62 protein-coding genes (2 of these 62 cut by a window edge) are annotated in these 53273 nt (G+C 70.7%); 28 read left to right on the forward strand and 34 right to left on the reverse strand.

What is annotated here, in order from left to right; genetic code table 11:
* From ACIRR8_RS17900 to ACIRR8_RS17915, 4 genes are all read left to right on the forward strand, one after another.
* Positions 1-1014, forward strand: partial view of a cytochrome P450 gene (locus ACIRR8_RS17900; RefSeq protein ID WP_404065237.1) — the 3' portion only. Its footprint begins 249 nt before the window's first position; the window shows 1014 of its 1263 coding nt (coding positions 250-1263); its start codon lies beyond the left edge, outside the window; it ends in the stop codon at positions 1012-1014.
* Positions 1011-2240, forward strand: coding sequence for a cytochrome P450 (locus ACIRR8_RS17905; protein WP_404065239.1), 1230 nt, complete (start codon positions 1011-1013; stop codon positions 2238-2240). The genes ACIRR8_RS17900 and ACIRR8_RS17905 overlap by 4 nt, the downstream gene beginning before the upstream one ends.
* Positions 2241-2336: 96 nt before the next feature.
* A complete protein-coding gene (gene serC, locus ACIRR8_RS17910; protein ID WP_404065242.1) occupies positions 2337-3455 on the forward strand; it encodes a phosphoserine transaminase in 1119 nt (372 codons plus the stop codon).
* Between the two features lie 166 nt (positions 3456-3621).
* The gene (locus ACIRR8_RS17915) at positions 3622-4146 is read left to right on the forward strand and encodes a DinB family protein (RefSeq protein WP_404065245.1); all 525 of its coding nucleotides are present in this window, start codon (positions 3622-3624) and stop codon (positions 4144-4146) included.
* Between the two features lie 15 nt (positions 4147-4161).
* On the opposite strand, the gene ACIRR8_RS17920 is transcribed toward ACIRR8_RS17915, so the two are convergent.
* The 6 genes from ACIRR8_RS17920 to ACIRR8_RS17945 all read right to left on the reverse strand — a co-directional run bounded on the left by ACIRR8_RS17920 (position 4162) and on the right by ACIRR8_RS17945 (position 7216).
* Positions 4162-4605, reverse strand: coding sequence for an Asp23/Gls24 family envelope stress response protein (locus ACIRR8_RS17920; protein WP_404065247.1), 444 nt, complete (start codon positions 4603-4605; stop codon positions 4162-4164).
* 59 nt (positions 4606-4664) lie between these two features.
* On the reverse strand, positions 4665-5378 hold the full coding sequence (locus ACIRR8_RS17925) for a class I SAM-dependent methyltransferase (RefSeq protein WP_404065250.1): 714 nt from the start codon (positions 5376-5378) through the stop codon (positions 4665-4667).
* Positions 5379-5439: 61 nt separating this feature from the next.
* Complete coding sequence (locus ACIRR8_RS17930) at positions 5440-5835, reverse strand: nuclear transport factor 2 family protein (protein ID WP_404065252.1); 396 nt, start codon at positions 5833-5835, stop codon at positions 5440-5442.
* Positions 5836-5888: 53 nt separating this feature from the next.
* Positions 5889-6143 carry a (4Fe-4S)-binding protein gene (locus ACIRR8_RS17935; protein WP_404065255.1) on the reverse strand — a complete coding sequence of 85 codons (255 nt, stop codon included), beginning with the start codon at positions 6141-6143 and terminating at the stop codon, positions 5889-5891.
* Positions 6144-6156: 13 nt separating this feature from the next.
* A complete protein-coding gene (locus tag ACIRR8_RS17940; protein WP_404065258.1) occupies positions 6157-6465 on the reverse strand; it encodes a GNAT family N-acetyltransferase in 309 nt (102 codons plus the stop codon).
* An 82-nt stretch (positions 6466-6547) separates the two neighbouring features.
* Positions 6548-7216, reverse strand: coding sequence for a hydrolase (locus ACIRR8_RS17945; RefSeq protein WP_404065261.1), 669 nt, complete (start codon positions 7214-7216; stop codon positions 6548-6550).
* A 106-nt stretch (positions 7217-7322) separates the two neighbouring features.
* Between ACIRR8_RS17945 and ACIRR8_RS17950 the strand changes: the two genes are divergently transcribed.
* Positions 7323-7787 (forward strand): MarR family winged helix-turn-helix transcriptional regulator, encoded by a 465-nt coding sequence (locus ACIRR8_RS17950; protein WP_404065263.1) that lies wholly within the window; start codon positions 7323-7325, stop codon positions 7785-7787.
* Between the two features lie 30 nt (positions 7788-7817).
* On the opposite strand, the gene ACIRR8_RS17955 is transcribed toward ACIRR8_RS17950, so the two are convergent.
* Both ACIRR8_RS17955 and ACIRR8_RS17960 read right to left on the reverse strand, forming a co-directional pair.
* Positions 7818-8645 (reverse strand): ABC transporter permease, encoded by an 828-nt coding sequence (locus ACIRR8_RS17955; RefSeq protein WP_404065266.1) that lies wholly within the window; start codon positions 8643-8645, stop codon positions 7818-7820.
* Positions 8642-9715 carry an ATP-binding cassette domain-containing protein gene (locus ACIRR8_RS17960; RefSeq protein WP_404065269.1) on the reverse strand — a complete coding sequence of 358 codons (1074 nt, stop codon included), beginning with the start codon at positions 9713-9715 and terminating at the stop codon, positions 8642-8644. Before ACIRR8_RS17960 ends, ACIRR8_RS17955 begins: the two co-directional genes overlap by 4 nt.
* 134 nt (positions 9716-9849) lie before the next feature.
* Here ACIRR8_RS17960 and ACIRR8_RS17965 point away from each other — a divergent pair, with 134 nt between their 5' ends.
* Together ACIRR8_RS17965 and ACIRR8_RS17970 are read left to right on the forward strand one after the other, a co-directional pair.
* Complete coding sequence (locus tag ACIRR8_RS17965; protein ID WP_404065272.1) at positions 9850-10713, forward strand: TetR/AcrR family transcriptional regulator; 864 nt, start codon at positions 9850-9852, stop codon at positions 10711-10713.
* 59 nt (positions 10714-10772) lie between these two features.
* Positions 10773-11174: a PPOX class F420-dependent oxidoreductase gene (locus tag ACIRR8_RS17970; protein WP_404065275.1), complete on the forward strand. Its 402-nt coding sequence runs from the start codon at positions 10773-10775 to the stop codon at positions 11172-11174.
* Between the two features lie 49 nt (positions 11175-11223).
* Here the strand turns inward: ACIRR8_RS17970 and ACIRR8_RS17975 are convergent, their stop codons facing one another.
* Positions 11224-12246, reverse strand: a complete 1023-nt coding sequence (locus tag ACIRR8_RS17975) for a WD40 repeat domain-containing protein (protein ID WP_404065278.1) — start codon at positions 12244-12246, stop codon at positions 11224-11226.
* Positions 12247-12358: 112 nt separating this feature from the next.
* Here ACIRR8_RS17975 and ACIRR8_RS17980 point away from each other — a divergent pair, with 112 nt between their 5' ends.
* The gene (locus ACIRR8_RS17980; protein ID WP_404065535.1) at positions 12359-13078 is read left to right on the forward strand and encodes a GDSL-type esterase/lipase family protein; all 720 of its coding nucleotides are present in this window, start codon (positions 12359-12361) and stop codon (positions 13076-13078) included.
* Here the strand turns inward: ACIRR8_RS17980 and ACIRR8_RS17985 are convergent.
* The 3 genes from ACIRR8_RS17985 to ACIRR8_RS17995 form a co-directional block, all read right to left on the reverse strand.
* Positions 13062-13823, reverse strand: a complete 762-nt coding sequence (locus ACIRR8_RS17985) for an N-acyl homoserine lactonase family protein (RefSeq protein WP_404065281.1) — start codon at positions 13821-13823, stop codon at positions 13062-13064. The genes ACIRR8_RS17980 and ACIRR8_RS17985 overlap by 17 nt on opposite strands.
* 128 nt (positions 13824-13951) lie before the next feature.
* Positions 13952-14323, reverse strand: coding sequence for a hypothetical protein (locus ACIRR8_RS17990; protein WP_404065283.1), 372 nt, complete (start codon positions 14321-14323; stop codon positions 13952-13954).
* A 15-nt stretch (positions 14324-14338) separates the two neighbouring features.
* On the reverse strand, positions 14339-15592 hold the full coding sequence (locus ACIRR8_RS17995) for a helix-turn-helix transcriptional regulator (protein WP_404065285.1): 1254 nt from the start codon (positions 15590-15592) through the stop codon (positions 14339-14341).
* Between the two features lie 408 nt (positions 15593-16000).
* Between ACIRR8_RS17995 and ACIRR8_RS18000 the strand changes: the two genes are divergently transcribed.
* From ACIRR8_RS18000 to ACIRR8_RS18015, 4 genes are all read left to right on the forward strand, one after another.
* Complete coding sequence (locus ACIRR8_RS18000; RefSeq protein WP_404065288.1) at positions 16001-16327, forward strand: hypothetical protein; 327 nt, start codon at positions 16001-16003, stop codon at positions 16325-16327.
* Positions 16315-17433: a radical SAM protein gene (locus tag ACIRR8_RS18005; protein ID WP_404065291.1), complete on the forward strand. Its 1119-nt coding sequence runs from the start codon at positions 16315-16317 to the stop codon at positions 17431-17433. Before ACIRR8_RS18000 ends, ACIRR8_RS18005 begins: the two co-directional genes overlap by 13 nt.
* Positions 17430-17567 carry a hypothetical protein gene (locus tag ACIRR8_RS18010; protein WP_404065294.1) on the forward strand — a complete coding sequence of 46 codons (138 nt, stop codon included), beginning with the start codon at positions 17430-17432 and terminating at the stop codon, positions 17565-17567. The genes ACIRR8_RS18005 and ACIRR8_RS18010 overlap by 4 nt, the downstream gene beginning before the upstream one ends.
* Before the next feature lie 89 nt (positions 17568-17656).
* Positions 17657-18484: an aminoglycoside phosphotransferase gene (locus ACIRR8_RS18015; RefSeq protein WP_404065297.1), complete on the forward strand. Its 828-nt coding sequence runs from the start codon at positions 17657-17659 to the stop codon at positions 18482-18484.
* A gap of 188 nt (positions 18485-18672) precedes the next feature.
* Here ACIRR8_RS18015 and ACIRR8_RS18020 read toward each other — a convergent pair whose 3' ends face one another.
* Entirely contained in the window at positions 18673-19314 is a 642-nt protein-coding gene (locus tag ACIRR8_RS18020; RefSeq protein ID WP_404065300.1) for a TetR/AcrR family transcriptional regulator, read from the reverse strand.
* A 298-nt stretch (positions 19315-19612) separates the two neighbouring features.
* Here ACIRR8_RS18020 and ACIRR8_RS18025 point away from each other — a divergent pair, with 298 nt between their 5' ends.
* Positions 19613-20521, forward strand: a complete 909-nt coding sequence (locus ACIRR8_RS18025) for a hypothetical protein (protein ID WP_404065303.1) — start codon at positions 19613-19615, stop codon at positions 20519-20521.
* A gap of 104 nt (positions 20522-20625) precedes the next feature.
* On the opposite strand, the gene ACIRR8_RS18030 is transcribed toward ACIRR8_RS18025, so the two are convergent.
* A complete protein-coding gene (locus tag ACIRR8_RS18030) occupies positions 20626-21126 on the reverse strand; it encodes a MarR family winged helix-turn-helix transcriptional regulator (RefSeq protein ID WP_404065537.1) in 501 nt (166 codons plus the stop codon).
* Positions 21127-21259: 133 nt separating this feature from the next.
* On the opposite strand from ACIRR8_RS18030, the gene ACIRR8_RS18035 reads away from it, so the two are divergent.
* Positions 21260-22192 carry a DMT family transporter gene (locus tag ACIRR8_RS18035; protein WP_404065306.1) on the forward strand — a complete coding sequence of 311 codons (933 nt, stop codon included), beginning with the start codon at positions 21260-21262 and terminating at the stop codon, positions 22190-22192.
* 64 nt (positions 22193-22256) lie between these two features.
* On the opposite strand, the gene ACIRR8_RS18040 is transcribed toward ACIRR8_RS18035, so the two are convergent.
* Positions 22257-24539, reverse strand: a complete 2283-nt coding sequence (locus ACIRR8_RS18040) for a glycoside hydrolase family 3 N-terminal domain-containing protein (RefSeq protein WP_404065540.1) — start codon at positions 24537-24539, stop codon at positions 22257-22259.
* A 199-nt stretch (positions 24540-24738) separates the two neighbouring features.
* Here ACIRR8_RS18040 and ACIRR8_RS18045 point away from each other — a divergent pair, with 199 nt between their 5' ends.
* The gene (locus ACIRR8_RS18045) at positions 24739-25338 is read left to right on the forward strand and encodes a TetR/AcrR family transcriptional regulator (RefSeq protein WP_404065309.1); all 600 of its coding nucleotides are present in this window, start codon (positions 24739-24741) and stop codon (positions 25336-25338) included.
* Positions 25339-25389: 51 nt separating this feature from the next.
* Here the strand turns inward: ACIRR8_RS18045 and ACIRR8_RS18050 are convergent, their stop codons facing one another.
* From ACIRR8_RS18050 to ACIRR8_RS18060, 3 genes are all read right to left on the reverse strand, one after another.
* Complete coding sequence (locus ACIRR8_RS18050) at positions 25390-25953, reverse strand: hypothetical protein (protein ID WP_404065312.1); 564 nt, start codon at positions 25951-25953, stop codon at positions 25390-25392.
* A gap of 109 nt (positions 25954-26062) precedes the next feature.
* Complete coding sequence (locus ACIRR8_RS18055; RefSeq protein ID WP_404065314.1) at positions 26063-27274, reverse strand: type II CAAX prenyl endopeptidase Rce1 family protein; 1212 nt, start codon at positions 27272-27274, stop codon at positions 26063-26065.
* A gap of 63 nt (positions 27275-27337) precedes the next feature.
* Entirely contained in the window at positions 27338-27982 is a 645-nt protein-coding gene (locus ACIRR8_RS18060) for a dihydrofolate reductase family protein (RefSeq protein ID WP_404065316.1), read from the reverse strand.
* Positions 27983-28330: 348 nt separating this feature from the next.
* On the opposite strand from ACIRR8_RS18060, the gene ACIRR8_RS18065 reads away from it, so the two are divergent.
* From ACIRR8_RS18065 to ACIRR8_RS18075, 3 genes are all read left to right on the forward strand, one after another.
* Positions 28331-28954 (forward strand): DUF1707 domain-containing protein, encoded by a 624-nt coding sequence (locus ACIRR8_RS18065; protein ID WP_404065318.1) that lies wholly within the window; start codon positions 28331-28333, stop codon positions 28952-28954.
* A 132-nt stretch (positions 28955-29086) separates the two neighbouring features.
* Positions 29087-29293, forward strand: coding sequence for a hypothetical protein (locus ACIRR8_RS18070; RefSeq protein ID WP_404065321.1), 207 nt, complete (start codon positions 29087-29089; stop codon positions 29291-29293).
* Between the two features lie 81 nt (positions 29294-29374).
* Positions 29375-29638 carry a hypothetical protein gene (locus ACIRR8_RS18075; RefSeq protein WP_404065323.1) on the forward strand — a complete coding sequence of 88 codons (264 nt, stop codon included), beginning with the start codon at positions 29375-29377 and terminating at the stop codon, positions 29636-29638.
* A 59-nt stretch (positions 29639-29697) separates the two neighbouring features.
* Here the strand turns inward: ACIRR8_RS18075 and ACIRR8_RS18080 are convergent, their stop codons facing one another.
* The 3 genes from ACIRR8_RS18080 to ACIRR8_RS18090 form a co-directional block, all read right to left on the reverse strand.
* Positions 29698-30471: a calcium-binding protein gene (locus ACIRR8_RS18080; RefSeq protein ID WP_404065326.1), complete on the reverse strand. Its 774-nt coding sequence runs from the start codon at positions 30469-30471 to the stop codon at positions 29698-29700.
* Between the two features lie 232 nt (positions 30472-30703).
* A complete protein-coding gene (locus tag ACIRR8_RS18085) occupies positions 30704-31219 on the reverse strand; it encodes a lytic polysaccharide monooxygenase auxiliary activity family 9 protein (RefSeq protein ID WP_404065328.1) in 516 nt (171 codons plus the stop codon).
* 181 nt (positions 31220-31400) lie between these two features.
* Positions 31401-32543: a hypothetical protein gene (locus ACIRR8_RS18090; RefSeq protein ID WP_404065331.1), complete on the reverse strand. Its 1143-nt coding sequence runs from the start codon at positions 32541-32543 to the stop codon at positions 31401-31403.
* 113 nt (positions 32544-32656) lie between these two features.
* On the opposite strand from ACIRR8_RS18090, the gene ACIRR8_RS18095 reads away from it, so the two are divergent.
* Entirely contained in the window at positions 32657-32815 is a 159-nt protein-coding gene (locus tag ACIRR8_RS18095; protein WP_404065334.1) for a DUF397 domain-containing protein, read from the forward strand.
* A gap of 13 nt (positions 32816-32828) precedes the next feature.
* Here the strand turns inward: ACIRR8_RS18095 and ACIRR8_RS18100 are convergent, their stop codons facing one another.
* Entirely contained in the window at positions 32829-33353 is a 525-nt protein-coding gene (locus ACIRR8_RS18100; protein WP_404065336.1) for an AAA family ATPase, read from the reverse strand.
* A 163-nt stretch (positions 33354-33516) separates the two neighbouring features.
* On the opposite strand from ACIRR8_RS18100, the gene ACIRR8_RS18105 reads away from it, so the two are divergent.
* Positions 33517-33999 carry a GNAT family N-acetyltransferase gene (locus tag ACIRR8_RS18105; RefSeq protein WP_404065339.1) on the forward strand — a complete coding sequence of 161 codons (483 nt, stop codon included), beginning with the start codon at positions 33517-33519 and terminating at the stop codon, positions 33997-33999.
* A 28-nt stretch (positions 34000-34027) separates the two neighbouring features.
* Here ACIRR8_RS18105 and ACIRR8_RS18110 read toward each other — a convergent pair whose 3' ends face one another.
* Together ACIRR8_RS18110 and ACIRR8_RS18115 are read right to left on the reverse strand one after the other, a co-directional pair.
* Entirely contained in the window at positions 34028-34879 is an 852-nt protein-coding gene (locus ACIRR8_RS18110; RefSeq protein ID WP_404065342.1) for a helix-turn-helix domain-containing protein, read from the reverse strand.
* A 15-nt stretch (positions 34880-34894) separates the two neighbouring features.
* Positions 34895-35653, reverse strand: a complete 759-nt coding sequence (locus tag ACIRR8_RS18115; RefSeq protein ID WP_404065344.1) for a DUF6879 family protein — start codon at positions 35651-35653, stop codon at positions 34895-34897.
* A gap of 237 nt (positions 35654-35890) precedes the next feature.
* Between ACIRR8_RS18115 and ACIRR8_RS18120 the strand changes: the two genes are divergently transcribed.
* Together ACIRR8_RS18120 and ACIRR8_RS18125 are read left to right on the forward strand one after the other, a co-directional pair.
* Complete coding sequence (locus tag ACIRR8_RS18120; RefSeq protein WP_404065346.1) at positions 35891-36394, forward strand: hypothetical protein; 504 nt, start codon at positions 35891-35893, stop codon at positions 36392-36394.
* A 71-nt stretch (positions 36395-36465) separates the two neighbouring features.
* On the forward strand, positions 36466-37122 hold the full coding sequence (locus ACIRR8_RS18125) for a class I SAM-dependent DNA methyltransferase (RefSeq protein WP_404065348.1): 657 nt from the start codon (positions 36466-36468) through the stop codon (positions 37120-37122).
* Positions 37123-37272: 150 nt separating this feature from the next.
* On the opposite strand, the gene ACIRR8_RS18130 is transcribed toward ACIRR8_RS18125, so the two are convergent.
* On the reverse strand, positions 37273-38046 hold the full coding sequence (locus ACIRR8_RS18130; protein ID WP_404065349.1) for a dienelactone hydrolase family protein: 774 nt from the start codon (positions 38044-38046) through the stop codon (positions 37273-37275).
* Positions 38047-38229: 183 nt separating this feature from the next.
* A complete protein-coding gene (locus ACIRR8_RS18135; RefSeq protein WP_404065352.1) occupies positions 38230-38703 on the reverse strand; it encodes an ATP-binding protein in 474 nt (157 codons plus the stop codon).
* A 430-nt stretch (positions 38704-39133) separates the two neighbouring features.
* Between ACIRR8_RS18135 and ACIRR8_RS18140 the strand changes: the two genes are divergently transcribed.
* The 3 genes from ACIRR8_RS18140 to ACIRR8_RS18150 all read left to right on the forward strand — a co-directional run bounded on the left by ACIRR8_RS18140 (position 39134) and on the right by ACIRR8_RS18150 (position 40658).
* Positions 39134-39469, forward strand: a complete 336-nt coding sequence (locus tag ACIRR8_RS18140) for an STAS domain-containing protein (protein ID WP_404065355.1) — start codon at positions 39134-39136, stop codon at positions 39467-39469.
* A gap of 135 nt (positions 39470-39604) precedes the next feature.
* Positions 39605-40012: an STAS domain-containing protein gene (locus tag ACIRR8_RS18145; RefSeq protein WP_404065358.1), complete on the forward strand. Its 408-nt coding sequence runs from the start codon at positions 39605-39607 to the stop codon at positions 40010-40012.
* A gap of 112 nt (positions 40013-40124) precedes the next feature.
* Positions 40125-40658 (forward strand): GNAT family N-acetyltransferase, encoded by a 534-nt coding sequence (locus ACIRR8_RS18150; RefSeq protein ID WP_404065361.1) that lies wholly within the window; start codon positions 40125-40127, stop codon positions 40656-40658.
* Between the two features lie 73 nt (positions 40659-40731).
* Here the strand turns inward: ACIRR8_RS18150 and ACIRR8_RS18155 are convergent, their stop codons facing one another.
* The 3 genes from ACIRR8_RS18155 to ACIRR8_RS18165 form a co-directional block, all read right to left on the reverse strand.
* On the reverse strand, positions 40732-41058 hold the full coding sequence (locus ACIRR8_RS18155) for a nuclear transport factor 2 family protein (RefSeq protein WP_237327243.1): 327 nt from the start codon (positions 41056-41058) through the stop codon (positions 40732-40734).
* A gap of 172 nt (positions 41059-41230) precedes the next feature.
* Positions 41231-42676, reverse strand: coding sequence for an FG-GAP and VCBS repeat-containing protein (locus tag ACIRR8_RS18160; protein ID WP_404065364.1), 1446 nt, complete (start codon positions 42674-42676; stop codon positions 41231-41233).
* 316 nt (positions 42677-42992) lie between these two features.
* Complete coding sequence (locus ACIRR8_RS18165; RefSeq protein ID WP_404065367.1) at positions 42993-43790, reverse strand: alpha/beta fold hydrolase; 798 nt, start codon at positions 43788-43790, stop codon at positions 42993-42995.
* 36 nt (positions 43791-43826) lie between these two features.
* On the opposite strand from ACIRR8_RS18165, the gene ACIRR8_RS18170 reads away from it, so the two are divergent.
* Entirely contained in the window at positions 43827-44498 is a 672-nt protein-coding gene (locus ACIRR8_RS18170; protein WP_404065370.1) for a TetR/AcrR family transcriptional regulator, read from the forward strand.
* Here ACIRR8_RS18170 and ACIRR8_RS18175 read toward each other — a convergent pair.
* Both ACIRR8_RS18175 and ACIRR8_RS18180 read right to left on the reverse strand, forming a co-directional pair.
* A complete protein-coding gene (locus tag ACIRR8_RS18175; RefSeq protein ID WP_404065373.1) occupies positions 44467-45354 on the reverse strand; it encodes a LysR substrate-binding domain-containing protein in 888 nt (295 codons plus the stop codon). The genes ACIRR8_RS18170 and ACIRR8_RS18175 overlap by 32 nt on opposite strands.
* 33 nt (positions 45355-45387) lie before the next feature.
* The gene (locus tag ACIRR8_RS18180; protein WP_404065376.1) at positions 45388-46146 is read right to left on the reverse strand and encodes an SDR family oxidoreductase; all 759 of its coding nucleotides are present in this window, start codon (positions 46144-46146) and stop codon (positions 45388-45390) included.
* 229 nt (positions 46147-46375) lie between these two features.
* Between ACIRR8_RS18180 and ACIRR8_RS18185 the strand changes: the two genes are divergently transcribed.
* Positions 46376-47221 (forward strand): SDR family oxidoreductase, encoded by an 846-nt coding sequence (locus ACIRR8_RS18185; protein ID WP_404065379.1) that lies wholly within the window; start codon positions 46376-46378, stop codon positions 47219-47221.
* A 91-nt stretch (positions 47222-47312) separates the two neighbouring features.
* Positions 47313-49430: a serine/threonine-protein kinase gene (locus ACIRR8_RS18190; RefSeq protein ID WP_404065382.1), complete on the forward strand. Its 2118-nt coding sequence runs from the start codon at positions 47313-47315 to the stop codon at positions 49428-49430.
* A gap of 81 nt (positions 49431-49511) precedes the next feature.
* On the opposite strand, the gene ACIRR8_RS18195 is transcribed toward ACIRR8_RS18190, so the two are convergent.
* The 3 genes from ACIRR8_RS18195 to ACIRR8_RS18205 form a co-directional block, all read right to left on the reverse strand.
* Positions 49512-50003 carry a hypothetical protein gene (locus ACIRR8_RS18195; protein WP_404065385.1) on the reverse strand — a complete coding sequence of 164 codons (492 nt, stop codon included), beginning with the start codon at positions 50001-50003 and terminating at the stop codon, positions 49512-49514.
* Positions 50004-50232: 229 nt separating this feature from the next.
* Positions 50233-50715, reverse strand: coding sequence for a hypothetical protein (locus tag ACIRR8_RS18200; protein ID WP_404065387.1), 483 nt, complete (start codon positions 50713-50715; stop codon positions 50233-50235).
* A gap of 83 nt (positions 50716-50798) precedes the next feature.
* Positions 50799-53273: the end of an RHS repeat domain-containing protein gene (locus tag ACIRR8_RS18205; RefSeq protein WP_404065390.1), read on the reverse strand. Its footprint extends 3867 nt past the window's final position; only the last 2475 of its 6342 coding nucleotides appear in the window; its start codon lies off the right edge, out of view — the gene reads right to left on this strand; its stop codon occupies positions 50799-50801.

Genomic DNA, 53273 nt, shown 5'->3' on the forward strand with positions numbered 1-53273 from the left:
GACGACTGGCCGCTGCTGCCGATGATCGGCCGCAAGCAGCCCTCGATCCTCTACACGGTCGGCGAGCGGCACAGCGTCCGCGCGATGATGATCAGCAACGCGCTGGAGGGCGTCGACCCGTTCTCCCTGAAGCGGTACGCGGAGGAGTTCGCGGACGAGCTGATCGACCGGTTCTGCACCAAGGGCGCGGTCGACATCATCGCGGAGTACGCCAAGCTGCTCCCGGCGCTGGTCCTGGCCAGGATCTACGGCTTCTCCGACGAGGAGGCGTATCCGCTGGTCGGCGCGATCAACGACATGATCGACGGCCGGGAGCGGGCGCTGGCCGGACAGCAGCACCTGGGCACCTCGATGTTCCAGCTGCTGGCCGACAAGCACGCCGAGCCCGGCGACGACGTCGCCAGCCGCATGATCGCGGACACGGGCGGCTTCACCGACGAGGAGGTGGCCCAGGACCTCATGGTGATGATGGCGGCGGGCCACCAGCCCACCGCCGACTGGATGGGCAACTCGCTGCGCCTGATGCTCACCGACGACCGGTTCGCCGCCTCGCTCTCCGGCGGCCGGCACAGCGTCGCGGAGGCCATGAACGAGGTCCTCTGGGAGGACACCCCGACGCAGAACGTGGCCGGCCGCTGGGCCGCCCGCGACACCCACCTCGGCGGCCGTCACATCCGCACCGGAGACCTGCTGCTGCTCGGCCTCGCCGCCGCCAACGGCGACCCGCAGGTGCGGACCGACGGTTCGGCGCTGACCGGCGGCAACAACGCGTTCCTCTCCTTCGGCCACGGCGAGCACCGCTGCCCGTTCCCGGCCCAGGAGACCGCCGAGGTCATCGCCCGTACCGGCATCGAGGTGCTGCTCGACCGGCTGCCGGACGTGGACCTCGCCGTCCCCGCCGAGCAGCTCACCCGCCGCCCGTCGCCGTGGCTGCGCGGCCTCACCGACCTGCCGGTGCTCTACACGCCCACGCCCGCCCTGGGCAGACCCGGAAGCCACGGAGGCCCCGTATGACCCGCATCGCGCTCGACCCCTTCGTCAGAGACCTCGACGGCGAGAGCGCCGCTCTGCGGGCCGCCGGCCCGCTGGCCGAGGTGGAGCTGCCGGGCGGTGTACACGTGTACGCGGTCACCCGCCACGCGGAGGCCCGCGCGCTGCTCACCGACAGCCGGGTGGTCAAGGACATCAACGTGTGGGGCGCCTGGCAGCGCGGCGAGATACCGATGGACTGGCCGCTGATCGGCCTGGCCAACCCGGGCCGCTCGATGCTGACGGTCGACGGGGCCGACCACCGCCGTCTCCGTACGCTGGTGGCACAGGCGCTGACGGTCCGCCGGGTGGAGCGGCTGCGGGAGGGCATCCAGGCCCTCACCAACGCGAGCCTGGAGAAGCTGGCGGCCCTCCCTGCCGGGCAGCCGGTCGACCTCAAGGCGGAGTTCGCCTATCCGCTCCCGATGAACGTGATCAGCGAGCTGATGGGCGTGGACGCCGCGGACCACCCGCGGCTGAAGGAGCTGTTCGAGAAGTTCTTCTCGACGCAGACGCCGCCGGAGGAGGTGCCGCAGATGATGGCGGACCTGGGCGCGCTCTTCACGAAGATCGTCAGCGACAAGCGGACGAACCCCGGCGACGACCTGACCAGCGCGCTGATCGCGGCCTCGGAGAACGGCGACCACCTCACCGACGAGGAGATCGTCAACACGCTGCAGCTGATCATCGCCGCCGGACATGAGACCACCATCAGCCTGATCGTCAACGTGGTCGAGGCGCTCCAGACCCACCCGGAGCAGCGCAAGCGGGTCCTGGGCGGCGAGATCGGCTGGGACGGCGTGATCGAGGAGACGCTGCGCTGGAACACCCCGACCTCGCACGTCCTGATCCGCTTCGCCACGGAGGACATCGAGGTCGGCGACAGGATCCTCCCGAAGGGCGAGGGCCTGCTCATCTCGTTCGGCGCGCTGGGCCGGGACGAGGAGCAGTACGGCCCGACGGCGGGCGAGTTCGACGCCACCCGCACCCCGAACCGCCACATCGCCTTCGGCCACGGCCCGCACGTCTGCCCCGGCGCGGCCCTCTCCCGCCTGGAGGCGGGCATCGCGCTCCCGGCCCTCTACGAGCGCTTCCCGGAGCTGGAGCTGGCGGTCCCGGCCACCGAGCTGCGCAACAAGCCGATCGTGACGCAGAACGACCTGTACGAGCTGCCGGTGAAGCTGGGCTGCCCGTTCGGCCACGACGCGTAGAGGTTCCCCGTCACGGGGGTCCACGGGTCGGAGCGCACGTCTCATCGGACGGACACGGTTACGGCACCGTGCCACCGAGGGACTACGCTCCGACTCGTGGCCGACATCCAGATTCCCGCTGACATCAAGCCCGCCGACGGACGCTTCGGCGCCGGTCCTTCCAAGGTGCGGACGGAGGCGCTCGACGCGCTGGCCGCCACCGGCACCTCCCTCCTCGGTACGTCCCACCGCCAGGCCCCGGTCAAGAACCTGGTCGGCGAGGTACGCGACGGTGTGCGCGCGCTCTTCTCCCTCCCCGAGGGTTACGAGGTCATCCTCGGCAACGGCGGCTCCACCGCCTTCTGGGACATCGCGACGCACGGTCTGATCGAGACGAAGTCCCAGCACCTGAACTTCGGTGAGTTCTCCTCCAAGTTCGCCAAGGCCGCGAAGCTCGCGCCCTGGCTGTCCGACCCCACCGTCATCGCCTCCGACCCGGGCACCCACCCGGACCCGCGGGCCGAGGCGGGCGTGGACGTCTACGCCTTCACGCACAACGAGACCTCCACGGGTGTCGCGGCGCCCGTCAAGCGCGTCGCGGGCGCCGACGAGGGCGCGCTCGTCCTGGTGGACGCCACCTCGGGCGCGGGCGGCCTCCCGGTCGACATCACCGAGTCCGACGTCTACTACTTCGCCCCGCAGAAGTCCTTCGCCTCCGACGGCGGCCTCTGGATCGGCGTGTTCTCCCCGGCCGCCCTGGAGCGCGCCGCCCGGATCCACGCCTCGGGCCGGCACATCCCGGAGTTCTTCTCGCTCCCGACGGCGATCGACAACTCGCTGAAGAACCAGACGTACAACACCCCCGCGCTTTCCACCCTCTTCCTGCTGAACGAGCAGCTGAAGTGGATGAACACCCAGGGCGGCCTGGACTTCACGACGGGCCGCACGGCCGCGTCCTCGGGTCACCTCTACGGCTGGGCCGACGAGTCCAAGTACGCGACCCCGTTCGTCACGGACCCGGCGAAGCGCTCGCAGGTCATCGGCACGATCGACTTCGCGGACGAGATCGACGCGGCGGCCGTCGCCAAGGTGCTCCGCGCCAACGGCATCGTGGACACCGAGCCGTACCGCAAGCTGGGCCGCAACCAGCTGCGCGTGGCGATGTTCCCGGCGATCGACCCGGCGGACGTGCAGGCGCTGACGGCGTGCATCGACCACGTCATCGAGAAGCTGTAGCCCTTCGGTTCTCCGCTGCACGGAGACGGCCCGGCACCCGCGTGGGTGCCGGGCCGTCTCCGCATCACTCGACCGGAAGGCACATGCCAGCAGCGCGGTTCGCGGCCGTCCCGCTCCACGATGACGCTGAGGACCCTCGCGCTGCGGAGCCGTTATGGTGCGCCCCATGAGTTCACCCGAGCCTCCCGCGAGCCGCGTCCCCCACGTCCCGTACACCGGAGGCGAGAAGGAGAGCCTGCACACCAGCCTGGACCTGCACCGTGACGCGGTGCTGTGGAAGCTGGCGGGGCTGGACGACGAGCAGGTGCGGCGGCCGATGACGCCGACCGGGACCAATCTGCTCGGGCTGGTCAAGCACCTCGCCGCCGTCGAATACGGCTGGTTCTGCTCGACGTTCGGCCGGGAGACCGAGCCGTTCCGGTTCGACCCGGCGACCGAGGACATGGCGGCCGGCCCCGACGAGACCACCGCCGACATCCTCGCCTTCTACGCCCGCGCCCGCGCCGCCGCCGACGCCGCGATCCGGGAGACGGACCTGGAGACGACCGGCACCGCGTGGGACGGGCGGGTCGTCTCGATGCGGTGGGTGCTCATCCACATGCTGGAGGACACCGTCCGGCACGCCGGCCACATGGACATCGTGCGCGAACTGATCGACGGCGCGGTGGGCCGCTACCCGGGCCTGGAGTGACCAGGTCCCCCGTGCTCACCGCACGCGGCCGCCCGAGTCGTCCTCGTCCTCATCGTCGTCGTCCGGGATGTGCACGTCGAAGACGTTGATGTTGACCTCGACGACCTCCAGTCCGGTCATCGACTCCACGGCCCCGACGACCTGGCCTCTGATCCGGTCGGCCAGCTCGTGGATCGCGACGCCGTACTCCACCTCGACATCGACGTCGATCGCCGTCTGCTTCTCACCCACCTCCACCTTGACCGCCCGCCCTGCGCCAGAGGAGCCGGAGACCCGGCTCGTGACGGCACCCAGCGCCTTCGACGCGCCCTTGCCCACCGAGTGGACGCCGTCGGTCTCCCGGATGGCTATTCCGGCGATGGTGGCCACGACGCCGTCGGCGATGGTGGTCGTGCCGCGCACGCCGCCTCCGCCGCCGCTCTTCGCCGCGTTTCCGCTCCGCGTTCCGATGTCGGCCATGTCCGCCTCACAGAGAGTGGTTGCCACGGGCGCTCTCGTCGCGCCCGTGCGGAACCCCCTCATCCACTCTCCGCCCCTCCGCACCCGTCTGCCATTCGGGGCCGCCGGGCCAGGACGAACCCCTGCGGCGCCCGCTCCGGGAACGGCCCCTCCGTGTCCCGCTCCTTCCGCACCACGGCCCGCACCTCCAGCCCCGCCGCCCGCACCAGCGCGGCCACCCGCTCGGGCTGCCGCCGGTGGAAGACGAGCGAGACCTCCTCGCCCAGCGCCTCCGTCATCCGCAGCGGCTCGTCGCCCACCTGGAAGCCGAGCTGTACGGGGGCGCCGGGGGCCAGCACGCGGTGGAACTCGGCGAAGGCGCGCGGGAGTTCCTCGTCCGGGACGTGGATGGTGGAGTACCAGGCGAGGAGGCCGCCCAGCGAGGCGTCCGGCAGGCCGAGCGCGAGCATGGAACCCTCCTCGAACCGCAGCCCGGGGTGGTCCCGCCGGGCCACCGCGAGCATCTGCGGCGAGAGGTCGATCCCGAACACGTCGAGCCCGAGCCCGAGTTCGCTCAGGTGCGCGGTGACCCGGCCCGTCCCGCAGCCGACGTCGGCCACGGGCAGGCCGCCACCGCCCGCCGCCGCGAGTTCCGCGAAGGTGGCCAGCACCCCGCGCTCCACCGGCTTGGCCGCCAGCTCGCCGCGCGAGAACTCGGCGTAGGCGGGGGCGATGGCGTCGTACGAGTCCCGGGTGGTGCGCTGGAAGTCGGCCGGCGGGCCGGAGGCAGTCATGGCCGCCACCCTAGGCGGCGCATCCCCGGCACTGGCCCCGGCCCCGACCCCGGCCCCGGTGTCAGACCATCGGTTCGCCGCTGACCGTCTCCTCGGGCGGGACGAGGTCCTGGACGACGTCCCAGTGCTCGACGATGCGGCCGTTCTCCAGCCGGAAGATGTCGACGATGGCGACGGGCCCCGGCGCCCAGCCGTGCACGACGCTGTGGGTGAACACGAGGTCGCCCTGTGCCGCGATCCGCCGAGGCTCCCACCGGAAGCCCCGCAGATCCGGGACCGCGGCACGCAGGGTGTCCAGGCCGCCGGGCATCCCGGGACTGTGCTGGACGTAGGGCTCGGCCCAGTACCGGTCGAGCGCCGTGAGGTCCTTCTCGCCGAAGAGCTCCCGCATGGCGGTGAGGACGGTCGCGGTGTTGTCCCGGGCCCGGTCCGCCTCGGGGTGTTGGGTCACAGTCATCTCTCCTGACTCCTCGATGATTCCGGCGGGCCGGGGGTCCTTCCCCGCCGCCCTCATACGGAAGGGGGCCGGGCTCCCTCCCCGCCGTCCGTACGCTCGTACCGCAGCGCGCCCGAGGGGCAGCGCCGCACCACCGCCGCCACGCGATCGGCGTCGGCACCGTCGGGCCGGATCCACGGGCGCCGGCCGGTGTCGAACACCTCCGGCAGACCGCGGACGCACTCGGCGGCATGCCGGCAGCGCCCTGCCTCGAAGGTCACGGTGATCGACTGCCCCTCGTAGGACCGCCTGTCCGTCCGCTCGCTCATTCCGGGCCTCCGTTCAGTCGCTGACACTGCTGCGGGACTGGTAGAGCAGGTCCTGGTACTCGGGGTGCCGGGCGATCCATCCCGCGAAGAACGGGCAGGTGGGCAGCACCCTCAGCTGCGCCGCGCGCGCCTCGTCGAGGGCGGTGCGGGCCAGGGCCGACCCGACGCCCTTGCCCTCGTACCGGGGCGAAACCTCGGTGTGGAGGAACGCGATGAGTTCCGTCGTACGGAGATAGTCCGCGAAGCCCGCGACCTCGGGCTCCCCCTCGATCCGCGCCTCGTACCGCTTGGCCTCGGGAACGTCCTTCACTGCGACTGCCATCTGTCCTGACCTCTTCTCTCCGTTCGTGCGCACCGGCCCGGTCCGGGCGGTGCGTCCTCGTCCCTCGTCCTACCCGCCCGGGTCAGGCGGCGCTCCTGGACCGCCCGGCGGCCAGGAGCTGCATCTCCCAGGCGAAGGCCACCCCGGAGGCGCCGCCGTGCTGGGCCTGGACCTCCGCGGCCGCCGGCACCGTCTCCTCGCGGGCCCAGTCCCGCTGCCACTCGCCCAGCACAGCCATCCAGGTGATCGGGACGACGCCCGCCTGGACCATGCGGCGCACCGCCATGTCATGAGCCTCGGCCGACACGCCCCCCGACGCGTCGGTGACGGCGTAGACGTCGAAGCCCTCGCCGGCCGCCTGTATGGCGGGCATGGCCAGGCAGATCTCCGTCCAGAGCCCGGCGAGGACCAGCTTCTTCCGCCCGGTCGCCTTGACGGCGTCGACGACACGCTGGTCCTGCCAGGTGTTGATGAAGGTCCGGTCGATCGGCTTCTGCTCCGGGAACACGTCCTGGATGCCCTGGATGAGCAGGCCACCGCGCTCCTCCAGGACGGTCGTCAGGATGGTCGGGACGCCGAAGGCCTTGGCGGCCTTGGCGAGTCCGACGACGTTGTTGACGATCATCGTCGGCTCGTGGCTGTTCAGGTTGGCGAACTGGAAGGGCTGGTGGTCGATCAGTACCAGGACGCTCTCCTCGGGCGTCAGCAGCGCGTCGAGTCCGGCCTTGTTCGGGGTGCTGACGGTGCTCATGGGGGTGTCCCTTCTGGAGCCGTACGCCATTTAGTTGACGCGTCACCCACACTAGGCAGAGATGGTTGACGCGTCAACTAGCCCTGATGGCAACTACGCTTCCCCCATGGACGCACCGCCTCGCTGGCTTACCCCGGAACAGCAGGTCGCCTGGGACAGCTTCATCCGCATGCAGGAGAAGCTCATCGGACGGCTCTCCCGCCAGGTCCAGGCGGACTCCCGCATGTCCCCCGCCGACTACCTCGTGCTGGCCAAGCTCACCGAGGCCGGCGGGCGGATGCGCCTCACGGAGCTGGCCAAGCTGGTGGAGTGGGAGAAGAGCCGTATGTCCCACCAGGTGGGGCGGATGGCGAAGCGCGGACTCGTGGCCAAGGAGGACTGCCCCGACGACGGCCGCGGAGCGTTCGTCGTCGCCACCCCGGCGGGTCGCGAGGCGATCGAGGAGGCCGCGCCCGTCCATGTGGACCACGTGCGGCGGCTGTTCGTCGACGCCCTCACCCCGGAGGAGCTGGCCGCCCTCGCCCGCATCTGCGACCGCGTCCTCGGCCACATGGAGAAGCAGCCCGACTGACCGGCCACCACGGCTCCAGGCCTCCCGCGCTCACCGGCCGAGCAGCCGGAACCGCCGTACCGCCAGCGGCAGGAAGACCAGCGTGATCACCACCGGCCACACCACGGCCATCAGCAGGGCGTGCTCCTCCACCCAGGTGCCCCCACCGGCCACCGGGTTGCCGAACAGCTCGCGGGTGGCGGTCGCGGTCGACGAGATCGGGTTCCAGGCGGCGACCGTGCCCAGCCAGCCCGGCATCAGGGACGGGGCGACGAAGGTGCTGGAGATCATCGTGAGCGGGAAGGCGACCGCGTACAGCCCGCCCGCGGCCTCCGGCGTCGGCACCAGCAGGCCCAGCCAGACGCCCACCCAGATCAGGCTGAACCGCAGCAGCAGGAGCAGCCCGAACGCGCCCACGGCGGGCAGCACCCCGCCGCCCGCACGCCAGCCGATCAGCAGCGCGGTGGCGGCCAGGATCGCCAGCTCGGCACCCGCCACCACCAGGTCGGCCGCACCTCGCCCGGAGGCGAAGGCGGACGGGGCCATCGGCATGGACCGGAAGCGGTCGACGACGCCCTTGCCGGCGTCGGTGACGACGGCGACTGCGGTGTTCATGAAGCCCATGGCCATGGTCATGGCGAACATCCCGGGCATCAGGAACTCGCGGTAGTCGCCGCCGCCCGGCACCTTCATGGCGCTGCCGAAGACGTAGCCGTACAGCAGGACGGAGAGGATCGGGAAGCCGAGCTGCCAGACGACGGCGGAGGGCTGGCGCTGGTAGTGGGTGAGGGTGCGGCGGGTGATGTTCCAGCAGTCGACGACGGCCCAGTGGGCGAGGCCGTGGTCGCGGGGCGCCTCGGTCGCGGTGTGTACGGTCATGCCGCCGCCACCTCCCGTACGGCCTGCGGGTCGCCGGCCCCCGGGTCGTCGGCGCCGGGGTCGTCGGCACCCGCGCCGTGGCCCGTCAGCCGGAGGAACACGTCGTCCAGGCTCGGCCGGCGCAGCCCGATGTCCTCCACCGCGATCCCGTCGTCCCTAAGGCTGCGGGCCACCTCGGTCAGCGCGGCCACCCGGTCGGCGACCTGGGCGTGCACCCGGCGGGTGGTGGCGTCGGTGGCCACGAGCCCGCCACCGGCCACCCGGTCCACGGCTCGCGCCACCGCCGCCAGGTCGTCCGGCTCCGCGGCGACGACCTCGATCCGGTCGCCGCCGACGCGGTTCTTCAGCGCGTCCGGAGTGTCGTCGGCGATGGCCCGGCCGCGGTCGATGACGGTGATGTGCGAGGCGAGCCTGTCGGCCTCCTCCAGGTACTGCGTGGTGAGCAGCACGGTCGTGCCGCTCGCGACCAGGGCCCGTACCGCGTCCCAGACCTCGCCCCGCCCGCGCGGGTCGAGCCCGGTCGTCGGCTCGTCCAGGAAGAGCACGTCGGGCGAGAGGATCATCGAGGAGGCGAGGTCGAGCCGCCGCCGCATGCCGCCGCTGTACTCCGTGGCGCTCCGGTCGGCCGCCTCCACCAGGTCGAACCGTTCCAGCAGCTCCCCGGCGCGGAGCCGGGCCCCGCGGTTGCCGAGATGGAAGAGGCGCCCGAACATCTCCAGGTTCTGCCGCCCGGTGAGGCCCTCGTCGACGGCGGCGTACTGACCGGCGAGCCCGATCCTGCTCCGTACGCGGCGGGGCTCGCGCCCCACGTCGATCCCGGCGACCTCGGCCCGGCCCGCGTCGTACCGCAGGAGCGTCGCGAGGACGCGTACGGCGGTGGTCTTCCCGGCCCCGTTCGGGCCGAGCAGGCCGTGGACGGTGCCGGGCCGGACGGCGAGGTCGAACCCGTCGAGCGCCCGTTTCTCCGCCCCGCCCCTCCCCCGCGCCCGGTAGCGCTTGACGACCCCTTCGGCGAGCACGGCGTACCCGGACGCCCCGGACGCGAACTCCGGTTCCGACGATACGGACATGGCGCATCCCCCTGTTCTCCGGCCTCCGACCGACCCGGAAGCGAATTGAGTACACCGTACCCCAAACTGAGTACGACGTACCCGAATACGAGTACGGCGTACTCACATCGCCTCCGGCGCACTACGCTGCCCCCATGGCGAAAGACGGATCGACAGCGGCGACGACACCGGCGGCGACCGGCCGGACGACGGACGGCACCACGGCCGGGAGCGGCGACATAGCGCGCAGCCTGGAGCTCCTGTGGGGCACCGGCGACCGCCCCAGCCGCGGCCCCAAACCGGCCCTCACGCTGGAGCGGATCGTCACGGCCGCGATCGCCGTCGCGGACGCGGAGGGCCTCTCCGCCGTCTCCATGCGCCGGCTCTCCACGGAGCTCGGCACGGGCACGATGTCGCTCTACCGGTACGTCCCCGGCAAGGCCGAACTCCTGGACCTGATGCTGGACCGGGTACTGGGCGAGTCGCTCGCCGCCGAGCGTGACGGCGGAGAGGGCGCGCCCGAGGCCGCCGAGCCCGAGAGCGGCAGCGCCCCCGGCGACTGGCGGGCGGCGATCGACACCATGGCCCGGACCCACCTGGACAACCTGCGCCGCCACCCCTGGCTGCTGAAGATCAACCAGGCCCGTACGGTGCTCGGTCCCAGCGCCCTGCGCGGCCTGGAACTCTCGCTCACCGCGCTGCGCTCGATGGGCCTGCGCGATCCGGAACTGATCGGCGTGATCATCACGGTCAACAGCTTCGTGGAGGGCCTCGCCGGCACGCAGGCCGACGCGGCGGAGGCGGTGGCGCAGACCGGGCTGAGCGACGAGGAGTTCTGGGAGAGCCAGCGCCCCTACCTGGAGCGGGCCATGCTCAGCGGCGGGTACCCGATGATGGCGGGGATGGCCGAGGACACCTTCAGCGCCGACTTCGACCACTTCACGTTCGGGCTGGAACGGCTGATCGCCGGTTTCGAGGCGCTGGTGGCGGAGCGGAAGGCGGACGGGCCGGCCGGCTGACCGACGTACGGCACATGACCGGACATGACAGGGCGCCGGGCGCGTGCCCCAATGGATACATGGACGCCAGCCGGGAGCTAGCCCCTTTCGTGAAGCAGTACGCCGTCCTGCTGAGCACGCACCGCCAGGACGGCACGACGGTCGGCACGCCCGTGAACATCGCGGTGGAGGGCGATCACGCGTTCATCCGTACGTTCTCGTCCGCCTGGAAGGTCGAGCGGATGCGCAACCACCCGAAGGTGGAGCTGGCGCCCTGCACGGTCCGGGGCAGACCCACGGGACCGCGGATCAGCGCCCACGCACGGCTGCTGCGGCCGGGCACGAAGGAGAACACGTACGCGGCGCGGATGCTGTCGCGGAAGTACCCGGTCGTGCAGGGCGTGCTGGTGCCGCTGGTGCACCGGCTGAAGCGGGACAGGACGCTGCACTACGAGGTGTGGCCGGTGGTGAACGGCGACTGAGACCGGCGACCGGGGCTCGCGTACGAAGCGCCCTCCCGCCCCTGCCCCGTCACCCCCGCTTCTTCCGGAGCGCGAACCACAGAACTCCGACCCCGATGACGACCACGGCACCGAGCCCCACGCTCCCCTTGCCGTCCTCACCCTGACCGTCACCGGTCCCCTGAGCAGGACCGCCGCTCCCCGAAGGCTTCCCCGGCTCCCGGCCGTCCTCCTTCTCCGGGCGCCCCTCGACCTCCACACGCACGACCCCACTGCCCGCCCCCTCTGAGCCGAACATCAGGGCCGAGCCGTCCGCCGTGTACGTCACCGACTCCGCCTGCCGCTGGAACGGCGCGGCGACCGAGCGGCTCTCCCCGAGGCGGCCGTCCGCGAAGTCGTACACGCGGGCGCTGAAGTACGAACGCAGCACCAGCGAGCCGCCGTCCGGCGAGAAGGCCCCGTCGGTCACCCACGGCACCTCGCCGACCCGCCGGAAGATGTTCGGAGCGCCGGTGGTGAGCTCGGCGGGCCCTTCGTAGAGGCCGCCGCCGTCCTCGTTCTTGGAGGCGATGTAGACGCGTCCGGTCTTCGGGTGGACCATCAGCGCCTCGGCGTTGCGGGCGCCGTCGGCGTACTTCACGTCGTACTGGGTGGCGGTGACGGTGGCGTCGCGGAGCGCCTTGGGCTCGGGAAAGCGGTAGATCCAGACGTGGCTCCAGGTGCCGTCCAGGTTGTCCCCGATGTCACCGACGTAGATGTCCCCGTCAGGGCCGATCGAGATGCCCTCCACATCACGCGGCTCACCCACGCCCCGCATGGTGATGGTCGCGACGGTCTTCCCGGTGCGGGAGTCGACGGCGAAGACGTAGGGGCCGTCGTCGCTGTCGTTGTGCGTCCAGTAGACGCCGGGGTGCAGACGGCTGGCGGCGAGGCCGCTGGACTCGGTGATACGGGGGTCCTCGATCGTGAAGTCACGGTCGGCATCCCCGTCGGCGGCGACGGCGGGGCAGGCGGCCCCGAGGAGCAGCAGGAGGGCTGCGGCGGGAACGGCGAGACCTGCGGCGGCCCGGTGGCGGCTCGGATACGAACGCATGGCCCAAGTGTCCACGGTCGCGGGCCCGTCCACCGCGGAGTCCGCCCCCGCCCACCCCACCGTGTCCATCGTCACGTCGCAGGCCACAGCCGTGATCGGCCATGATGACGCCATGCGTTTTCTCCCGGTCGGCGACTCCATGACCATCGGCGCCACCGGCGACTTCACCTGGCGCTACCGGCTGTGGCAGCACTTCGAGGCGGTCTGCCCGGCCTCGTACGAGATCGTCGGCCCGCGGACGACGCTGTACGACCCCGCGGCGAACGCCCCGCTCTCCGACGCGTACGCCGACCCGTCCTTCCCGCCCGCCGCGCGCGGGCACCTGGCGGGCTGGGGCGAGGGGTGGCTGCACATGGCGCCGGTGATCGCGGACGCGGTGCGCGCGGCGGAGGCGGACGTGCTGCTGGTCTCGCTGGGCCTGATAGACCTCGGGTTCTACACGGACGCCGAGCAGACGGCGGCCAACGCGCGCGCGTTCATCGCGGCGGCCCGCACGGCCGACCCGCACATCCGGATGGTGCTGCTCCCGGTGATACCGAACGTCCGGGCCGAGTCGGACGCGCCCTTCGCCGCCTCCTGCGCCCGCTTCAACGAACTCCTCGCCAAGGCCGTGGCCGACCTGGACACCCCGGCCTCCCCGCTCCTGCTGGCCTCGCGCCCGCCGGGCTACGACATCCACACGGACACGTACGACGGCACCCACCCGGGCCCGACCGGCGAACACCTCCTGGCGGCCGCCTTCGCGGACGCGATGCACCAGGCGTGGGCACTGGGCGGCCCGTACGCACGGCAGCCCGCGCTCGTCGGCGGACCGGTCACCGCGGAGGGCTGACACGCCCCGACGCCGGCTCCCACACCGAGCAGTCGTGCGCGAAGAACACCCGCCCCGGCTCGAACGCGGCCAGCCGGTCCATCCAGGGCCGGTACGGCGGAAGCGGCGGCGCCACCCCGTCGAGCGCGGCACGCCGGGCCAGCTCGTCGGAGGCGTACTGCGAGGCGAAGTCATGGGCCTGCCCGGCAAGGACGACGACCGTGCCGTCCCCCTGCCGGACGACCAACGACTGGTGCCCGTCGGTGTGCCCCGGAGTCGGCACGACCCACACCCCGGGCCAGATCTCGGCCTCCCCGGAAAGCTCCTCGTAACGCGCACCGGGAAAGTCGACGAGCGCGTCGATGGTGTACCCGCCCCGCCGCGCGGTCGCCAACTCGGCCTCCTGCACCAGGACGGGCACGCCCGCGAGCAGAGGATTGCCGCCGATGTGGTCGAAGTGGAGGTGACAGTTCACGACGAGGCCCACGTCCTCAAGTCCCGCCCCCACAGCGGCCAGCGCGGCCTGCAACGGGCGGCGCCGGGGCCGGTAGTGCGCCTCGGCCCCGGAATCCCCGGCCCCGATCCCCGTATCGAAGAGAAGCCGCCCGCGCTCATGCTCGACGAGATAGGCGAGAACCGGTTCCACTCTGGGCTGCGCCCCTCCGGTCTCGGACGCGGGCCGCACGAAGAAGCCGAGATCGAGACGGTGGACGGCGACGGTCTCGGTCTCGGATACGTTCGCGTTCGCGTTCGTACGCTGGGTCATACGGGCAGCCTGGCAGGTGGGCGGGGCGGTGTGCGGCGGCTCTGCCGACAGCAGAGCCGCACCCATGGGCGTGGGCCACGGCAGACCGGTAAAAGCACGGTCAAGGCTCTCCGGCTCGTTCCCGCCGGTCAGCTCAACGCCTTCTCCACGGCATCGAAGATGTCGGCGTCGGTCTCCTGCTGCCAGGCGGGCAGGTCGGCCCAGTCCGCCACGTAGCCCGGCTTCGGGTCATCGAAGTGCCGGAACATCTGAGCCGTCCAGCAGACCGCCACGAACCGCCCCCGCTGCTCGCGGGACAACTGCGACGTACGCCCGTCACTGACCTCGACGAACTGCCGCACCTGCTCGTACACGGCCCCGGCCGCCTCGCGCTCCCACTGCGGAGTGTCCTCCCACGGAGTCACGTAACCGGCCTTCGGCTCACCGGGAAAGTGCCGGTGAACTCCCGCGATCCAGGCTTCCCGGAACAGTCGTGCACCTTCGATCTCGGTCTGCGACATGCCATCCCTTTCTCGTCACGGCGTACCCAGCGTGGCGATCTCCGCCCTCAGCTCCCCCACACGGTGGTCACGGCTCAAGGGTCCGAACTCGTCGCACAGGCCTCGGAGTCTACGGCCGACATACCCCGATCCCGAGGCGCGCGCCAGGCTGATCGCCTCCTTGCCGTACGCGACGACCTGCTCTGCATCGCGCCGCTTCGCCCCGATCGCCGCCAGGTCCGTCAGCACCGCACCCCGTCGGCGGTAGGACTGCCCCGGCGCCAGGGCCGTCTGCGCCAGCGCACGTTCCAGGGCCTCCTCTGCCAGGCCGAGACGGCCGAGCCGTACGTAGCGTGAGCCCCGTTCCTCGGCCAGCCTCGCGCCATCAAATCGGAGCCATCCACCATTGACGCTGTCGGCGGTGAGGTCGCGCACAGTCTCCGCGCGGTCCATCGCGCGTTCACACGCCTCCAGGTCGCCGAGAGCCGCGTACGCCTCAGCCTGGACCGAAGAAACCCAGTGACGGGTCGAAAGGTTCCGGTCGCCCCGGCCGGCCAGGCGCTCGGCCGCATCAAGCATCTGTGCGGCCTGACGGTAGCGCCGCTCGGACATGTCCACGTACGCATGCCGGACCAACGCGCATGCCCACAGGTCGTACGCCTGGGCATCCTTGCTGACCGAGGCCGCGAGCGCGTACGAAGCCGCGGCATCGGCATACCGATTCCCGTCGAACGCCACCTCACCGGCCAGCTGGAACAGATCGGCCGCCGCATTCAACAGCGGGCGAGGGCTTCCATGATGACCGGTCAAGGCATCATTGAGCGTGGCAAGTTGGTCGCGCACGACCGGATAGACGGCTTCCTTGGAACGGGACAGCTGGTAGACCTGCCACAGATGGCTGTTCATCCGGGCGAAATCGGCAGGAACGCCGCCTCGGACGCCCTCGGCTAGGGCTTCCGCCTCGTCTACGGGCAGCACGGTCAACGCACCGCTGACGGACAGTATGCGGAGGAATGCGCGGCGGATCATTTCGTCAGGGTCTCCCGCGTTCGGGGGCTCGCTGGACTGGTTACCACCGGTTTCCCGGGCTGAGCCTCGCAGTGGGCCGAGGAGGGAGTCCAGCTCCTCGAGGCTGACTTCAAGCACGGCGGCCAGGCCCCGCCGCTGGGGTGGCTGCGGGTAGACCCTGCCGTTCTCCCAGCGTCCGACCGTTGTGCGGTCCACACCGAGTAACTGAGCCAACTCTTCCTGACTGTAGCCCAGGGCCTTGCGCCGTTCCGCCAGTCCCATGCCCCCACTCCCCGCAGCGTCGGCCTCTTCGGCGACTGTGCACAGATCTGCTTCAAGAGTGCCGCACCGATGCCGTGGTTGCTCCCGACTCCAGCCGATTTCCTGGTTGTTGACCCGGACGAGTTCCGGGACAGCTGAAGGAGCCCGGCGAATGACCACGAGAGACAAGACCCCCGTGTACGAGCTCGGAGGCGACACACAGGCCGATGACCTCAGTACCCGACCGCGAGTTCTCCTGAGACTCAGAGTGTCCCGTGACTCGGGCCGGACGTGGGGGCCGGTGACGGAAGTACGGGAGGACGACAATCTGCCGCTTCTGGACAACCCCTGTGCTCTCCCGCCCTGCGCATGCCCGCTCTGCACGGGGTGCGGCTCGAACACCGAAGGCTCTCTGCAGGAGGTGCCGTGATGCGGTGCACACACTGGCGCCGGGTACCACTCGCCCTGGCACAGGAAACACGGCAGAAGGCCCCGGACGGCTGCCTCGACCGCACCCTCCAGTGCCAGTTGTCCGCCCACGAGGGCGACGAGCACTACGGGCTCCTGGCCGAACTCGCCACGCACGACACCGCCCTCTGGCTCCGCTGGCGCGCGGACTACGTGAACCTGGTCGTACTACGCGACTGCCCCTTCACCGGCTCCGAACCCGACAGCCAGGGCTGCTCCCTGTTCGCCGGCCACCCCGAGCACCACACCTGGCAGGACAACCCGGAGGAGGTCCCGTGCGCCAGCTGATCGCGAGCCCGTACAACGGAACGTTCCTGATCGCCCGCCCCGGCTCCAGGGGCGGCATGCGCATCCCCAGGGCCCTGTACCGGGAGCTGGCCTCGACTGCTGAGAGCAGCAGGCCCTTACCAGCCTGGCTCCTCGACCATGCCCGTGCGGCCTGGAAGGTGGACCTGGCGGGCTCGGTGATGCGGGATGCCGTCGTCGTACGGCCGGAGACCGGGCTCGGTTACGGCCGGGCCACGTACGAGATCAACAAGGGCTGCAACTTCAACTGCGAGCACTGCTACCTCGCGGAGCGGAAGTTCGAAGGGCTGCCCTGGCCGGACAAGGTCCGGCTCCTGCACCTGCTGCGGGACGCCGGAGTGTTGTGGCTCCAGTTCACCGGCGGCGAGCCGCTGATCGACCGGGACTTCGTGGACACGTACACACTCGCCCACCGCTCCGGAATGCTGATCGAGATCCTCACCAACGGCTCCCGGCTCCACCGCCCCGAGATCATCGGCCTCCTGCGCGACCTGCCACCGCACAAGGTGACCGTCTCCCTCTACGGAGCCACCCCGGACAGCTTCGACGCGCTCACCCGCAAGCCCGGAGCGTTCAAGCTGGTCGAGAAGGGCCTCGTCGCGGCACACGCGGCTGGCATCGCGCTGGAGCTCGCACTGATCGTCACCCGGCACAACGCCCACGAGCTGGACGCGATGCGCGCTCTGGCCGACCGCTTCGGAGCCGCGCGTACGGAGTACGGGTCGATCTCCCCCACGTACACCGGCACGCCCGAACCGCTGGCCGCGCAAGCCCCTGGTTTCCTGGACAAGACCAGCATCTTCAAGGGCTGCCCCGCCGGCCACACCTTCTTCCACGTCGACCCGCACGGCCTGGCGACCATGTGCAAGGTCGGCCGCGAGAACCCCATCGACCTCCTCGCGGAGGGCCTGAACGGACTCCTCCGTCTGCCCGGCATCGCCGATGCCCAGATGCTTCGCACCGGTGGCTGCGGCGGCTGTCAGCTCTCCGGCACCTGCCGGGTCTGCCGACCGCTCGCCAAGGCCTACCAGGAAGCGGAGGCACCACTGAACACCTACTGCCAACACGGAAGCGAGGAAGCGCCATGACCACTGTCACGGTCGAGGTCAGCCCCCGGCCACCGGCCCCGGAGGAGCCCGAGGGAGTGATCCTCCTGGACGACCTGGAGGAGCTGTCCGAAGGGGCCGTCCCCGGCTGCAACGACGACAACCCCTACCGGTAGACAACCGGCCCCGCACAGAACCACGGGGGCTTCGGGACGTTCTTCCACCCGAAGCCCCCACCACTGCCCTCATGGAAAAGTGAAGCCCCATGGCGACCACCCGCATCGGCCTCGACGACCTGCCGCCCGCCGCCCGCGCCGCCGTCGAAGAACACACCGGCCCTCTCCTCACGGTCACGGAGACCACCGAGGGCTTCAACAGCGAGATCGCGGCCCGCGTCACCTCCGCCACGGGCACCTGGCACATCAAGGGCCTGCGCACCGACCACCCCCGCGCCTGGACCCAGCACAGGGAAGCCGCCATCGCCCCCTTCCTGAGCGGCCTCGCCCCCGCCCTCCACTGGCGCGTCGAAACCGCAGGCTGGGACCTCCTCGGCTTCGAAGCCCTCAACGGCCACCACGCCGACTACGCCCCCGGCTCCCCCGACCTCCCCGAAGTCGCCGCCCTCCTAAGCCGCCTCGGCACCACCCCCTGCCCCACCATCGAACTGCGCCGAGCCGAACAGCGCCTGGAGCGCTACGTCACCCACCCCGACGACCTCCGCTTCTTCGCCGGGACGCACCTCCTCCACACCGACCTGAGCAACACCAACGTCCTCATCGACGACCACGGCTCCCAGGGCGACCGGGCCCGCCTGGTCGACTGGGCCTGGGCCACCCGCGGAGCCCCCTGGCTCGACGCCGGCTACTGGACCATCTGGCTCATCGCCGCCGGACACACCCCCACGTCCGCCGAACAACGGGCCGCCGAGATCCCCGGCTGGCACACCGCCCCCACCCAAGGCATCACCGCCTTCGCCACCGCCAACCACAACCTCTGGCACGAGATCAGCACCACCGATCCCGACCCCGACCCGTGGACTCTGCGCCTCGCAACGGCCGCCACCGCCTGGCACACACACCGCAAGGGCACGTGAACTGCACCGCCGCATCCGCAGTGCACCACGATGACGAACGGCAGCACACATCGGCGGAGTCGGTGGCCTGAGCAGGAGGGCCGTCCATCCTGCGGGGCCTCGAAGGGCCCGGCACCGTCATCTTCGACGACATGCGCACACCGCCCGGCCTCCTCGGCCAGCAGTGACCGTCCCGCGCCTCCGCCCCCTCACCCCACCCGCTGCGACCCCAGCATCGTCAGGGCCAGCTCCGTCAGTTCGCGTGAGACGTCTTCCGGGCGGGCGCGGCGGCAGCGGCGGGTGTGGTGGGCCATCAGTTCGTGGACCGTGCCGACCATGACCATGACGTCGACCCGGTGGTCCCGGTCCTCCGCCTCGCCCCGCTCCACCGCCCGCTCGGCCTCCCCCGTGAGGAACTCCGTCCACAGCGCCCGCCAGAGCTTGCAGTGCTCGTCCACCACCGCGCTGACGCCCAGCACCTCGACGAAGGTCACCCTCGCCTCGCGCGGGTCCCGGGTGACGGACTCCACGTACGCGTCGAAGAGGCGCCGGACCCGTTCCGCGATCGCGCACTCGTCGATCCCCTCGGAGAGCAGGGCGGCCTCCGCGGCCCGCAGGCCGATGGTGGTGACCCGGTTGTGCAGAGCGATGAGGAGCCCTTCCCGTGTCCCGTACTCCAGCCGGAGCACCTCGGGCGTGACCCCGGCCGCCTCGCACAGGTCCGCCTCGGAGGTCTCCCGGTAGCCGACGACCCCGTACAGCTCCCGTGCGGCGTCCAGCAGTTGTTCCCTCGCCTGGGTACGGGCCTGGTCACCGGGCCCCGTCCGCTGAACCGCCCAGCCATCAGCCACCGGTCCTCCTTCAGCGCAAGGTGCGGGAGAGGGCCTCGGCACCTCTGCACGAACCGCCGCCCCATTGTGCGCGTCCGGAGGGCCGCCGGAGGGCCACGCCACACCCGTACGGGCGAATGCCCGCACGCGGAAACGCTTCTTCTCGGCGCGTCGATCGGCGCGTCGCTCGGTGCGTAGCTCGGTGCGTCGGGAGTCGGGGTGGCCGCAGCGGGCGCACTCCCCGCGGCCACCCCAGTTGAACGCGTTCAAACGGCTCTGGCACGATGGCCCCGTCGGCGTGCGCTGGGGGGATGTAACGGTGGAGAAGAAGCGGCTCTACGGGTTGTCACTGCTGCTCTCGATATGGGTGCTGTTCCTGGAGGCGGCGCTCGCGTACGTCGTGTCCGACGTGTACGCCAGCACACAGGAGTCGCCCAACTACGGTGGCGGCTCAGCGCTGTTCATCCTGTTCCTGCCGGTCCTCGCCGTACTCGGGACCTTTGTCGCGGCCGGGCTGTCCGTGGCCTTCGTCCTGCCCACGGCTTGGCTGAGCGATGTGCTGGGACGCCGGTTCGGCGGGCGCGAGGCGTGGTGGTGGGTGCCTCCGGTGGCGGCAGCCGTCTCCCTCGTCCTCGTCGGCGTCACCGTGGCCGTGCGCGGCGGCGGAGAGCCGGGGGACATCGCCCTGCGGTGGCTGCTGACCACGGCCGCGCTCACCGTTCCGGCCCTGATCTGGCGGTCGCCCCGGGAACGGATCTTCGGCCGGGTGACGCTGTGGGGCCTGGGCACCGTGATCCTCACCGGCGTCCTCGGGAGCGTCGCCCTGTCCACGGGCCTGCTCCAGGAGTACCGCCCGCCGACGGTGACTTCGGCCGAGGTCGTCGGGCGGTGGTCCGACGGGCAGGGCGGAACACTCACCTTCGGGGCGGACGGCCAGGTCACCGCCGTCGGCATCGAGGACGACCTCCGCGACAGGCGCTTCGGGGACAGCGCGGACGAAGAGGGCCGCGAGGGCGGCGCGGACAGCAGCTGTACGGGGCAGGGCACCTGGACCTACGACGCGGGCGCGAGCAGCTGGGCTCAGGAGGTGGGTGTCACCGTCGACACGTGCGCGTTCGCCGAGTGGTCCGTCGGCGGGACGGAGAGCCGGCCCACCCTCTACCAGTACATCGGCGACCCGGACTCCTGGGATCTGTACAAGCTGACGAAGGTCTCAGGCGGCTCCTGACCAGCGGCGAACAGCGAGCGGCGAGCAGCTCAAGTGGCAAGCGGCGGAAGGCAAGCGAGTCAAGGCGGCCCATGGGGAGCCTCGGCGCTGCTCCAGCTCGGACCTCACGCCCGCTCCACCAGCGGCTCCATCAGCTCCACCCGCGCCAGCCACCCCGTCAGCAGCCGCTCCAGCTCCGCCGCCTCCTGCGGGTCCAGCGCGTCGAGCAGGTTCCGCTCGTTGCGCATGTGCTCGGTGAACGCCCGGTCGATCAGGGACCGGCCCGCCGGGGTGAGCGCCACCACCCGGCCCCGGCCGTCCGCCGCCGAGCGGCGGCGGGTCACCAGGCCGGCGCGCTGGAGGCGGTCGATCCGCTTGGTCATCGCGCCCGTGGTGACCATCGTGTGCGCGGCCAGCGCGCCCGGCGCGCGCTCGAAGGGCTCCCCGGCCCGGCGCAGCGCGGCCAGCACGTCGAACTCGCCCTCGGACAGGCCGTGGGCCGCGTAGACCACGTCGAGGCGGGCCGTCAGAAGGCGGCCCAGGCGGTGCAGGCGGCCGATGACCGCCTGCGGGGACACGTCCACGTCCGGACGCTCCCGCGCCCACTCGGCCTGGATACGGGCCACATGGTCGAGGGCTCCGCGCTCCACCGCGACCCCGTCCCGGCCCGTACGCTCCTCCACCCCCATCTCCGCCTCGTCCGAGCCCTCCGGAGCGATGTTCCCAACATTACCTTCCATGGAAGGCATAATAGCTTCCATGGAAGGTAACCTGAAATGGTCGCTGGTCACGGCGGTGGCCCCCGTGGCCTGGGGCACGACCTACTTCGTCACGCGCGAGTATCTGCCCGAGAGCCACCCGCTGTACGGCGCCGCCTTCCGCGCGGTCCCCGCCGGGCTGCTGCTCCTGGCTCTCTGCCGGAAGCTGCCGCACGGCGACTGGTGGTGGAAGTCCCTCGTGCTCGGCGCGCTGAACATGAGCGGCTTCTTCGCCCTCGTCTACGTGGCGGCTCAGCGCCTCCCGACCAGCCTGGCGTCGATCATCATGGCCCTCGCGCCGCTGTTCATGATGATGCTGGCCTGGCCGCTGGTCGGTGAGCGGCCGGGCTGGAAGCCTCTCGCCGGGGCCCTGACCGGCGTCGGCGGCGTCTGCCTGATGGTGTTCACCGCCGCCGGGTCGGTGGACGCCATCGGCGTGCTCGCCTCCGTCGGGGCCATGGCGATGTCCTCGTACGGGTACGTCCTGGCCAAGCGGTGGAGCGGCGGGGTGGACGTACTCGCCGCCACCAGTTGGCAGTTGCTCGGCGGCGGGCTGCTGCTCGTGCCGTGCGCGGCCCTCGTGGAGGGCGCACCGCCCGCACTCGACGGTCCCGCGCTCCTCGGGTTCGGCTACCTCGCCGTGGTCGCCACGGGCATCGCGTTCGCCGCCTGGTTCCTCGGGCTGAAGCACCTGCCGGCGGGGACGGTCGGACTGCTGGGGCTGCTCAACCCGGTGACGGGCGTGCTGCTGGGGCTCCTGCTGGCCGGCGAGAGCCTCTCAAGCCGGCAGGTCCTCGGCCTCGTCCTCACCCTGTGCGGAGTGGTCCTCGGCCAGCGCGCCGTCCGGACGCCCGCACCACCACCCGAGGCCCCGGAACCCTCCGAGCCCACCACGGCCGCCGACCACCCCTCCCGCATCAACCGCTCGCCGTGAACTCCCCCATCCCGTCCACCACGCTCACCCCTTCACCGCGAACTGGCCTACAAATGAAGCCACTTCACCCCTTCACCGTGAACTCCGACCGCAAGAGGGCGTCGTCCCGTGACGACGGCCCCACCAGCAGTTCGAAGCGGCCCGGCTCCACCACGCGCCGCCCCTGCGCGTCCACCAACGTGCAGTCGGAGACCGGGATTTCGATCACCACCTGGCGCGATTCGCCCGGAGCCAGCGCCACCTGCTCGTACGCCTTCAGCTCTTTCTCCGCCCAGGTCACCGACGTCACCGTGTCGCTCACGTACACCTGGAGGGTCTCCAACGCGGGCCTGGCACCGGAGTTGGTGAGCGTGACCCGCGCTCGTACCGTCTCCGTCGGCTCGACGACCGCCGTCAGCAGCTCCAGGCCGGTGTACGTGACCGTCGTGTAGCTCAGGCCCTCGCCGAACGCGAACGCCGGGCTCTGCGTGAGGTCCGCGTACCGCGTGCCGTGCTGGCCGCGCACCTGGTTGTAGTACGTCGGCTGCTGCCCGGCGTGCCGGGCGAAGGAGAGCGGGAGGCGGCCGGTCGGTTCGATCAGGCCGAGGAGCAGCTCCGCCACCGCCGTACCGCCGAGCATCCCGGGGTTGGCCGCGTACACGATCGCCGCCGCACCGAGCGCGGACGGCGGCAGCACCAGCGGCTTGGAGCTGATGACCACGACGACCAGCGGCTTGCCCGTCGCCGCCAGCGCGTCGAGCAACGCGACCTGGTCACCGACGAGTTCGAGCGTCGCCGTCGACTTGCCCTCGCCGATCAGCTCGATCCGGTCGCCGACGACGGCGACCACGTGGTCGGCGGCCTCGGCTGCGGCGACCGCATCCCCGATCAGCGCCGGGTCGGGTACGGCCGGGACGACGACCTCGGGGCGCGGCTGCCCGTCCGGGAAGAACGCGCCCTCCGGGTCCGGCCCGACGTCCAGGATGCGGGCGCCGGGCGCGTACGCCACGGTCCAGTCGGCGGGCACCTTGTCGCGGAAGCCGTCGAGCACGGTACGGATCATGGCGCGCGGCTGCCCGTCCGGCAGCCAGTCCGCCTGCCCCGAGGAGCCCGCCCAGTCGCCCAACTGGGTCTGTGCGTCATCGGCGTTGGGCCCGACGACGGCGACCGTACGGGGCCCGGGGCCCGTGGCCCGCCCGTCCCCGGCCCCCTCCAGGCCGCCCGCCAGCGGCAGCGTGCCGTCGTTGGTCAGGAGGACGAGCGAGCGGCGGGCCGCCTCCAGGTTGAGGACCGCGTGCTCGGCGCCGCCGATGAACGCGGCCTGGCGGGCGGGGTCGGGGTGGCGGGGGTTCTCGAAGAGGCCGAGTTCGAACTTGAGCGTCAGGATGCGGCGTACGGCGGCGTCGATCTCCGCCTCCGTGAGCGTTCCCTCCGCCACCGCCTCCTGGGCGCCCTCGAAGAACTTCGACGTCGTCATCACCATGTCGTTGCCCGCGCGGACCGCCGCCGCCGACGCCTGCGCGTAATCGGCGTAGATCTTCTGCTCCCACACCATGCGGCCGACGTTGTCCCAGTCGGTGACCAGCGTGCCGGTGTAGCCCCACTCGCCGCGCAGCACCTCGCCGAGCAGCCAGTCGTTGACGGTGATCGGCACGCCGTCCATGGACTGGTAGCCGAGCATGAACGTCCGGCAGCCCTCCTTGGCGACCCGCTCGAACGGCGGCAGGAACCACGAGCGCAGCTTGCGCCGCGAGATGTCGGCCTCGCTGGCGTCGCGCCCGCCCTGGGTCTCGGAGTACCCGGCGAAGTGCTTGGCGCAGGCCAGGATCGCGGTCGGGTCGCTGAGCCCGTCGCCCTGGTAGCCGCGCACCATCGCGGAGGCCAACTCGCCGATGAGGTACGGGTCTTCGCCGAACGTCTCGCTCACCCGGCCCCACCGCAGGTCCCGCGTGATGCAGAGGACCGGCGAGAACGTCCAGTGCACGCCGGTCGCCGCGACCTCCACCGCCGTGGCCCGCGCGATCCGCTCCACCAGCTCCGTGTCCCAGGTGGCCGCCATGCCGAGTTGCGTCGGATAGATCGTGGCGCCCTCCCAGAAGGAGTGGCCGTGGATGCAGTCCTCCGCGACGAGCAGCGGAATCCGCAGCCGGGTCTTCGCGGTGAGGGCCGCGGCCTCCAGCACCCGCTCGGGCGAGGCGTGCAGGATCGATCCCGCGTGCAGGTCCTCCACGAGATGCCGCACGCCCTCCTTGGCGTTGAGCTGGAGCATCTGGCCGACCTTCTCGGGCAGCGTCATGCGGCCCAGGAGGTCGGCGACCCGGTCCGCGACGGGAAGCGCGGGGTCGAGGTACGGCGGCAGGAGGCCCACAGGAGTTCCTTTCACGACGGCACTCCGCAGTACCGTACGCTCAATACCGACCGCTTGGTAAGTATTGGAAAGATACGTCTTCACCCCTGTGAGAATCTGAGCCGGAGCACCGGAGCCACGCGGAGCGGGGTCGGCGGCAGCGCGGGGGCGGGAACGGCGGGAACGAGAGAGGCGTTGCGATGACAGCGGGTGAATGCGCGTGACCCCGGGAACGCGGCGCGGCTACGCCAAGGGCCGGGCCAAACGGATCGAGATCCTCGACCAGGCGATGACCCTGTTCGGCGAGGCCGGGTACAGGGGCGCCTCGCTCCGCGTCATCGCCACCCGCTGCGGCATCTCCCACCCGGGCCTGCTGCACCACTTCCCGACGAAGGAGGCCCTGCTCCTCGCGGTGCTCCAGCGCCGCGACGACGTGGACGACGAGTGGCTGGCGCTCGGCGTGACCCGGGGCGTGGACCATCTGCGCCGGCTGGTGGACCTCGCGGAGCTGAACGCGAAACGGCGCGGGATCGTCGAGCTGTTCTCGGTGGTCGCGGCGGAGGCCACCTCCCCGGACCACCCGGCCCACGCGTACTTCGAGGCCCGCTACCGTACGTCGGTCGCCAACACCGAACTGGCCTACCGCCAGGCCCGGGAGGCGGGCGAACTGCGCGACGACATCGAGCCGGCCGCCGCCGCACAGCAGTTGATCGCCCTGATGGACGGCCTCCAGATCCAGTGGCTGATCAGCGACTGCGCGACGGACATGGCGGGTGTCCTGCGGGCCCATGTGCAGGCACAGTTGACCGTACGGTTCTGAGTCCGGGCCGGCGCGCCACGCGCCGGGGCCCGCACGCGGGAGTCTCGCCCGTCACAGCCTCTTCAGCGTCCACGGCCCCCAGGTGGAGACGCAGAGGAAGCCCTTGCCCGGCACGGCGACCACACCTCGGACGGCGTGCTCCGCACTGATCTCCCGGGCGGTTCCCCCGGTCACCGAGGTGAAGCGCAGCCGACCGCTCTCGAAGCGGCCTTCCCACACGAACGAGCAGCGTGCGGGGCCGTCGAAGAACACCACGTCGTCGTTCCGGCCGGACAGGGTGTCCTTCAGTACGGAGAGCTCAGCCACATCGAGGGTGCGCAGCTTCCAGCGGGCGAATCCCGAACCGGTGTTGTTCCCCGGGCTGACCCGGCTGACCTCCACACGGTTGTAGCCGCCGGGCAGCATCGCCCTGCGGGCCCTGGGCCCGGGCGTGTCCGTGATCTCCTCGCCGTACGACTTGTGCGCGCTCGATCTCCGCATCGCCCGCAGCCTGAACGTCGTGGTCAGGCCGCCCTTGAACTCCAGCACGACCGGTCCCGCGGCCCGGAGGGAACTCGGTATCTCGACCTCCCGCCCGCGCCACCCGCTCGCCCGGAACCGCCCTTCGTCAGCCATGGGTCCCCCTCCACCCCCGAGCCCCCGCCCGTGGTCCCGCCCTCATCCAACCAGGCCCTCGGCCGGGCCCCGGCGCCGCGCCCCGGCGGCCGTTCAGGGGCTCAGAGGCTCAGGGGCTCACCCGCGCAACGCCCCGCCGGTCCGCGAGCCAGGCCATGCCCAGGCAGTACAGCGGCGCGAAAACGAACTCCAGGACCATGGCCTGCCAGGGCGCGTCGGCGGCCGTCTCGGTGGAGGCGAGTTCGCCGAAGCCGGCCGCGAGGCCGAAGGCGAGGAGGTTGTTGGCGACGTGCAGGGTGATGACCGCCTCCAGCCCCCCGGTCCGGATCACCAGCCAGCCCCACCACATCGCGGAGTAGAAGAGCAGGATGAACCCGGTGAGTTCGCCGAACCCGTGGGCCAGGGCGAAGAGGAGCGAGGCGAGGACGACGGCGGGCCACGGCGACCGCACGGCCCGCCCGATCACCTGGACGAGCCAGCCCCGGAAGACGTACTCCTCGGCCGCCGCCTGGAACGGCACCAGCGCGGCCAGTACCGCCAGGCTCACCAGAAAAGCGGTCCAGCCGGGAAAGCCGTCGCCGGCCGGCTCGGCCGACTCCTCGCCCCAGGTCCAGGCGAACATCACGCCGAACTGGACGATGATCAGCGGAACGGCCACGGCGGCGCAGAGCCCGAGCCACTTCCACCGCAGCCGTCCGAGGACCGAGGAGACGGTCCCGGCCGGCCGCCTGCCCAGGTAGCGGGCGCCCCACAGGACGACCGGTATCCCGATGGCGATGCCGGCGAGCTGGAGGGCCGTGTCGGCGACGGGGTCCGCGAAGAACATGTCGCTCTCCGCCGACGCCGGCCCCGCGTCCAGCACCTCCGCGACGACGAGCCCGATCACCGAGACGACCAGGATGCCGACCACGACCAGCAGCACGACGAGCGACAGCTCCCCGAGCCACCCGAACCTGCCGCCCTGCCCGTTACGCCCCTGCTGGTCGTAGCGCGACCCGGCCTCGGCCCGTACGGGCCTGGCCGGCGGTACGGCACCGGGCGGCGGACCGAACCCGGGCGGCGGCCCCTGCCAGCCCTGCTGCCAGGCGGGCCCGGGGCCCTGCGGCCAGGCAGGTCCGGGGCCCTGCTGCCAAGCGGGCCCTGTCGGCTGCTGCCCATCGGGCCCGCCGGGCGACTGCCAGGCGGCGGCACTCGGCTGCGGCCAGGCGGATCCAGGGCCCTGCGGCCAGGCGGCCCCTTCGGCGGAGGACGGACCGGACGAGGGCGAGGTCGAGGACGAGGGCGGGTCCCAGGGCGAAGGCGGTGGTATGTCAGGTTTCACACCGGAGATCTTGCTGGCGCCCGGCACCCGAGGTCAATGCGGCACGAAACAGGCCGGTACACCTCACTTCCGCCAGAACAAGTGGTGCGTCACCCCGCTCGAGCTGGGCACGGCCTCCAGGTGGAACCGGTCGAGCAGCTCGTCCGGCGACTCCCAGAGCCGCAGCCCGGACCCGAGCTTCACCGGCGCGACCACCACGTGCAACGCGTCGACGAGGTCGGCGTCGAGGAACTCCCGGATGGTGGTGACCCCGCCGCCGAGCCGCACGTCCTTGCCCTGAGCCGCCTCCCGCGCCTGCGCGAGGACGTCGGCCGGGTCGCCGCCGACGAAGTGGAACGTGGTGTCGGAGAGCGTGAACGACGGGCGCTCGTGGTGGGTCAAGACGAACACCGGCGTACGGAACGGAGGCTCATCGCCCCACCAGCCGCGCCACGCGTCATCGGGCCAGGGCCCGCGCTGGGGCCCGAACTTGTTCCGGCCCATGATCTCGGCGCCGATGTTGCGGTCGAAGTCCCGGGTGAAGTAGTCGTCGAGCCCACGGCTGCCCCCGGGGTCCGTACGCATCGGCCAGCTCGCCGTGGCACCGGCCCAGGAGAACATCTGCCCGGGGTCGACATGCCCGAAGGGCCGCTCCAGGGTCTGGTCCTCACCGGCCGCGATGCCGTCACTGGAGACGGTGAAATTCTGGACTCTCAACAGTTGAGCCATGGGTTCCTCCTGCGTGGTCGACGACGACACCCGTAGTGAACGCCGCATCGGGGAGCGGGTTAGCGGTGACACGCACGCGAGTGGGTTCTCCTGTCGCGGCCAGCCGCAGAAGCCTTCCTGGCGTCGATGCTGCCAGCCGCCACTGACAACGAGCCCGTCACCGTGCCGCGCCGGTGCCGGGCCGGACCTCATCCGAGCTGAGCCTCGTGGAGCCCCAGACCGTGCGCCCGGCCGACTTCGAAGACGGTCAACCAGCTCCGCACATCGCCCCTGTACGGAGGCAGTCGCTGTACGCAGCCTCAGTCCGCCCCCTCCACCCGGCCCACCTGGCTGCATATCCTGGCGGGTATGACTGCCCAGCACCCCGAGCCCTCACTGCGCCCCGCCCTGCCAGGAGCCCTGTCAGGAGACCTCCGGGCCTCCCACGACGACCGGGAGGCGGTGGTGGAGCAGCTGCGTGATGCGGCGGCCGAGGGGCGCATCGATCTCGACGAGCTGGACGCACGGCTGGAGCAGGCGCTGACGTCCAAGACCCACAACGAGCTGGCCGTCCTGACCGCCGACCTGCCGAAGCCGCCTTCCCCCGCGAGCCAGTCGCCGCTGGTGGTCACGGGGGGCACGTTCGGTGCTTCTCGGGGCCCCGAGCGCTGGGAGGTTCCCGGGCACGTGATCGCTCGTGGAGGCGTGGGGGGCGTGAAGCTCGACTTCACCCGCGTCGAGTGCCGGCTCACGGAGATCGCGGTGGAGGCCTACGGGGAGGTATCCGGCGTCACGATCGTCATCCCCGACGCCTGGGCTGTGGACACCGACGGAATGGACCCCGGTTACGGCGGCCTCAAGGACAAGACGACGCCCGACCGGCTGCCACGAACTCCGCTGATCCGGCTCACCGGTTCCGGCGGCGCCGGAGGTGTGGTCATCCGCCACCCCAACCAACGAGAACGACGCAAGCTCCGCGGCAACCCGGCGTAGGCCTGGAGTGCGTCTTGGGCGGGCCTCCCCCGCTCGAACGCGGTGGAGAGCTCGGAGCAGGAACTACCGGATCATTTCGCCAGGCGAGAGTCCACCAGAATTGGTCTGTACCTGTCGGGGCAAGAGAACGACATGAGCGATGACATCACCTCCATCACCGTCGAACTGCATGGCGGACCACTGGATGGCCAAGCCACGACCGTGACCCTCACGGATGAGGATCCCTGGGTCGCGCTTCCCAACGACGGTTGCACTTTCCCGGGCGGCAGCAGCCTCTACGCTCCCGACCCCGGCGGCCGCTGGGTCTGGCAGGACGACCAGCCGGCTGACGCCCCGTGACCGCATTCCGCTGACCACAGAAGCTGACCACGGAAGAGGGAGCGGAGCGATGGGGAACGCCAGCCCTCAAAGGAGGACGCCATGGACCGCGTCCGTATGACAGGTGCGTGGCTGGCCGATCTCACAGCGGCTCTGCTGTGCAGGGAAGAGGAGGTGCTCCTGGGAGTTCTCCAGCGACCCGACTATCCGGCGCTCGTGTCGTGTCCGGTCTGCGACGAGCCGCCGGAGAGCGTCGTGTCGCGTGTCGAAGACCCGGGCATCGACGGACACCCGGCGGTCGTCGTGGACTTCAAGCCCTGCCGACACGGGGTGTGGGTGCCCGCCGACGCATCGCGAGCGGCCTGATTCCTGGACGCCACGCTGTACGGTCCGAAGGTGCGGACCGGGCGCCCGTCCGGTGCGGCCTACGGGAGAACGATGTTCCGGCCGGGGCCGCCTTCGGCCTTGTCCTTCCCGGGGCCGCCGACGAGCAGGTCGTTGCCGCCCTCGCCGTGCAGCATGTCGTCGCCGAAGCCGCCGAGGAGGACGTCGTTGCCGTCTCCACCCATGACGTGGTCGTCGCCCGGGCCCGCGTACACGAGGTCCCGGCCACCGTAGCCCTCGATCATGTCCGCGCCCCGGCCGCCGTACATCCGCTGGTCGCCGTCGTCGCCCATCAGGTGGTCCATGCCGTCGCCGCCGTCCAGGACGACGCGCCCCATGACCATGTCGTCGCCCTCGTCACCCCGGACCGTGTGGGCGGTGTGTGCGTGCAGGGTGTCATCGCCGGGGCCACCGCTGACGGTGGCCACGGCCAGGTCACTGGTGGCGATCTCGTCGTCGCCGTCGCCGAGAAAGACGTCGATCCGGTCCGGCAGGGCACTGTCGGTGGGCAGTTCGCAGACGACGTACGTCTCGACCCCCGGCTCCAGGTACGTGCAGTGGTCGCCCGGCTGGAGCGGCACGGCGTCGCGGAAGCCGATGCGCCGCACCCCGTCGCCCCGGTCCATCGGGACCACGTGGAGGTCGTTGGCCTGCCCCGGGGCGGCGGTGAAGGTGATCGACTGCTTCGCCCAGTCGGCGCCGACGCGGGCCTTGGCCGCCGTGGCGGCAGAAGCCCCGACGGCCGGGGACGCGGCAAGGCCGGTGGCGAGCAGAGCCATGACGGCTGCACGGGCGGTGACTCGGTGGTGGTGCACGGAACCTCATCTCGGTGGAGCGGCCGGAGGATTCGGCTGGCATCGCGCTGGACTGCGTACGAGCGTCAGTCCTCCGTGGTCACTTGGGTGCGGGCCGAGTGCCGGCCCGGAGCCCGGAGCGGACGGTGCGGCATCCGCCCCGGGCATCGGCCATGGACTCGGCCGGATCTGTTTCTCTCTCTGGTTCTGCCTCCCGCCGACGGAGCCGGGGCGGCGCCGCCGTGATCGAGTGTCAGCTCACGTTCACGTCCACGCAGGCGTAGAAGGCGTTCGCGGTGTCGGCGATGTTCCAGACGGCCAGCACCTTCTGCTTGCCGGTCAGGGTGCCGAAGTTCACCTGGTGGGTGACGGTCTCGCCCGGACGGGCACCACCGTCGTTGAACTCGGCGATCTTCCGGCCACCCGCGTAGTACTGCCAGGTGCTGGTCGCGTGCCGTGCCGTCAGCCGCCAGTTGAAGCTGGTCGTGCGGCTGACCGGGGTGACCTTCCAGCCTTTGTTGTCGTTGTTGAGCTCGGCGAAGGCGGCGTTCCCTCCGCTGCAGCTCGTTAAGCCCTTGGGGCCCTCGACGCTCTGCGGCTCGTACTTGATGGCACCGCAGGCGACCGTGCCGGCGGCGCACTGTGCCTGACGACTCGGGGGCGAGGATATGTACCCGTGTGCGCTCGCACCGCCGGCGGGCAGGGTCACAGCCAGGAGCGGGGCGATTCCCGCGCCGATGGCCACGGCCAGCATCTTCTTGCTCTTCATGACAACTCCTCTGTTGACACGGTTACTTGACTGAACGCAACCTGACAAGTGCATGACAGGCACGCCTGCGTGCGGCGTTCGGGACCGCAACGCATCTCCGAGGAAGCGTACTCCTCTTGGTCTAGACCAAGCCAGGGTGCGACCTCGCCCCGGCCGACGGGACCAACGTCCGGAGCGGCCGCTACGGAGCCCCCACCTCCGCATCCGCGTCCGCATCCGATACGGCTCCGCCCTCCGCGACGGCCGCGAACCGCTCCCGCCATGGCGCAGGCTCGGGAGCCGCCTCGGCCCGGGCCTGCGCATCGGCCCAGAAGGCGCGTTGCTCCTCCCGGTGACAGGGCCCGCAGGTCGTCGCCCACGGAACGCGGGGCCGGAACATGTGCTCCTCACCCGGCCCGGCGCAGGCGATCAGGGCAGGTGGCGGCGGGGACGGCTCGGGCGTAGGCGCGCTCTCGGGGGCGGCGGGGAGCTTCTCCCGGAGCCGGTGCGCCAGGAACCCTACCGCCGTCCGCACCCCCTCCACCGGCAGCCCACTGCACAGGGCCCGCCGCAAATCCGCGGCGGTGACCCCGCGCCGCAACCACTCGGCGGCGAGCCCGGCGAGCGTACGGGCCTCGCGCACGCCGAGATGCAGTTGGCGCTGCTCATGGCGGAGGGAGAGCAACACACGCTCGGCGACCGCCACTTCAGGCCCATCGGGAGGCCCATCGGAAGGCCCCTCCAACGGTCCCTCGAAGGGTTCCTCGGAAGCCTCCCTTTCCGACCCCTCCGGCCCGCCCTGCTCGTCCTGCTCGTCCGGCCCGCCCTGCTCGTCCTGCTCGTCCGGCCCGCCAACTCCCGAGCCCGCTTCGGTGGGTGGGTGGGATTCGTTCTTCCCCAGTTCTTCGTCTGCGGGTAAAAGACCACCGGCCACCGGACCACTCGGAGCACCGACCGTCGGAAAGTGCGCAGTCGGAACGGGCCCCGCGCTCACCAGCTCGTACCCATCGGCCGGAACCCCGGCCCGCAGTCGCGCGGCCTGGTCGTCCGTCAGCGGGAAGTTGGAAAAGACCTGCACGGTCCGCCACCGCCCACCGGCAACGGTCTCCCGCTTCTCATGGAGGTACCCGCTCGCCACCAACTCGGACTTGGCCCTCTGGTAGCGCCGCCCGGTGAAGTGAAGGTCTCGGGCGTGCTCACCAAGGGCCTTGTCGCGATCACCTTCGGGCAACCCCTGCACGTAGATGACCAGGATCTTCGCGTCACTACCCAGACGCGACTGACGTACAAGGCCGTTGGAGACCTTCGAATAGCCCCGAGGGGGCGGGATAACATGCGACAGCATCGCGGGTGGACCTCGATATCCACTAGTGGTGAAGGTCCCCGGGTCGGTGCTCTAACACCGCCGGGGGCCGCTCCATATGCGCATGCGTCACCCACATGCACACACAGAACGTGATGTCACGATTACGGTACCGCAACCTGAGGATTCAGGTAGGCGCCGATCACCGAACCACCCACACCGTCCACATCCGCGACTCCAAGGACCTCACCGTCCCCGCGCTCGCCGTCTCCTCCACCACCTGGACGTCCTTCGTGGAGTTCGCCGCCTCCTGAGAGGCGCGCGCGGTCAGGTGAACGAAGGCCACCGGGCGGCGGCCCACTCCCGCCAGCCCGCCCACCCGGGCGGTGGGCCGGAGATCGCACCGCTTTCCCGTTCCGCCGCGTCCGGCTCCTCGAACTGCGCCCATCCGTGCAGGATGTCGGCCTCGGTCATCGGGAAGGTCTCCCCGGCGGCAGTCGCCCAGCGGTGGGCGATCCGGGTGCGCTGGGTCTCGGCGTCGACCGGCAGGTAGATCAGCCGGAAGCGCGCGCCCGCCGCCTCCGCCAGCCACCGGATCGCGGATCGTTCGTCCCGGGACCAGCAGCCGTAGTCGACCACCACGCTCGTCCCCACCTTGACCGCCTCCAGGGCGAGCCAGAGCATGCGCCCCTCCAGCACGTCCCGCTTCCCGTCCGCCTCGGCCTCGCCGAAGAGCGGAAGCATCCATTCGTCGGGCGTCAGGCGCAACGCGCCGTGTTCCTCGGCGAGCTGTCCGGCTCTCGTGGTCTTTCCGGCTCCGGGCAGGCCGACCATCAGGAACAACGTGGTCACGCCCAGATCGTGTCAGGAGGTGGGGATGGACCACCACCACCTTTCCGGGCCAGCCACGGACTGAGGTCCGGCCGCACGGTGCCGATCCGAAATTCTCTGCGCGGATCCGGACGTCTTGCGATCATGCCGCCACGGAATCACCACCGTGGCAGGGAGCGAAGAGATGCAGGTACACGTCCGCCCGTACGAGGCACGGGACCTCGACCCGATAGTGGATCTCTCACTCCGCGCCTGGGTGCCCGTCTACGAGAGCTTCGCCAGAGTGCTGGGGCCGGAGGTCTTCCAGCGGCAGTACCCGGACTGGCGTACGTCCCAGCGGGATGAGGTCGTAGCGGCCTGTACCGAGGGCAAAGCGCATGTCTGGGTCGCCGAAGCCGGGGCAGGAGTGGTCGGCTTCGTCGCCGTGGTGCTGGAACCCGAGGGCGGCGCGGGAGCAGTCGAGTTGCTAGCGGTCGACCCCGAATGCCAGGGGCAGGCGGTCGGTACGACGCTGACGGAGTTCGCGACCACCTGGATGAGGGAGGCCGGGGTGACCCTGGCCTCCATCTGGACCGGCGGCGACCCGGGCCACGCACCCGCCCGGAGAACGTACGAGAAGGCCGGGTACACGGCGTTGCCTCTGGTCCGCTACTACAAGGCCCTGTAGGCGAGAGGCCGCCGGCAGCGTGCGGGCGCTACCGGCTCGCCAACGCCTCTCGCGCCGCGTTGACGAGCCGGTGGGCATCGGCGCCGTACACAGCCGACTCCCGCAGCGTCGCCCAGGTCCGCAGGTACGTGTCCACGCTGGCCGCATCGTCGATCCACAGCTCCGCATGCCAGTTCTCGACGATCACCTGGCGGTCGTCATAGACCCAGAAGGCCGTAGCCGGCGGGATCTTGAGTGAGGCGGACAGCGGGATGATTCCCAGCTCCACCGTGTCCAGTCCGACGGCTCCCGCCAGACGGTCCAGCTGGGCCGCGAGCACTGACGGCGGGCAGACCAGGGCGTGCAGGGCGGACTCCCACATGATGAGGTGGAAGCGCTTCGAAGAGTCGTACAGCTCTCGTTGCCGCTGCATGCGGGATCGGACCGCTTCCTCGGTGTCACGCGGTGACCGCTGCAGTTCGGCGTACCTCGTGAAGATCGCCCGCGCGTAGTCCGGGGTCTGGAGGATGCCGAAAACCATGGAGGGCTCCCAGCCACGGAACACCGTGGCCCCGGCATGAGCATTCAGGTGGGTGTCCTGGACCGCCTTGTGGCCCGCGGCAAGCTGCCGCCGCCAGGACCTGATGTGCGACTCGAACCCCCTGAGCCGCGCCAGCAGTTCGTCATACACGTCCGGCCGGCCGGTTGTCACCGTCCAGGCGCGCAGGTCCTCGGGCGAGGGCGTCTGCCTGCCGTTCTCCAGCCTGCTGACCTTGGACTTGTTCCACCCGGCCTGCCCAGCGAGCTCCGCGCCGGTGAGTCGGCCACCGGCGGCGGAGAGACGGAGTTCGCGCAGCCGTACTCCGAGTGCCTCTCGCGCCTGCTGGTAGTCCGTGCTCACCGGTACACGCCTGTCTCAGCTCTCCTTCGCGGTCAGCTTCTTGGCCAACTCCGTGTAGTGCACGGCGTGATGTTCCGCCGCGTCCCGCACCATGGCGTACCGCATTACCTCGGCGGGCTGTGTGATCAGTTCGATGTCGACCAGGTTGTCAGTGTCGTCGAAGTTGAGCAGCGCGACCAGCCTGGAGTCGAAGAGCCAGAAGTCCTCGGCGGGCAGGCCGAGCCGATCGGCATCCTCGCGCCGCAGGTTGCGGATCCTCTCGCCGACCGCACTGTTGCGCCGCGCATTGTCGAGCAGGTAGAGCTGGCCGGGCGTGGGCGGATCGTCGACGATGCGGACGCGCTCGAAACGCTTGCCCAGTGCCACCTGCTCGCGGCGCTCGCAGCACCATGCCGTGTCGGCTCCGTCCCAGTTGACGGGCGCCCCACGGGTGAACTGGGCGTACGTTTCGGTGAGCTCGTCGGAGGCGTACCGGCAGCGCGTCTCCAGGCGCCAGGCGGTGTGCTCGAACTGGGTGAAGAGTCGGTCGAACTCCTCCAGTCCGATGATGTCCGGCACCCGGACCGCGTCCCGCGGACCGAAATCGACCAGCAGCTCGCGCGGGACCACGACAGGCACCTCACCGTCGCTCAGGTGCCTCAGTTGAGCGATGTCATCGGGGTCGGTGAGAGGGAGGCCGTGAACGACGACCTCACCCGTGTCGAGGTCTTCGTGAAGGGACGGGCATCCGTTGACACCGCTGCCTGTGCCGTTGAATCGCAGCCGCCGAGCCATGGTCGAGTCCTTCCCTGGGGGACAGGTCCCTCCCAGCCTCCATGAGGCGGCCGCCCGCAGTCCTGGTTGCCGTCGTCCTGAATCGACAACCTTGCGCAACCTCACCCCACAGGCGAGCAACAATGCGCAACTCCCCTGCCGCCCGACGGCTCTCCCTCGCTAGCTTCGCTCCCAAGGCCGGAGCACTGCGAGACCTGGGACCTGAGTGCCGAAGCCGCGACGAAGAAGGAGTAGTTCATGAACGTAACGCTCCACCGGTCCACGGGCATCATCCGCACGCGGGACCCGAGACAACTTCTCAACGCGGTACAGCCTCTCGTCCAGCACCTGACCGTCAACGTGCTGGACGGCGGGATGACTCTCTGGGACCGGGAGGTCGCCCTTCTGCTGCGTGACCACACGATGGTCCGCGACATGGCCGAACACATCCTCGGAAACGCCGTCATGTACACCATCGGCTGCATGGAGAACCCGCAGGTCCACCTGGGGGTGGGCAAGCTCGTCGACATCGGTGTCCACCAGCTCATCCTCGACACGCCGGTCTGGTGGGCTCTCTGCGAGGCCTACAACGAAGGCCGCTACAAGCACCACGCTCCGTTCGTCGAGAGGCGTCGCGACGGCTTGTGCCTGCGTACGGCGGACTTCCTGCGGTCCATCGGCTTCGATGTCGACGAGGAGCTGTGGGCGATCGACGGCACGGAGTGCTCGCCGTGCGACAACAAGGTCCCCGACAGCCACTGACCGCTCTGCGCCGGTCCCTGCCCTCGCGCCCGCCGGAGGGCAGGGACCGGCCTTCACGAAAAGGAACCACCGTGCCCGCGCACCACGACATCGCCGCGGAGACCGAGCTGTGGGACACCTACGCCGGCTCCGCCTTCAAGGACGACGACGTACCGGCCTTCTGCTGGACCCAGTACGCCGGTCACGGCCCCGGCCCTGAAGTGCTCGGCGACCCGGCCTCCGCGCTGGAGATCGGCTGCGGCACCGGCCGCGCCCTCGCGTACCTGGCTCAGCGGGGTGTCTTCACCCGCGGGGTCGACCTGTCGCCGGTCATGGTGCAGAAGACCACCGCGAAATGGGCGGCCGGCGGAGCACAGTTCGTGTGCGCCGAGGTCTTGGAGCACCTGCGTGAGCACGAGGAGACGTACGACGCGGTCTACTCGATCTTCGGAGCCGCCTGGTTCACCGACCCCGGGCGGCTCTTCCCTCTCGTACGCCAACGGTTGTCCCCTGGTGGGGTGTTCGCCTTCTCGCAACCTCCGGCCATCCCGGGCGCCCACGGGCCGCAGGGTATGTACAAGGGCGGCTTCGCGGGCAAGGCCATGTTCACCTACCGCTACAGCTACCGCCCGGCCGTGTGGGAACGCCTGCTGACCCGGGCCGGGTTCGCCACGGCCGAGGCACAGGTACTGGACGCGCCGCTCCCCGGACACATCGGTACGCTCCTGGTCCGCGCTGTCGCTCCGTGACGGGAAGCCCTGCCTCTCCCCCACCCCCGACTCCCTCGTCGATAGCCTCCTGCCCGACGCCCGGCGGTCGGCGGTCAGCGGTCAGCGGTCGGCGGTCAGCGGTCGACGCCCGACGGCCAAGGAGGGGGCGTGACCGAGATGCGCGCGCCGTCAGTCCTGCGTCAACGGCAGGCACTCGGCGAGCAGGTCGAGGACGTCACGCCAGGCTCGTTGCGCGTGCCGGGGGTGGTGTCCGACGCCGGGGACCGTGGGGTGGTCGACCGGCGGGTGGTGGAAGGCGTGCAAGGCGCCGCCGTAGACCGTGAGGCGCCAGTCGACGCCCGCGGCCCGCATCTCGGCGGTGAACGCGTCCCGTTGTGCGGGCGACATGATCGGGTCCTCCGACCCGACCCCGGCCCAGACCGGGCAGCGGATGCGCGCCGCCTCGCCCGGTCGGCCCGTGGTCGTCGCGTTGACCGTCCCGATCGCGCGCAGGGAGGCGCCGGCGCGCCCGAGCTCCAGCCCGACGGCGCCCCCGGTTCCGTAGCCGACGGCGGCGATCCGGTCGGGATCGGTCCGCGGTTCGGCGCGCAGCTCGTCGAGCGCCGCCTGCCCGATACCGCGCATCCGGTCGGGGTCGGCGAGCAGCGGCAGGCAGCGGGCCAGCATCTCCTCCGGATCGGTCAGACAGCGCCCGCCGTGCAGATCGAAGGCCAGCGCCACATAACCCAGTTCGGCGAGAGCGTCGGCCCGGCGGCGCTCGACGTCGCTGAGTCCCATGCCCTCCGGTCCGAGCAGCACCGCAGGGCGGCGGTCGACACCGGCCGGGAGCGCGAGGTGCCCGATCATCGTCAAGCCGTCGGCCGGATACGTCACCGTACGCGTGGAAATCAGCCCATTCGTCGCCGTCGTCGCCGTCGTCGCTGTCGTCGCATTCGTCGTCATGCGGCTGGACTGTAGCGATCGTCGAGCCCGGTCCGGCCGGTGTTCTGCCGTCGGCAGAGCGAGGCTGACCGGGTGCTGTCACGGCCGCGCGATCCGCCGGGCCGTGTCCGGGTGGCGTGATGTGGCGTGATCAGAGGCGACCTTGTCCACCCTGACGCCCGACCGATGCCACCGACGCGCCTGTCAGGCCGGTGGCGTGAGGCGGATGAGGACGGTGATCTGCTTTCCGTCCGGGAGCGCGGTGACCGCGACGTGCTGCGCGAGGCGGCAGACCAGCGGCCAGCCGAACCCGCCGATCTGGCCCTTCTCCCGCTTGTCGGGATCGGTGGTCACCGGTGGGCGCGGACTGGCGTCCTCGACGTTCAGGATCAGGCCGTCGTCGGTGATCCACAGGTCGAAGGCGGTGAGCCCGCCGCCGTGCCGGATCGCGTTGGTGACGAGTTCCGAGGTCACCAACAGCGCGTCCGCCAGCACCCGGGCACCGGCTTCCTCGTCCTGCAGATCCGGAGCGCCAAGAGCCATCAGCTCCCGTACGAGGGTGCGCGCGGCAGCCGCCGTCGCGGGCGGGCCGACGCCTGGCCCCGACAGAGGGGCCGCCTGGGTGTGATGCGGGACACCCCCCGCACCGGCATCGGTTCTGGCACAGTCATCGGTCATCGCACATCACCTGCCCTGGCCTCCTGCCGGCATGCCCCGCCCATCCTCACGCCGTCGCGTGCGGCGCGCCGGCGGCAGGGCCGTTTGAGGGCTCCGGGCGGAACCCTCGGCCTCTGACCGCCATGGAAGGCCCAAGGGCGATCATACGGACGGAATCCGCCCCGGGCCCGCCCCGCTCCTGCTCGACGATTCCTGCTCGACGATCAGATGGTGTTTCACCCGGCCGTGGGAACGACCTGGCTCGGAGTGGCTGATGTATGGGACGGTGGGGGGACAAGAGACCGAGCCGGTGCGATCCTGTGTCGACTCTTTGGGAGCCGGACGTTGCCCCCTCCCCGGGCATCCGGCCCCGCCCTAGCCGTCTGGAACCCCGCACCCGGGGCTCTCGTCGTCTTCGGGCTCAGCAACCCCCAGAAGGGGGGCGCACCCCATGCACATCACGACCGAACTACACGGCCGCGGCGCCACACTCACACCGCGCGGCGACATCGACTTCGAGAACCTGGATCAGCTCCGGGCCTGTCTCACGGGACTCCCCGACACCGTGACCGAGGTGATCTGGGACCTGCACGCCGTCACGTTCGCGGACGTCGCCGGGCTTCACCTCCTCAGCACACCGACCACCCCCGCGCAGGTCACCCTGACCAACCTGACGCCGTCCTTCACCCACCTGCTGGAAGTGGCCACAGCCACCTTCCCGGACCAGGGATGGGACCGGCACCTGCCCGCCCCGGCGGGCCGAGGGGCCGTGCGTACAGCGGCCTGAGACAGAACCGCACCAACCTGGACCAACCAGGACCGACCGGCAGACGCCCCGGGATGCCGCCCCGGGGCGCTGCTGACATGAGGTCAATATTCCGGGGTACTGGCCTGGACCAATAGGAAGTGAGGGGGTACCCCCATGCCCTGGAGATCCCAGGCCCGTGTCCACATGCGCCGAGAACAGGGCGCTCTGGTGGTCACCGCCTACGGCGACTTCGACACCGACGAGGGTGACCTGCTCCCCGCCGCCTGGAGCGAGGCCGAGCAACAGGCCCTGCCCGTCACCGTCCTGGACCTGTCCGGCGTCACCTTCGGCGACAGCTCCTTCCTGGACGCCCTGCTCCGCGCCCGTCTGATGCACCTTGCCGCCGGCCGCCGCCTGGTCCTCGTCGGCCCTCTCCAGCAGGCCGTCATCACGCTGCTGACCGTCACCCAGGTACTGGAGCACTTCGACATCGCCGACACCCTGGACCAAGCCCTGGGCGGCGAACCCCTCCCCGACGACGGCGTCGGTGTAAGCCCCGGCGACGGCGCTCCACCGCCCTGACCGGCCCTCACGGCGCGGTGCGGCGGGTACGTATGAGTGCCCGGTACGTATGGGTGTCCGCGTACGTATGGGTGCCCCGGTTCGCGCGAGTCAGCCCGTTGGAGGGTTCCCCATGATCACCTGGCGTCGTCTCACCGAGGACGACTTCCCGCTGCTGATCTCCTGGCTGGAGCAGCCGCACGTGGCCCGGTGGTGGAACCACGAGACCTCGATCGAGGCCGTACGACGCGACTTCGGGCCCGCCGTCAGGGGGGAGGAGCCCTCGGAGGAACTGCTCGCCCACCTCGACGGGACCCCGATGGGACTGCTGCAGCGGTGCCGGCTGGCCGACTACCCCCCGTACCTGGTGGAGGTGGCCGCCCTCGTCGAGGTCCCTGACGGGGCCATGAGCATCGACTATCTGATCGGTGAGCCGCAGCTCATCGGCCGGGGGCTCGGGCCGCGGATGATCCGGTCCGCCCTCCAGGCGATCTGGGACGAGCACCCTGACGCCCCTTGCGTTCTCGTGCCCGTATCGGCCGCCAACCGGGCCTCCTGGCGGGCGCTGGAGAAGGCCGGGATGCGGCGGGTCGCCGAGGGGGAACTGGAGCCGGACAACCCCGTCGACGGGCGGGACCACTACCTCTACCGGGCCGATCGGCCCTGACCTCGATGGCCCGGCCGGGCCGGGTGAGGCGGGCCGAGCGGGAGGGACAGGCCGGTTGAGAGGTGCTGTGTGCTCAGGCGGGAGCCTGGCCCGTCTCGAAGCGGCTGATGCGGTCGCCGGTGACCGTGAAGGACCAGCGCGTCCGCATCGTGCCCCACGTGTCGTTCGTGTAGTCCACGACGAGGGTGCGGCCGTCGTCCGAGGCCTGCACGACGTCCATCCGGCCGTTCGCCTTCGGGGAGAAGATCTCCTTCTCCGTCCAGGCGGCCAGATCCCGCTCGCTGCCGTCGTCGGACATCGTGGCGTCCTCGGTGAGGACGGCGGTGAAGGCGGCCTCATCACCCGCGTTGACGGCGGCGACGAACCTCTCCACCACCGGGTCGCTGATCGATGTGGTCATGGTGTTCCTCCTCGGTACGGGTACAGGTACGGGTGCGGGTGCGCGTACGTCCGGGACGGGTGGTGGCCCGTCCCCGCAGATCCGTACCGAGTCTCTGCCTCTCGGCCCGCCGCCGCATGTCGAAGCGGCGGCGGGCCGAGAGGCGAAGGTCCGAGAGGCGAGGAGGCGGCCCTCAGCCGGCGAGAACCTCACCGAAGTACGACAGACCCTTCGGCCCGCCCACCGACCCCGCGCCGAAGGTCGTCGCGCCCGTGGCCGTGATGCCGCCCTTGCCGGTCTTGAAGAGCCAGACCCCGCCCTCGCCGTTGTTCTCGGCGAAGGCGCCGACGATCAGCTCGGCCCGGCGGTCCTTGTTGCTGTCCGTCAGCCGGACCGAGGCACCGAACTGGTCGCGTGCCTCGGCGCTGCCCGGTACACCGGCCGTGTTCTGCGTGAAGCTCTTGGCGCCCGTGCCGTTCAGCCCCTTGGCCGAGCCGCGCAGCACGACGACCGAACCCGCGTCGATCCTGCCCGAGACGTCCTTGCCCGGGACGCCGACCGCGATGTCCGCGTAGCCGTCACCGTTGGTGTCACCGGCGGAGAGGCTCCAGCCGAAGCGGTCACCCTTCGTCGCGGAGCCGGGGACGCCGGCCGTCGCCTGGGTGATGCGGGCCGGCGTACGGGTCGAGAGACCGGCGGCGCTGCCGTACGTCACGGTGACCACGCCTCCGGGACCGCCGTTGGGCTCGTCGGCGGACTTCTCCATGAAGTTGCCGGTGACGATGTCGCCGTAACCGTCCTTGTTGACGTCGGCGATGACCGCGTCGTACCCGCCGGCGACCTTGCCGGACGGCTTGAGGCCGGTCTTGCCGCCCTTGTAGAGGACGCTACGGGTCCGGTACGCGTTCCCCTTCTGCTCCTGGCCCATGACCAGCAGGTCCGTGGCGCCGTCGCCGTTGACGTTCCCCGCGACGATCCGGTCGGCGTTGATGCCGGTCTGCGCCGTCGTGTCGATGCCGACGAGGCCCGCCGCCCTGCCGGTGCGGGAGATCGGGCCCTTGAAGATGTTCAGTTCGGGCGCGGAGATGTTCACGGCGGCCAGGTCGGTGCGCCCGTCACCGTCGAAGTCGCCGGTGGCCAGGCCCCAGCCCAGCTCGTTGCGGTACTTCGGCAGCGGCGCGGCGATGTCGACGCCCCTGGTCAGGCCCTTCGCGCTGCCCCAGACGACGGTGATGGCGCCGTAGGAGCTGGTCGAGCCGATCCGCTCAGAGTGCACGCCGACCACCAGGTCGGTGTAGCCGTCGCCGTCGAGGTCACCGGTGGTGAGCCGGTCGCCGAAGTAGTCGCCGGACTCCGGCGCACCGGGGATGGCGGCGCTCGCCTGGCTGATGATGGTCCGCTTGGACTTGTTCAGGCCGTTCTTGGTGCCGTAGACCACGGCCACGTAACCGGCCTTGGCCTTGTTGCCCGCCTTGCCGAGCGGCGCGGCGATGGCGAGGTCGCGGTAGCCGTCGCCGTTGAAGTCGCCGGATATCCCGGACGGCGCGGCGGCGGCGCTGCCTCCGCCGGCCAGGAGCAGCCCGCCGACGAGGGCCGCCGAGGCGGTGGTCGCGAGAGTGGTGCGCAGGTACTGCTGCATGCGTGTCTTCTTCTCCTACGGCACGCGGGACCGCCGGTACGGCCGTCCGATTCGGTGTTCCGGTCCGGCTGCGTGGGGGGCCGGGCCCGGCTCACGCCAAGGCTCCCGGCCCGGCGCACGCACCGTTCGGTGCAGATGAGACCGATCATGCGGCCGGAAGGTTGTACGGGGTCCGTCGGACGACGGCCGGCTCGGACGGCGACAGGCGGGTCGACTCGGACCGGCGGCCGGCGGGTCGGCTCGGACGACGGCCGGTGCGCCCGGCTCGGACCGGCGGCCAGCGGGTCGGCTCGGACACCGGCCGGTACGCCGGCGCTCAGGCGGCGGCCAAGCCGTCGAGCGACCGGGCGAGCTCCCCCGGCGCCTGGAGATGGGCCACATGCCCCTGCCCAGGGAGTACGTGGACCTCGGCGCGCGCCACCCGCCGGGCGACCTCCTCGAACGCCGTCCCGTACGGGGCTCGCCCGCGATTCAGCTCACCGACGATCAGGTCCACCCGGTCCGCCCGGCCGGCTAGCGCTTCGGGCACGGCGTCCCCGTACAGCGCGGCGAGCTCGGCGCAGGCGGGCCCGGCCAGGCGGCGCAGGGCCTCCCACCCCTCCCGGTCCGCGCGCAGCGCCTCCACCACCGCCGCGTCGAGTCCCGCGATCCGCCGGTGCACGATCTCCACGACCGCGTCCAGGTCCCCCGCCTCCTCGGCCGCCCTGAGGTCCGGGAGCACGCCGAGGCCGAACGGCCGTATCACCGGCTCGTACGCGATCACGTGGGGCAGAGGCCGCTCACCGGCGGCCAGCAGGGCGATCAGGCCTCCGTAGCTCCACCCGAACAGCGCCTCCGCACCCGGGAACGCGTCCAGCACCACGCCCAGGTCCTCCACCTCGGCCCGCAGCGAGTAGGTGCTGGTCAGCGGCCCCGAAGGCGTGCGGCCTCGGCGGTTGACGACGGCCACCGACGGCCACGCGCCGATCGCCGCCGCGACGCCCTCCCACCCCCGCGCGTCGCTCATCGCCCCGGGGACGACGACGAGACCGGGGGCGCCCGGGTCTCCGTACACGTCCACCGTGACCCAGCTGCTCGTACCGACCGGGAATGATTTCTGAATCGTTCGCTCCATAAACCCATTATGGAGCGAACGATCTACAATGCAAGGGTGCCCCAGCCCACCCGTGGACGACCACGAGCCTTCGACCGCGATCGCGCCCTCCTCGACGCCGCCCGACTCTTCTGGCGCCGCGGCTACTCCGGCACGTCGACCCGCGACCTGACGGCGGCCCTCGGGCTCTCCACCTCCAGCCTCTACGCGGCCTTCGGCAGCAAGGCCGAGCTCTTCGAGGAGGCGGTGCGGACGTACGCGGAGCGGTACCGGGAGATCTACCAACAGGCTTCTGAGGCAGCGGACTTGGCGACCGCCGTGGAACGCATCCTCATCGACTCGGTCCACGAGTTCACCCTGCCGGACGACACCCACCCCGGCTGCCTGCTCAGCAGCGCCGCGATGGCCGACAGCACGAGCACCCTCGACACCAGCGCCTACTTCGCCGAACTCCAGGGCTCGAACGAGCGGGCCCTTCTCGCGCGTATCGAACGCGCGGTACGGGAGGGCGAGTTGAGCGCCGATACCGATCCGGCGGCCCTGACCGGGGTCGTCCAGTCCGTCTGGCACGGACTGTCGGCGCGCGCCAACCTGGGTGCGGAACGAGGTGAGTTGCTCGCCACGGCCCGCCTCGCCCATCGGCTGATCTGCCGGGATCTCACCCCGGCGGCAGAGAACCGGACACGCCCCACCCGGCTCATGCGCGGGGAAGATCCCCCAACCGGCTGAGGAAGACGTCCCGTTCCCGGCACGTCGTGTGCGCGGGCCACAGCGCGTGGACCGGCACGTAAACCGGCGGCTCCAGGTCGACGACGTACGCCGCACCCGCCGCCGCCGACCCCGGCGGCGCGGTGACGAAGGCGATGCGGCCCGTCGCGGTGACGGCGGTGATGGGCGGCGTGCCCTGCACCGGGTTGCGCCGCGTGTCGGGTTCCACGCCCGCCTGGCGGCACAGGCCGATCAGCAGGTCCGTGTACGCGGACGAGCCGGACTCGCCCCACACCGTGAGCGGCTCCCCGCGCAGGTCGGCCAGGGCCACGGCGGGCCGCGCGGCGAGCGGATGACCGGCGGGGACCGCGACCCGGAGGCGGTGTTCGGCGATCCGGGCGCGGGTGAGGCCCGTGTCGGCGGGCATGGACCGGCTCAGCCCCACGTCGCAGGCACCGGTGAGGAGTTGGTCGCGGAGCTCGTCGGGGAAGAGCTGGCGCACGTGGGCCTGGATGCCGCGCTCCTCCGTACCGGCCCGGGTCAGCAGCTCCACCACCTCCTCCGCGGTGACCGCCGGGGTGTGGCCGATGCGCAGGTGGCCGTCCTGGCCCCGGCCGACGCGCCGGGCGCGCTCCAGGGCGGCGCCGGCCTGCGCCCGGAGCGCGCGGGCGTCGTCGATGAGGGCCTGCCCGGCAGGTGTGGGGGTGACGTGCTGGTGGCCGCGGTCGAGGAGCTGGACGCCGACGTACCGCTCCAGGGTGCGGATGGAGGTGCTCAGCGCCTGCTGGCTGAGGTGCAGCCGCTCGGCCGCCCGGGTGAACCCGCCCTCCTCCGCGACGGCGACGAGGTGCTCCAGCTTGTGCAGGTCCAGGGTCACGCGGCCCATCCTCCCGTACGTTTGAACAGGGGGTCAGCGGACCGTGTAACCACCGTTGGCGAAGATCGTCTGCCCGGTGATCCAACCGCCCTCCGTGACCAGGAACTTCACCAGCGGCGCGATGTCCTCGATCTCCGTCAGCCGGCCGCCCATCGCCTGGGACTTGTGGAACTCCACCCGCTCCGGCGTCTCCTGCGGGTAGAAGAACGGCGTGTCCATCGGCCCCGGCGCCACATTGTTCACCGCGATCCCGCGCGGCGCGAACTCCTTGGCCGCCGCCCGGGTGAAGTGCTCCAGCGGGGCCTTGGCACCCGCGTAGGTGGCGTACCCGTCGGTGAAGGCGGCGAGCAGGGAGGTGACCAGGCTGACGATGCGACCGCCGTCGTTGAGCCGGGCGCCGGCCTCCTGGAGGAAGAAGTACGCCGCCTTGGAGTTGATCGCGAACATGCGGTCGTACTCCTCCTCGGACGTCTCCGCGATCGGCTTACGGAGGACCATGCCGGTGGTGTTCACGGCCACGTCCACCCCACCGAAGGCGTCGAGTGCCTGGTCGAAGAGGCTGCGTACGCCCTCGACCCGGGTGAGGTCCTCCCGTACGACGATGGCCTGGGCACCCGTGCCGCGTACCGCCTCCGCCGTCTTCTCGGCATCGGCGGCGGTGTTCTCGCCGTGGTAGTGCACGACCACGTTCGCCCCGGCCTCGGCCAGGGTCCGGCTGATGAGCCCGCCGAGGTTCTTGGCCCCTCCGGCGACGACCGCGCTCTTCCCGTTCAGCAGCTGCTGCTCGCTCATGGTGACGGTCCTTCTCTCCGGCCGCATGTATCGGTATGCGGCGTTGGTGGGTGTTCGTTGCAGTTTCCGTCGTCCACGCTAGGAGCGCCCCCGGGACCGGGGGAAACACAAAGATCGGGTCGGTCCACCAGGAAGATGGATCGCCGCAGGTCAGCGGTGGCGTGAAGGGGCCGGAGAGGCGGCCGGGAAAGGCGTTGACGTACGCGTACGGGTCACGAAGGATCGGCCCGTGACGATCAACCAACGGCCCTCGGCCGTGGCGGAGCAGACTTCGCGACGGACACCGGCCCGCCCCATCGCACTCATCACCGGCGTCGGCCGCTCCATCGGCATCGGCGCGGGCATCGCCCGGCAGCTGGCGGTCTCCGGCTGGGACATCGCCTTCACCTACTGGACGCCGTACGACCGGCGGATGGAGTGGGGCGCCGAGAGCGGGGCGGCCGCGTCCATCGCGCGGGAGCTGGAGGACGCCGGAGCCCGTACGGCGGCGATCGAGGCGGACCTGACCGATCCGGACGGCCCCAGCCGCATCTTCGACGAGGCGGAGCAGCGCCTGGGCCCGGTCACCGCGCTCATCCTCTCGCACGCGGAGTCGGTGGACTCGGGGCTGCTGGACACCACCGTGGCGGCGTTCGACCGGCACTTCGCCGTGAACGCGCGGGCCAGTTGGCTGCTGATCCGCGAGTACGGGCTCCGGTTCCGCGGCGAGAACGGGAGCGGGCCCGCCACGAAATCGGGCGTGGGCCTGGGCGCGGGCCGCATCGTCGCGCTCACGAGCGACCACACCGTGGGCAACCTCCCCTACGGCGCGAGCAAGGGCGCCCTGGACCGCATCACGCTGGCCGCCGCGCACGAGCTGGCCCACCTCGGCGTGACCGCCAATGTCGTCAACCCCGGCCCGGTGGACACGGGTTGGATGAACGCCGAGCTGCGCACGGCCATCGCCCAGGGCACCCCGCTCGGCCGTATCGGCACTCCGCAGGACACCGCGCACCTGGTGGACTTCCTGTGCTCGCCGCAAGGCCAGTGGGTCAACGGGCAGTTGCTGAAGAGCAACGGCGGCGCGGCGCCCTGAGCGCGCCCGGGAACGCCATGCCCCGCAACCCTGTCGAGTCCTGGCGGAACGTCTACTGTTTGCCTGGTCCATGTAGTGCACAGGGGGTCGCATGCAAGGCGAAGACAGGTCCGGGGCGGGAGCCGGCGGCGACGGCCGCGGTGGTCCGGAGGACCGCTGGGCGGACGACGGCCGTCATGTCCCCGAGGACCGCCGGGCGGACGACGGCCGCGGTGTCCCCGAGGATCGCTGGGCGGGTGACGGCCTCCAGCGCGCGGACTCCGGGACCGCGCAGGAATGGCCCAGGACACCGCCACGCGGCCGCCCGCAGGTGGTGATCGAGGGCCGCTACGAGCTGCTGGAACCGATCGGCAGCGGCGGCATGGGCGAGGTGTGGCGGGCCCACGACCGGCGGCTGCGCCGCTTCGTCGCCGTGAAGGGCCTGCTCGACCGGAACGCGATGACCGCCGGAACCCAGGCCGCCGCGATGCAGCGGGCGCGCCGGGAGGCGGAGGCGATCGCCAAGATCGAGCATCCAAATGTGGTGACCGTCCACGACCAGGTCGAGACCGACAACCAGGTCTGGATCGTGATGAAGCTGCTCGAAGCCAGGTCCTTGGCGGATCTCCTGCGGTCCGAGCGGGTGCTCGCCGTCCCGAGGGCGGCGGACATCGGCCTCCAGATCCTCCAGGGCCTGCGGGCGGTGCACGCGGCGTCGGTCGTCCACCGCGATGTGAAACCCGGCAACGTGCTGGTCCGGGACGACGGACTGGCGATCCTGGTGGACTTCGGGATCGCCACGTTCGAGGGCGCGGCGCAGGTGACCCGGTCCGGCAGCGTGATCGGCACGCCCGCGTACCTGGCACCCGAACTGTTCACGCCCGGCTCCCCCGGCCCCACCCCGGCGTCCGACCTGTGGGCGCTCGGCATCACGCTGTACGAGATGACCGAGGGCAGGGTCCCGTTCGCCGGCGGCGAGGTGTGGGAGGTCCAGGAGAACATCCGGCAGGCCCCCGACCCGGCTCTCCGGTACGCCGGCCCGCTCGCCCCGGTGATCCAGGGCCTCCTCTTCCCGGACCCGGCCGAGCGGCTGGACGCGGCGACGGCGGAGGCGATGCTGCGGGAGGTGCTGGGCGACCCGCTCGCCCGGAACACCACCGTGCCCGGCGCGGCGACCCACCCACCGACGGCGGTCTCGGAACCGGCGCCCACCCCCTCTCCGGAGCCTCTCGGCCCACCGGTTGCGGAGCCTCGCGCGGTCGACGGACACCAAGTACGGCGCCGCCCCTGGCTCAAGGCGGCGACGGCGGTGGTGTGCGTGGCCTTGCTGGGCACGGCGGGCTGGCTGGTGGCGCAGGGCGTCGGCGACGACAGCACGGACACGAACGGCACCACCACGGCCGGTTCGGGCGGCCGGGGCGGCGGCAGCACAGAAACGGAGAAGTGGAAGGCCGCCAACCCCCTCCTCAAGATCGGCGTCAAGGACGACCAGCCGGGCCTGAGCAAGTACGACAGGAAGACGAAGACGTACGCCGGTTACGACATCGACCTGGCCTACGCGATCGCCGGTCACCTGGGGTACGACCGTGACGAGGTCGCCTTCACCACCGTCCCGACCGACTACCGGAGCACTGCCCTCCGGACGAAGGGCGTGGACCTCGTCATCGCCTCGTACAGCATCACGCCCGAACGGAAGAGCGCGTCACCCGGCGGCGACAGCGTCGACTTCGCGGGCCCGTACTACGAGGCAAGCCGGAGCTTCCTGGTCCGCGAGAAGTCCAGCAAGTACACGATCAACGACTCCAGCGACCTGCGGCGCCTGGGCGTCGAGGTGTGCACGGCAAGGGATTCGACGTACGAGACGGAGCTGCCGAAACGGGGCTTCACGATGACGGAGTCCCAGCCCAACACCTACCAGGACTGCCTGGACCAGCTGCTGGACGTGACGTCGGACGTCTACGCGGTGGCCTCGGACGACATCATTCTCGCGGGCTACGCGAAGGCGAACCCGGGCAAGGTGCGGCGCCTGGAGAACATCCAGGGCGCGGAGGGCTACGGCGTGGCCATGCGCCCCGGCTCCACGGGCCTGAAACGCGAGGTGTGCTCGGCGCTGCGGAAGATCCTTGCCGGGAAGGTCTGGGAGGACATGTACGAGAAGAACCTGTCGGCCCTGATGGACAACAGGAACCCCCCGGGCCGCCCGGACCTGACGGAGTGCGAGGGGTACTGAGGCTTCCGGGCGTACGGGGGCGGGGCCACGGACCGGGTTACCAGGACCAGGTTGGCGGGCCCCGCCCTCACCGCCCCACCCTCACCGCTCCGGAAACCGCTCCCCGCACCGGCTGCAGAAGACCGGAGCGGGGTCCTCGGACAACCGCCCGCACTCCGGGCAGACCCGGTCGAGCATGCAGGGCCCTTCGCCACCCTCGTACGCGGCCACCGCGCTAGGCGCCTTGATGGCGAGGCCGGGCCGTCGCCGGTGGACGGTGAGATACGTGAGCCCACCCGCCCCCGCGACCAGAGCCCGCCGCGAGGTCCGAGGCAGCCAGAGAACGGTACGCGGCCCCAACACCAGCTCCCCGCCCGCCACCCGCACAAGCCCGCCGCCCTCCAGCACGACGAGCAGCACATCGAGCACGTCTTCCTGATGCTCCCCAACCTCCGCCCCACCCGGAAGCCGCACGAGATTGGCGTCCAACTCCCGCCCCGCCTCGGCCAACTGCCACAACGCGCCGCGCTGGTCGGGACGGGCGGCGGCGAGGACGTCGTCCAGTACGGCGAGGATGCGGGGAGTCGCGTTCACGGCGCCCAGATTACGCCCGGCCGTGCGAGGACGGCCTGCCGAGGAACCCGACGGGCCGTCGCTCAGAGCGTTTCCGCACACAATGAAACCAGGACTATGAAGAGAACGAAGAGAAGGAACGACTTGTGCCCTACCTTCACCGCTCAGACATTCCGGGTGACGCGGCCAAGGCGCCGGGGCGCAATGTGGCGGCCCGCCGAAGACACGACGGACCGCCCGGATCAGCACTTCAAAGCCTCATGAGCAGTGGCACAACGAAGGGGACCAACAGAACCACATCTGTCGGCCTCAGGTACACCCTTTGCTCAACACTGCTGGCGCGTGCCGAAATCTTCCGGCCGTCCTCTTTCAGCCAGGAATCGATGAAATCTCGCGCGCTTCGGGCCGATCTACCGCCTATCACGCTCTGCGAAAACGACCACACACCATATTCCCGTCCCGAATGGACGATCATCAATCCATTATTCTCGCACTTTACCGACAGAGATTCCCTGCCAAGAAACTTTTTCTCCACGACAGGCCCTACATCTCGCACCGACCCACTCGGATCGAGGACAATTCTACACCCGATGGCTCCACGGGCAATGACGGAGAAAATCATTCCGGCTGCCAGATGGATACCGATTCCCCGGAATCCACTTTTCTCAACTTCCGCGAGTCCGAAGAGGGCCAGGAACGGGCCGAGGATAATGATCGCGGCCCAAGCGAACATCACCGTCCCCTTCCGCCTCAGCTGAATCGACCCGTCCTTCCTGTGCCTGATAAAGAGACCTCGTCTTCGACTTCGCGTGGAGTTCACGGACAGTACCCCGCATTTATCGTGCTCTTGGCCGGAGCGCCACAGCTCATTCCAGTGAGAAAAGCATTCTGGACGTAAGCGTTGACAGTCGGACCCACATCAGTCCGTCGGGCATGGCTGGACCTACCCACCGCATGGGTCGGACCTCTTCTCGTCATCTTAGGCGACTTGAACCAACCGCCCTGACTCAACTTCCCGCCACCTGAAGCAAATCTTCCGACGGCTCCGCCGGCAAGCGTGATACCGGCTGTCACCGCTGTCGCTTTCCAATATTCGCCACCCATTTCCGCACCCGCCGCAGCATCCACAGCAATTCCAGCGGAGATAACGACGCCTCCTGCGATAAGACAGGCCCCGGCGGAGGCAGCTATACATACAGCAAAGGCAGCAGACCCTACGACCAGCTTTATGGTATCCGCATTCTCCGCGACCCAGCGAACCGGCCCCGCCTCTTTCAGGTTCGCAGCCGCGTCGCCCCATCTTCCCTTCATGATATTGCCGAAGATGCCGTCCTCTTTGCGCCGCTTCTCCGCGGCCTCCTTCACCCGCTTGGCAGCAGCAGCGTCCGCAGCCTTCTTCGCCCCCGCCTTGATATCGGCCGAGCGCTTCTTGGCGTGACTGTCGTTAACCATGTAGCCGGTGGGATCGGCCTTGTACCCCGTGTAGCGCTTCTTGGCCTCCGTGCCCCTCTTCGGGGTCTCCTTCCACACCCACTTGCCGCTCTTGAGGGTGTAGCTGGCGTACATGCCCCGGTCGGAGGCCCAGCGCTCGTCGCCCTTGACGTTGCCGACGGTGTCGTCGGGGCGTAGGCCCGTCGGGTCGGACTTGGTCAGGGGACTGTTGTGGGCGTAGCTGTAGGCGTTCATCTGCGCCGGGTCACCGAAGTCGATGATCGGGTCGACGGAGACGAAGCGGCTCAGGACGGAGTCGTATTCGCGGGCGCCCAGGTGGGTCAAGCCGGTGGGATCGTTGGTCCCGCCGACGAAACCGCGGGGGCCGAAGACCGATGACTGGGCCGACCGGAGCTGGCCGAAGGGCAGTTGCTTCCTTCGGGTCAGGGCCAGGCTGCCGACCGCGATCGCCGTCATCGCCGTGCCCTGGTGGTCGTTGATCAGGTAGGCGATGGAGTTGCCGTTGCGGACAGCGACGGTCTCACCGTTGTGGGTGTAGTAACGCGTCGCCGTCTTGCTGCCGTTCGCCGCGAGCTTCAGCTCGTCACCATTGGGGAGGGTGAGGGTGCTGGAGCCGTCGCCGTTCTTCGCGATGATCCGGTTGCCGTCGGCGTCGTAGGTGTAGCTGGTCTGCTTGCCGGCCTCGGTGAGGGTGGCGAGCTGGCCCTCGGGGGTCCAGGTCAGGTCCTGGACCGTGGTGCCGATGGTCCGCTTGGTGGTGTTGCCGGCATCGTCGTACTGGAAAACACTGGTGCGCCCGTCGGCCGGGCCGCCGGTGATCGATGCCTGCTGCACCGCGTGGGGACGCTTGGTCCCCGGGGACGGGTGCGTGTAGGTGGTCGTGGCGTCCGATCCGCCGGCCGTGGTGGCGTGCTCGACCTGCTTCGACCGGTTGCCGACCTTGTCGTAGCTGTAGCTGTGCCAGTACGCCTCCGGCCCACCGACCGAGGACGCCGACGGGGCCGCCGCGCAATCCGTCTTCGCTGTCCAGGCCTCGGAGAGCCGGCCCAGCGGGTCGTTGGTGAAGCACTGGATGTCGGTGGACTTCTGTGCGTCCTGGCCGCTGACGTTGGTCACGCCGGTGACATTGCCCGCCGGGTCGTATGCGTACGCGGTGTCGTCGACCCGCTGAGGAACGACGTCCCGGTCGGTGGTCTGCCGGGTCACCTGGCCGGTGTGCTCGTCGTAGAGCAGGGTCTTGTAGACCTTCTTCCCGAGGTCGGCGCTGAACTCCAGGCGGGTGGGGCGGGAGAAGACGTCGTACAGAGTGTTGGCGACCAGGGCGTCGTACTGCCCGCTGGTGCGGAAGGGCAGGTCATTGCTGTTGTAGTTCGTGGTCACCCGCTCGACCGGGATGTCGCCCACGGCAGGGTTAAGGGTCCAGAGCAGCGCCCCGGTCTCCTCGTCGTAGCCGTAGGTCCAGGTGTAGCTGCCTGCAAGGCCGCCCGCCGCGGACGGGACCGTGGTGGTGGTCGAGGTGGGCTGGTAGCGGTCGTTGAATCCGACGGTGGCGGTGGTGTATTCGGCGCCGCCGACGTAACGCGTGCTCTTGGTCAGCTGCCCCTTGGCCAGGGTGTCGTAGGTCCACTTGGACAGGAGCGTGGCGCCCTGCTTGACCTCGTCCTTGCGGCCGAGCACGTCATATGTCGTGGTGAGGGCGATGTCCCGGTCGTCGGTCGTGAGCACGGGTCGGCCGAGATCGTCGTACTCGGTGAGTGTGGTGCCCTTGTCCGGGTCGATGGTCTTCGTCTTCTGGCCCCGGCTGTCGAAGGTGTAGCTCCAGGTGTTGCCGTCGGGGTC

The sequence above is a fragment of the Streptomyces sp. NPDC101178 genome, assembly GCF_044767965.1.
Taxonomy (GTDB): domain Bacteria; phylum Actinomycetota; class Actinomycetes; order Streptomycetales; family Streptomycetaceae; genus Streptomyces.

Excerpts from the sequence above, each read along its gene's own strand:
- ACIRR8_RS18075 (WP_404065323.1), top strand. The coding sequence starts at position 29,375 with ATGGACCGCGTCCGTATGACAGGTGCGTGGCTGGCCGATCTCACAGCG.
- ACIRR8_RS17980 (WP_404065535.1), top strand. The coding sequence starts at position 12,359 with ATGCGTTTTCTCCCGGTCGGCGACTCCATGACCATCGGCGCCACCGGC.
- ACIRR8_RS18085 (WP_404065328.1), bottom strand. The coding sequence starts at position 31,219 with ATGAAGAGCAAGAAGATGCTGGCCGTGGCCATCGGCGCGGGAATCGCC.
- ACIRR8_RS18000 (WP_404065288.1), top strand. The coding sequence starts at position 16,001 with ATGCGGTGCACACACTGGCGCCGGGTACCACTCGCCCTGGCACAGGAA.
- ACIRR8_RS17905 (WP_404065239.1), top strand. The coding sequence starts at position 1,011 with ATGACCCGCATCGCGCTCGACCCCTTCGTCAGAGACCTCGACGGCGAG.
- ACIRR8_RS18130 (WP_404065349.1), bottom strand. The coding sequence starts at position 38,046 with ATGACGACGAATGCGACGACAGCGACGACGGCGACGACGGCGACGAAT.
- ACIRR8_RS18065 (WP_404065318.1), top strand. The coding sequence starts at position 28,331 with ATGACTGCCCAGCACCCCGAGCCCTCACTGCGCCCCGCCCTGCCAGGA.
- ACIRR8_RS18090 (WP_404065331.1), bottom strand. The coding sequence starts at position 32,543 with ATGCTGTCGCATGTTATCCCGCCCCCTCGGGGCTATTCGAAGGTCTCC.
- ACIRR8_RS17965 (WP_404065272.1), top strand. The coding sequence starts at position 9,850 with ATGGCGAAAGACGGATCGACAGCGGCGACGACACCGGCGGCGACCGGC.
- ACIRR8_RS17975 (WP_404065278.1), bottom strand. The coding sequence starts at position 12,246 with ATGCGTTCGTATCCGAGCCGCCACCGGGCCGCCGCAGGTCTCGCCGTT.
- ACIRR8_RS18105 (WP_404065339.1), top strand. The coding sequence starts at position 33,517 with ATGCAGGTACACGTCCGCCCGTACGAGGCACGGGACCTCGACCCGATA.
- ACIRR8_RS18095 (WP_404065334.1), top strand. The coding sequence starts at position 32,657 with ATGTCACGATTACGGTACCGCAACCTGAGGATTCAGGTAGGCGCCGAT.
- ACIRR8_RS17950 (WP_404065263.1), top strand. The coding sequence starts at position 7,323 with ATGGACGCACCGCCTCGCTGGCTTACCCCGGAACAGCAGGTCGCCTGG.
- ACIRR8_RS18165 (WP_404065367.1), bottom strand. The coding sequence starts at position 43,790 with ATGGAGCGAACGATTCAGAAATCATTCCCGGTCGGTACGAGCAGCTGG.
- ACIRR8_RS18150 (WP_404065361.1), top strand. The coding sequence starts at position 40,125 with ATGATCACCTGGCGTCGTCTCACCGAGGACGACTTCCCGCTGCTGATC.
- ACIRR8_RS18060 (WP_404065316.1), bottom strand. The coding sequence starts at position 27,982 with ATGGCTCAACTGTTGAGAGTCCAGAATTTCACCGTCTCCAGTGACGGC.
- ACIRR8_RS17945 (WP_404065261.1), bottom strand. The coding sequence starts at position 7,216 with ATGAGCACCGTCAGCACCCCGAACAAGGCCGGACTCGACGCGCTGCTG.
- ACIRR8_RS18120 (WP_404065346.1), top strand. The coding sequence starts at position 35,891 with ATGAACGTAACGCTCCACCGGTCCACGGGCATCATCCGCACGCGGGAC.
- ACIRR8_RS17940 (WP_404065258.1), bottom strand. The coding sequence starts at position 6,465 with ATGGCAGTCGCAGTGAAGGACGTTCCCGAGGCCAAGCGGTACGAGGCG.
- ACIRR8_RS17995 (WP_404065285.1), bottom strand. The coding sequence starts at position 15,592 with ATGGGACTGGCGGAACGGCGCAAGGCCCTGGGCTACAGTCAGGAAGAG.
- ACIRR8_RS18140 (WP_404065355.1), top strand. The coding sequence starts at position 39,134 with ATGCACATCACGACCGAACTACACGGCCGCGGCGCCACACTCACACCG.
- ACIRR8_RS18115 (WP_404065344.1), bottom strand. The coding sequence starts at position 35,653 with ATGGCTCGGCGGCTGCGATTCAACGGCACAGGCAGCGGTGTCAACGGA.
- ACIRR8_RS17915 (WP_404065245.1), top strand. The coding sequence starts at position 3,622 with ATGAGTTCACCCGAGCCTCCCGCGAGCCGCGTCCCCCACGTCCCGTAC.
- ACIRR8_RS17935 (WP_404065255.1), bottom strand. The coding sequence starts at position 6,143 with ATGAGCGAGCGGACGGACAGGCGGTCCTACGAGGGGCAGTCGATCACC.
- ACIRR8_RS17985 (WP_404065281.1), bottom strand. The coding sequence starts at position 13,823 with ATGACCCAGCGTACGAACGCGAACGCGAACGTATCCGAGACCGAGACC.
- ACIRR8_RS17925 (WP_404065250.1), bottom strand. The coding sequence starts at position 5,378 with ATGACTGCCTCCGGCCCGCCGGCCGACTTCCAGCGCACCACCCGGGAC.
- ACIRR8_RS18050 (WP_404065312.1), bottom strand. The coding sequence starts at position 25,953 with ATGGCTGACGAAGGGCGGTTCCGGGCGAGCGGGTGGCGCGGGCGGGAG.
- ACIRR8_RS18070 (WP_404065321.1), top strand. The coding sequence starts at position 29,087 with ATGAGCGATGACATCACCTCCATCACCGTCGAACTGCATGGCGGACCA.
- ACIRR8_RS17970 (WP_404065275.1), top strand. The coding sequence starts at position 10,773 with ATGGACGCCAGCCGGGAGCTAGCCCCTTTCGTGAAGCAGTACGCCGTC.
- ACIRR8_RS18160 (WP_404065364.1), bottom strand. The coding sequence starts at position 42,676 with ATGCAGCAGTACCTGCGCACCACTCTCGCGACCACCGCCTCGGCGGCC.
- ACIRR8_RS17955 (WP_404065266.1), bottom strand. The coding sequence starts at position 8,645 with ATGACCGTACACACCGCGACCGAGGCGCCCCGCGACCACGGCCTCGCC.
- ACIRR8_RS17990 (WP_404065283.1), bottom strand. The coding sequence starts at position 14,323 with ATGTCGCAGACCGAGATCGAAGGTGCACGACTGTTCCGGGAAGCCTGG.
- ACIRR8_RS18035 (WP_404065306.1), top strand. The coding sequence starts at position 21,260 with ATGGAAGGTAACCTGAAATGGTCGCTGGTCACGGCGGTGGCCCCCGTG.
- ACIRR8_RS17960 (WP_404065269.1), bottom strand. The coding sequence starts at position 9,715 with ATGTCCGTATCGTCGGAACCGGAGTTCGCGTCCGGGGCGTCCGGGTAC.
- ACIRR8_RS17930 (WP_404065252.1), bottom strand. The coding sequence starts at position 5,835 with ATGACTGTGACCCAACACCCCGAGGCGGACCGGGCCCGGGACAACACC.
- ACIRR8_RS18145 (WP_404065358.1), top strand. The coding sequence starts at position 39,605 with ATGCCCTGGAGATCCCAGGCCCGTGTCCACATGCGCCGAGAACAGGGC.
- ACIRR8_RS18010 (WP_404065294.1), top strand. The coding sequence starts at position 17,430 with ATGACCACTGTCACGGTCGAGGTCAGCCCCCGGCCACCGGCCCCGGAG.
- ACIRR8_RS18015 (WP_404065297.1), top strand. The coding sequence starts at position 17,657 with ATGGCGACCACCCGCATCGGCCTCGACGACCTGCCGCCCGCCGCCCGC.
- ACIRR8_RS17920 (WP_404065247.1), bottom strand. The coding sequence starts at position 4,605 with ATGGCCGACATCGGAACGCGGAGCGGAAACGCGGCGAAGAGCGGCGGC.
- ACIRR8_RS18180 (WP_404065376.1), bottom strand. The coding sequence starts at position 46,146 with ATGAGCGAGCAGCAGCTGCTGAACGGGAAGAGCGCGGTCGTCGCCGGA.
- ACIRR8_RS18155 (WP_237327243.1), bottom strand. The coding sequence starts at position 41,058 with ATGACCACATCGATCAGCGACCCGGTGGTGGAGAGGTTCGTCGCCGCC.
- ACIRR8_RS18200 (WP_404065387.1), bottom strand. The coding sequence starts at position 50,715 with ATGTTCGCTTGGGCCGCGATCATTATCCTCGGCCCGTTCCTGGCCCTC.
- ACIRR8_RS18190 (WP_404065382.1), top strand. The coding sequence starts at position 47,313 with ATGCAAGGCGAAGACAGGTCCGGGGCGGGAGCCGGCGGCGACGGCCGC.
- ACIRR8_RS18135 (WP_404065352.1), bottom strand. The coding sequence starts at position 38,703 with ATGACCGATGACTGTGCCAGAACCGATGCCGGTGCGGGGGGTGTCCCG.